The 57,671-nt window shown below is 44.3% G+C and carries 57 protein-coding genes, 1 other RNA gene and 2 pseudogenes (1 of these 60 running past the window's edge); 45 read left to right on the top strand and 15 right to left on the bottom strand.

Going from position 1 to position 57,671, the window contains the following annotated elements:
• Both CH76_RS04920 and CH76_RS04915 read left to right on the top strand, forming a co-directional pair.
• Positions 1-28, top strand: partial view of an ImmA/IrrE family metallo-endopeptidase gene (locus tag CH76_RS04920; RefSeq protein ID WP_036143749.1) — the 3' portion only. The gene continues 746 nt to the left of window position 1, outside the view; the window shows 28 of its 774 coding nt (coding positions 747-774); its start codon lies off the left edge, out of view; its stop codon occupies positions 26-28.
• A 125-nt stretch (positions 29-153) separates the two neighbouring features.
• Positions 154-462: a hypothetical protein gene (locus tag CH76_RS04915; RefSeq protein WP_235190350.1), complete on the top strand. Its 309-nt coding sequence runs from the start codon at positions 154-156 to the stop codon at positions 460-462.
• 49 nt (positions 463-511) lie between these two features.
• Here the strand turns inward: CH76_RS04915 and CH76_RS04910 are convergent, their stop codons facing one another.
• A complete protein-coding gene (locus tag CH76_RS04910) occupies positions 512-3,169 on the bottom strand; it encodes a transglycosylase domain-containing protein (RefSeq protein WP_036143745.1) in 2,658 nt (885 codons plus the stop codon).
• Positions 3,166-3,771 carry a Holliday junction resolvase RecU gene (recU, locus tag CH76_RS04905; protein WP_036143743.1) on the bottom strand — a complete coding sequence of 202 codons (606 nt, stop codon included), beginning with the start codon at positions 3,769-3,771 and terminating at the stop codon, positions 3,166-3,168. Before recU ends, CH76_RS04910 begins: the two co-directional genes overlap by 4 nt.
• Positions 3,772-3,889: 118 nt before the next feature.
• On the opposite strand from recU, the gene CH76_RS04900 reads away from it, so the two are divergent.
• The 10 genes and pseudogenes from CH76_RS04900 to CH76_RS04860 all read left to right on the top strand — a co-directional run bounded on the left by CH76_RS04900 (position 3,890) and on the right by CH76_RS04860 (position 16,367).
• Positions 3,890-4,243, top strand: coding sequence for a YppE family protein (locus tag CH76_RS04900; RefSeq protein WP_036143740.1), 354 nt, complete (start codon positions 3,890-3,892; stop codon positions 4,241-4,243).
• Between the two features lie 2 nt (positions 4,244-4,245).
• Positions 4,246-6,500, top strand: a pseudogene (locus tag CH76_RS04895) (DEAD/DEAH box helicase).
• Positions 6,501-6,615: 115 nt separating this feature from the next.
• Positions 6,616-7,155, top strand: a complete 540-nt coding sequence (locus CH76_RS04890; RefSeq protein WP_036143738.1) for a hypothetical protein — start codon at positions 6,616-6,618, stop codon at positions 7,153-7,155.
• 24 nt (positions 7,156-7,179) lie between these two features.
• Positions 7,180-8,433, top strand: coding sequence for a ribonuclease H-like domain-containing protein (locus CH76_RS04885; protein WP_036143736.1), 1,254 nt, complete (start codon positions 7,180-7,182; stop codon positions 8,431-8,433).
• Between the two features lie 51 nt (positions 8,434-8,484).
• Positions 8,485-8,790, top strand: a complete 306-nt coding sequence (gene gpsB, locus CH76_RS04880; protein ID WP_036143733.1) for a cell division regulator GpsB — start codon at positions 8,485-8,487, stop codon at positions 8,788-8,790.
• A 76-nt stretch (positions 8,791-8,866) separates the two neighbouring features.
• An RNA gene (rnpB, locus tag CH76_RS13675) (RNase P RNA component class B) lies at positions 8,867-9,245 on the top strand.
• 174 nt (positions 9,246-9,419) lie between these two features.
• Positions 9,420-11,144 (top strand): bifunctional diguanylate cyclase/phosphodiesterase, encoded by a 1,725-nt coding sequence (locus CH76_RS04875; RefSeq protein ID WP_036143732.1) that lies wholly within the window; start codon positions 9,420-9,422, stop codon positions 11,142-11,144.
• Between the two features lie 3 nt (positions 11,145-11,147).
• Positions 11,148-12,281, top strand: coding sequence for a class I SAM-dependent RNA methyltransferase (locus CH76_RS04870; protein ID WP_036143730.1), 1,134 nt, complete (start codon positions 11,148-11,150; stop codon positions 12,279-12,281).
• Positions 12,282-12,323: 42 nt separating this feature from the next.
• Complete coding sequence (locus CH76_RS04865; RefSeq protein ID WP_036143728.1) at positions 12,324-14,228, top strand: ATP-dependent DNA helicase; 1,905 nt, start codon at positions 12,324-12,326, stop codon at positions 14,226-14,228.
• Positions 14,229-14,864: 636 nt separating this feature from the next.
• On the top strand, positions 14,865-16,367 hold the full coding sequence (locus tag CH76_RS04860) for an aldehyde dehydrogenase family protein (protein ID WP_036143726.1): 1,503 nt from the start codon (positions 14,865-14,867) through the stop codon (positions 16,365-16,367).
• Between the two features lie 42 nt (positions 16,368-16,409).
• On the opposite strand, the gene CH76_RS04855 is transcribed toward CH76_RS04860, so the two are convergent.
• Positions 16,410-17,375: a DUF418 domain-containing protein gene (locus CH76_RS04855; protein ID WP_036143724.1), complete on the bottom strand. Its 966-nt coding sequence runs from the start codon at positions 17,373-17,375 to the stop codon at positions 16,410-16,412.
• A 103-nt stretch (positions 17,376-17,478) separates the two neighbouring features.
• On the opposite strand from CH76_RS04855, the gene CH76_RS04850 reads away from it, so the two are divergent.
• Positions 17,479-17,697, top strand: coding sequence for a DUF1659 domain-containing protein (locus tag CH76_RS04850; protein ID WP_036143722.1), 219 nt, complete (start codon positions 17,479-17,481; stop codon positions 17,695-17,697).
• Between the two features lie 12 nt (positions 17,698-17,709).
• Positions 17,710-17,925 (top strand): DUF2922 domain-containing protein, encoded by a 216-nt coding sequence (locus CH76_RS04845; protein ID WP_036143720.1) that lies wholly within the window; start codon positions 17,710-17,712, stop codon positions 17,923-17,925.
• A gap of 36 nt (positions 17,926-17,961) precedes the next feature.
• Here the strand turns inward: CH76_RS04845 and CH76_RS04840 are convergent, their stop codons facing one another.
• Together CH76_RS04840 and CH76_RS04835 are read right to left on the bottom strand one after the other, a co-directional pair.
• The gene (locus tag CH76_RS04840) at positions 17,962-18,786 is read right to left on the bottom strand and encodes an RsiV family protein (RefSeq protein ID WP_036143718.1); all 825 of its coding nucleotides are present in this window, start codon (positions 18,784-18,786) and stop codon (positions 17,962-17,964) included.
• Positions 18,770-19,267, bottom strand: a complete 498-nt coding sequence (locus CH76_RS04835) for an RNA polymerase sigma factor (RefSeq protein WP_036143716.1) — start codon at positions 19,265-19,267, stop codon at positions 18,770-18,772. The genes CH76_RS04840 and CH76_RS04835 overlap by 17 nt, the downstream gene beginning before the upstream one ends.
• Before the next feature lie 158 nt (positions 19,268-19,425).
• On the opposite strand from CH76_RS04835, the gene CH76_RS04830 reads away from it, so the two are divergent.
• Entirely contained in the window at positions 19,426-20,595 is a 1,170-nt protein-coding gene (locus CH76_RS04830) for an aminotransferase class I/II-fold pyridoxal phosphate-dependent enzyme (RefSeq protein WP_036143714.1), read from the top strand.
• A 588-nt stretch (positions 20,596-21,183) separates the two neighbouring features.
• On the opposite strand, the gene CH76_RS04825 is transcribed toward CH76_RS04830, so the two are convergent.
• Positions 21,184-21,381, bottom strand: coding sequence for a hypothetical protein (locus tag CH76_RS04825; RefSeq protein ID WP_036143712.1), 198 nt, complete (start codon positions 21,379-21,381; stop codon positions 21,184-21,186).
• A 3-nt stretch (positions 21,382-21,384) separates the two neighbouring features.
• Positions 21,385-22,488: a DUF418 domain-containing protein gene (locus CH76_RS04820; protein WP_036143710.1), complete on the bottom strand. Its 1,104-nt coding sequence runs from the start codon at positions 22,486-22,488 to the stop codon at positions 21,385-21,387.
• 202 nt (positions 22,489-22,690) lie between these two features.
• Between CH76_RS04820 and CH76_RS04815 the strand changes: the two genes are divergently transcribed.
• Genes CH76_RS04815 through CH76_RS04800 form a run of 4 tightly spaced genes read left to right on the top strand, consistent with a single transcriptional unit; the run spans position 22,691 to position 25,466 of the window.
• Positions 22,691-24,127 carry an MFS transporter gene (locus CH76_RS04815; RefSeq protein ID WP_036143707.1) on the top strand — a complete coding sequence of 479 codons (1,437 nt, stop codon included), beginning with the start codon at positions 22,691-22,693 and terminating at the stop codon, positions 24,125-24,127.
• On the top strand, positions 24,124-24,564 hold the full coding sequence (locus CH76_RS04810) for a hypothetical protein (RefSeq protein ID WP_036143705.1): 441 nt from the start codon (positions 24,124-24,126) through the stop codon (positions 24,562-24,564). Before CH76_RS04815 ends, CH76_RS04810 begins: the two co-directional genes overlap by 4 nt.
• A gap of 39 nt (positions 24,565-24,603) precedes the next feature.
• On the top strand, positions 24,604-24,963 hold the full coding sequence (locus CH76_RS04805; protein WP_036143703.1) for a hypothetical protein: 360 nt from the start codon (positions 24,604-24,606) through the stop codon (positions 24,961-24,963).
• A 29-nt stretch (positions 24,964-24,992) separates the two neighbouring features.
• The gene (locus CH76_RS04800; RefSeq protein ID WP_036143701.1) at positions 24,993-25,466 is read left to right on the top strand and encodes a glutathione peroxidase; all 474 of its coding nucleotides are present in this window, start codon (positions 24,993-24,995) and stop codon (positions 25,464-25,466) included.
• Between the two features lie 36 nt (positions 25,467-25,502).
• Here the strand turns inward: CH76_RS04800 and CH76_RS04795 are convergent, their stop codons facing one another.
• Positions 25,503-26,141, bottom strand: a complete 639-nt coding sequence (locus CH76_RS04795; protein WP_036143699.1) for an HAD family hydrolase — start codon at positions 26,139-26,141, stop codon at positions 25,503-25,505.
• 59 nt (positions 26,142-26,200) lie between these two features.
• Between CH76_RS04795 and CH76_RS04790 the strand changes: the two genes are divergently transcribed.
• From CH76_RS04790 to CH76_RS04765, 6 genes are all read left to right on the top strand, one after another.
• Entirely contained in the window at positions 26,201-26,509 is a 309-nt protein-coding gene (locus CH76_RS04790) for a DUF3784 domain-containing protein (protein ID WP_152553287.1), read from the top strand.
• Between the two features lie 71 nt (positions 26,510-26,580).
• The gene (locus tag CH76_RS04785; RefSeq protein ID WP_051910241.1) at positions 26,581-27,117 is read left to right on the top strand and encodes a sigma-70 family RNA polymerase sigma factor; all 537 of its coding nucleotides are present in this window, start codon (positions 26,581-26,583) and stop codon (positions 27,115-27,117) included.
• On the top strand, positions 27,089-27,892 hold the full coding sequence (locus tag CH76_RS04780; RefSeq protein WP_235190349.1) for an ABC transporter ATP-binding protein: 804 nt from the start codon (positions 27,089-27,091) through the stop codon (positions 27,890-27,892). Before CH76_RS04785 ends, CH76_RS04780 begins: the two co-directional genes overlap by 29 nt.
• Positions 27,892-30,288 carry an FtsX-like permease family protein gene (locus tag CH76_RS04775; RefSeq protein ID WP_036143695.1) on the top strand — a complete coding sequence of 799 codons (2,397 nt, stop codon included), beginning with the start codon at positions 27,892-27,894 and terminating at the stop codon, positions 30,286-30,288. Before CH76_RS04780 ends, CH76_RS04775 begins: the two co-directional genes overlap by 1 nt.
• A gap of 68 nt (positions 30,289-30,356) precedes the next feature.
• A complete protein-coding gene (gene lepB / locus CH76_RS04770; protein ID WP_235190348.1) occupies positions 30,357-30,890 on the top strand; it encodes a signal peptidase I in 534 nt (177 codons plus the stop codon).
• Positions 30,891-30,963: 73 nt separating this feature from the next.
• A complete protein-coding gene (locus tag CH76_RS04765) occupies positions 30,964-31,941 on the top strand; it encodes a phosphotransferase enzyme family protein (RefSeq protein ID WP_036143693.1) in 978 nt (325 codons plus the stop codon).
• Here CH76_RS04765 and CH76_RS04760 read toward each other — a convergent pair.
• The gene (locus tag CH76_RS04760) at positions 31,921-32,217 is read right to left on the bottom strand and encodes a hypothetical protein (RefSeq protein WP_036143691.1); all 297 of its coding nucleotides are present in this window, start codon (positions 32,215-32,217) and stop codon (positions 31,921-31,923) included. The genes CH76_RS04765 and CH76_RS04760 overlap by 21 nt on opposite strands.
• Positions 32,218-32,301: 84 nt before the next feature.
• On the opposite strand from CH76_RS04760, the gene CH76_RS04755 reads away from it, so the two are divergent.
• Both CH76_RS04755 and aspA read left to right on the top strand, forming a co-directional pair.
• Positions 32,302-32,523 (top strand): hypothetical protein, encoded by a 222-nt coding sequence (locus CH76_RS04755; RefSeq protein WP_036143689.1) that lies wholly within the window; start codon positions 32,302-32,304, stop codon positions 32,521-32,523.
• A 215-nt stretch (positions 32,524-32,738) separates the two neighbouring features.
• Positions 32,739-34,166, top strand: a complete 1,428-nt coding sequence (gene aspA, locus CH76_RS04750; RefSeq protein ID WP_036143687.1) for an aspartate ammonia-lyase — start codon at positions 32,739-32,741, stop codon at positions 34,164-34,166.
• Between the two features lie 832 nt (positions 34,167-34,998).
• Here aspA and CH76_RS04745 read toward each other — a convergent pair.
• On the bottom strand, positions 34,999-35,457 hold the full coding sequence (locus CH76_RS04745; protein ID WP_036143685.1) for a chemotaxis protein CheX: 459 nt from the start codon (positions 35,455-35,457) through the stop codon (positions 34,999-35,001).
• A 295-nt stretch (positions 35,458-35,752) separates the two neighbouring features.
• On the opposite strand from CH76_RS04745, the gene CH76_RS04740 reads away from it, so the two are divergent.
• The 3 genes from CH76_RS04740 to CH76_RS04730 all read left to right on the top strand — a co-directional run bounded on the left by CH76_RS04740 (position 35,753) and on the right by CH76_RS04730 (position 41,648).
• Complete coding sequence (locus CH76_RS04740) at positions 35,753-36,265, top strand: VanZ family protein (protein ID WP_051910239.1); 513 nt, start codon at positions 35,753-35,755, stop codon at positions 36,263-36,265.
• 135 nt (positions 36,266-36,400) lie between these two features.
• Entirely contained in the window at positions 36,401-40,024 is a 3,624-nt protein-coding gene (locus tag CH76_RS04735; protein ID WP_036143681.1) for a dynamin family protein, read from the top strand.
• Between the two features lie 130 nt (positions 40,025-40,154).
• Positions 40,155-41,648 carry a hypothetical protein gene (locus CH76_RS04730; RefSeq protein WP_036143679.1) on the top strand — a complete coding sequence of 498 codons (1,494 nt, stop codon included), beginning with the start codon at positions 40,155-40,157 and terminating at the stop codon, positions 41,646-41,648.
• 49 nt (positions 41,649-41,697) lie between these two features.
• Here CH76_RS04730 and CH76_RS04725 read toward each other — a convergent pair whose 3' ends face one another.
• On the bottom strand, positions 41,698-42,741 hold the full coding sequence (locus tag CH76_RS04725; protein WP_235190347.1) for a Cj0069 family protein: 1,044 nt from the start codon (positions 42,739-42,741) through the stop codon (positions 41,698-41,700).
• Between the two features lie 127 nt (positions 42,742-42,868).
• Between CH76_RS04725 and CH76_RS04720 the strand changes: the two genes are divergently transcribed.
• Genes CH76_RS04720 through CH76_RS13465 form a run of 4 tightly spaced genes read left to right on the top strand, consistent with a single transcriptional unit; the run spans position 42,869 to position 46,938 of the window.
• Positions 42,869-44,092 (top strand): DNA polymerase IV, encoded by a 1,224-nt coding sequence (locus CH76_RS04720; RefSeq protein WP_036143677.1) that lies wholly within the window; start codon positions 42,869-42,871, stop codon positions 44,090-44,092.
• Between the two features lie 5 nt (positions 44,093-44,097).
• Positions 44,098-45,033 carry a ribonuclease Z gene (gene rnz, locus CH76_RS04715; protein WP_036143675.1) on the top strand — a complete coding sequence of 312 codons (936 nt, stop codon included), beginning with the start codon at positions 44,098-44,100 and terminating at the stop codon, positions 45,031-45,033.
• Positions 45,034-45,057: 24 nt separating this feature from the next.
• Positions 45,058-45,285 carry a hypothetical protein gene (locus CH76_RS04710; RefSeq protein WP_036143673.1) on the top strand — a complete coding sequence of 76 codons (228 nt, stop codon included), beginning with the start codon at positions 45,058-45,060 and terminating at the stop codon, positions 45,283-45,285.
• Entirely contained in the window at positions 45,286-46,938 is a 1,653-nt protein-coding gene (locus CH76_RS13465; RefSeq protein WP_051910238.1) for a transglutaminase domain-containing protein, read from the top strand.
• A 13-nt stretch (positions 46,939-46,951) separates the two neighbouring features.
• Here the strand turns inward: CH76_RS13465 and CH76_RS04700 are convergent, their stop codons facing one another.
• Both CH76_RS04700 and proC read right to left on the bottom strand, forming a co-directional pair.
• A complete protein-coding gene (locus tag CH76_RS04700) occupies positions 46,952-47,164 on the bottom strand; it encodes a hypothetical protein (RefSeq protein WP_036143671.1) in 213 nt (70 codons plus the stop codon).
• Positions 47,157-47,963: a pyrroline-5-carboxylate reductase gene (proC, locus tag CH76_RS04695; RefSeq protein WP_036143669.1), complete on the bottom strand. Its 807-nt coding sequence runs from the start codon at positions 47,961-47,963 to the stop codon at positions 47,157-47,159. Before proC ends, CH76_RS04700 begins: the two co-directional genes overlap by 8 nt.
• Positions 47,964-48,066: 103 nt before the next feature.
• Between proC and CH76_RS04690 the strand changes: the two genes are divergently transcribed.
• Together CH76_RS04690 and CH76_RS04685 are read left to right on the top strand one after the other, a co-directional pair.
• Positions 48,067-49,014, top strand: a complete 948-nt coding sequence (locus tag CH76_RS04690) for an MBL fold metallo-hydrolase (RefSeq protein ID WP_036143667.1) — start codon at positions 48,067-48,069, stop codon at positions 49,012-49,014.
• Positions 49,015-49,755 carry an SDR family oxidoreductase gene (locus CH76_RS04685; protein ID WP_036143665.1) on the top strand — a complete coding sequence of 247 codons (741 nt, stop codon included), beginning with the start codon at positions 49,015-49,017 and terminating at the stop codon, positions 49,753-49,755.
• Positions 49,756-49,762: 7 nt separating this feature from the next.
• Here the strand turns inward: CH76_RS04685 and CH76_RS04680 are convergent, their stop codons facing one another.
• Positions 49,763-50,230: a hypothetical protein gene (locus CH76_RS04680; RefSeq protein ID WP_036143662.1), complete on the bottom strand. Its 468-nt coding sequence runs from the start codon at positions 50,228-50,230 to the stop codon at positions 49,763-49,765.
• 105 nt (positions 50,231-50,335) lie between these two features.
• Here CH76_RS04680 and CH76_RS13460 point away from each other — a divergent pair, with 105 nt between their 5' ends.
• The 7 genes from CH76_RS13460 (at position 50,336) to CH76_RS04645 (ending at position 55,622) form a co-directional block, all read left to right on the top strand.
• Positions 50,336-51,010, top strand: coding sequence for an N-acetylmuramoyl-L-alanine amidase (locus CH76_RS13460; protein WP_051910237.1), 675 nt, complete (start codon positions 50,336-50,338; stop codon positions 51,008-51,010).
• A 141-nt stretch (positions 51,011-51,151) separates the two neighbouring features.
• A complete protein-coding gene (locus CH76_RS04670) occupies positions 51,152-52,585 on the top strand; it encodes a toxic anion resistance protein (protein WP_304412721.1) in 1,434 nt (477 codons plus the stop codon).
• Positions 52,586-52,644: 59 nt separating this feature from the next.
• Positions 52,645-53,544, top strand: coding sequence for an EamA family transporter RarD (gene rarD / locus CH76_RS04665; RefSeq protein WP_036143660.1), 900 nt, complete (start codon positions 52,645-52,647; stop codon positions 53,542-53,544).
• Positions 53,545-53,632: 88 nt separating this feature from the next.
• Positions 53,633-53,842 carry a helix-turn-helix transcriptional regulator gene (locus CH76_RS04660; protein WP_036143658.1) on the top strand — a complete coding sequence of 70 codons (210 nt, stop codon included), beginning with the start codon at positions 53,633-53,635 and terminating at the stop codon, positions 53,840-53,842.
• Between the two features lie 134 nt (positions 53,843-53,976).
• Positions 53,977-54,687 (top strand): cytochrome c biogenesis CcdA family protein, encoded by a 711-nt coding sequence (locus CH76_RS04655; RefSeq protein WP_036143656.1) that lies wholly within the window; start codon positions 53,977-53,979, stop codon positions 54,685-54,687.
• 45 nt (positions 54,688-54,732) lie between these two features.
• On the top strand, positions 54,733-55,104 hold the full coding sequence (locus tag CH76_RS04650) for a response regulator (RefSeq protein WP_036143654.1): 372 nt from the start codon (positions 54,733-54,735) through the stop codon (positions 55,102-55,104).
• Positions 55,105-55,112: 8 nt separating this feature from the next.
• Positions 55,113-55,622, top strand: coding sequence for a CcdC family protein (locus tag CH76_RS04645; RefSeq protein ID WP_036143652.1), 510 nt, complete (start codon positions 55,113-55,115; stop codon positions 55,620-55,622).
• A gap of 52 nt (positions 55,623-55,674) precedes the next feature.
• Here CH76_RS04645 and CH76_RS04640 read toward each other — a convergent pair whose 3' ends face one another.
• The gene (locus CH76_RS04640) at positions 55,675-56,082 is read right to left on the bottom strand and encodes a DUF2621 domain-containing protein (RefSeq protein WP_036143751.1); all 408 of its coding nucleotides are present in this window, start codon (positions 56,080-56,082) and stop codon (positions 55,675-55,677) included.
• A 295-nt stretch (positions 56,083-56,377) separates the two neighbouring features.
• On the opposite strand from CH76_RS04640, the gene CH76_RS04635 reads away from it, so the two are divergent.
• Together CH76_RS04635 and CH76_RS04630 are read left to right on the top strand one after the other, a co-directional pair.
• Positions 56,378-57,367, top strand: coding sequence for a YafY family protein (locus CH76_RS04635; RefSeq protein WP_036143650.1), 990 nt, complete (start codon positions 56,378-56,380; stop codon positions 57,365-57,367).
• A gap of 75 nt (positions 57,368-57,442) precedes the next feature.
• A pseudogene (locus CH76_RS04630) lies at positions 57,443-57,671 on the top strand (hypothetical protein); the annotation flags it as partial.

The following is a 57,671-nucleotide window of genomic DNA, read 5'->3' as shown; positions in this document are numbered from 1 at the left end:
TTTGACTAATTTTGAAAAGCTCCTATAAAAACAAGCCTCAGATAGTTGGCATCTGGGGTTTGTTTTTGGTTAAAGCGGTAAGCTAAAGCGTATGCCTTCGTTTGGTGCGGGTTGGATGGTGAGATCACTACCGTATTGCTTTTTGAGGCGCATGTGAGTGTTGCGGATGCCTGTTTTGCTAGAGAAGCTGCGGGTGAGGAGTTCGTCCGCAAATTCGCCTGCACTGTCGTCACCAATTTGTATAAGTCCCTCAGGCGTTACGCGGATGGTAATCGTGCCACTTTTTTGTTTGGCAATCCCATGACGCACGGTGTTTTTGGCGAGTGGTTGACTGGTTATATACCTAATATTGACGAAACTACCTATACCTTAATCATAATCGCTAAAATTGATGTAAATGTTAATCAAGCTATGAGAAAATTAACGAGAAGAAGTGGTGACAAAGCCCATCTAATGCAATGAAAAAAGAGAAATTGAGCGCACTCAATTTCTCTTTTTCTTTGATTTTTATTTATTGGCTAGGCGGTTGTTGCTGTCCTTGGCCTTGTGATTCAGGTGGTTTTGGTTGTGTTGGTGGTGTCGTTACGGGTGGGGTAGTTGTACCGCCACCGTTATTGCCACCTTCATTACCATTACCATTGTTTGTATTGCCACCATTATTGCCGCCAGTGTTTGGTTGCTCAGGTGTACCAGTGTCGTTGCCTTCATTGCCACCATCAGGTTGCTCTGGCTCTTCTGGTTGTTCTGGCGTTACTTCTTCTTCTGGTTGCTCCGGTTCTTCTGGTTGCTCTGGCTCCTCAGGTTCAGGGGCGCTAACAGTTACCGTTGCTGCACCTGCTGGGCTTCGTTTACCATCCACAATGGCTACAACCGTTACGGTATAGCTGTTGGCTGTGCCAGGGTTTGGTGTAGTAAAGCCACGGTCTTTCGTTGTTGTTAAGTTCATACCATCAAGCGCAACTTCAAAGCTTGCGTTGTCGCTAGGGTGTGACCAGCTAATGGCGATTTGACCCGCTTCATTAATCGAAGCCGAAACGCCTGGTGCTGCTAGACCTTCTTTTTCTTTTTCATCTTCTTTTGGTGGTGCATAGTTATTTGATACTTGTGTTGGTGCTGTACCACTTACAAATAGCTCAGTGCGGCGTTTTTCGGCTGGTGTGCCTGCGCTCGCAAGCTGAACAGGGTTAGTACCTACTTCAATTGTTGCCTCGATAACAGAGCTTGGACGTGTGAAGCGGCTCGGATTATCCGAAATACGGCCCATCACTTCGCTAAATAACTCTTGTGATAGCCAGCGCTCCTCCCAAGACGTCATTGCATCTGAACGCTTCTCGTAGCCGCTCCATACAGCAATTGTGTACTCTGTTGTGTAGCCCGCAAACCATGTTTCTGGCACGGCATCACTGCGTAGCCCGTATGTGCGTAGCTCCTCGTCAGAGTAGTTAGTCGTACCTGTTTTACCTGCCACATCAATACCTGGTACGTTAGCGCGTGCGCCTGATGCACCTGGTTTGTCGCTTACTACATCACGCAGCATATCTGTAATCATATACGCTGTGTAATCGCTCATTGCGACATTTGATTTTGGTTTAAATAATTTTTCGGTTACACCGTCACGGTAGACGATTTTTTCGATGGCATGAGGTTTGTTAAAGACGCCCTCATTACCAAATGCGGCATAAGCACCCGCAAGTTGTGTGGTTGATACGTTAGCTGTACCACCACCAAGTGCATCTGACTCCACAAGGTAGCCTTCTTTTGGCTCAATGCCAAGCCCACGAACAAAATCAAGTGAGCGATCCGCACCAACTTCTTGGAAGGTTTGTACGGCTGTTGTGTTACGTGACATATACAGTGCTTGACGCATTGTTAATGTGCCAAGGTAGTTCATATCTACGTTATTAACGCTAATACCACCTGAGTAGGTCGTTGGTTTATCAACAAGCGCATGACCTGTTGACCAGTTTTTGTATTCGATAGCTGGACCGTAATCCGTTAACGGCTTCATTGTAGAGCCAGGTTGTTGGATAGAGTCCGTTGCGTAGTTAAAGCCACGCTCTGAGCCGTAGTGACGTCCGCCACCAATGGCTTGGATAGCACCTGTTGTAGTGTCAACTACCGAAAGCCCTGATTGGATTTTTTCTGTAGGGAATAATTCGTCATTATTCATTACTTCTTCTACTTGTTGTTGTGCTTTTGGATCAAGTGTTGTGTAAACGGTAATGCCTTCAGCAAGTGCTGAGCTTTCGCCGTTTTCTTCTAGCTCATCAATAACAACATCAAGGAAGGCATCGTATTTAGAGCCAACTACCGCTAGGCGTTGCTCCTCTGTTGTTAAGCCTTCTGTAATGCTTGCTTGTTTAGCTTCTTTCATTTGAGCTTCGGTAATTTTGCCGTGTTGTGCCATTAATGTTAGCACGATGTCACGACGGAATTTAGCATCCTCTGGGTATTTTAACGGGTTATAACCGTTTGGCGCTTGTGGCATACCTGCAAGTAATGCACGCTCTGGTAGGGTAAGATCCTCTAGCTTTTTGTTGTAGAAGTATTTAGCCCCTGTACCAAAACCGTAAATGCGACCTGACATTAGTACTTTGTTAAAGTACATTTCAAAAATTTCTTCTTTAGAGTAGGCGCGCTCAAGTTTAAACGCAAGCCAAGCTTCTTGTGCTTTACGCTTTAATTTTTTTTCGTTTTGTAAAAACGAGTTTTTGACAACTTGTTGGGTAATCGTACTACCACCCTCGGCCCCAAAGCCGCGTGTTAGGTTGGCAAGTACTGCACCGCCTAAACGATAAAAGTCCATGCCGCTATGTTCAAAGAAACGTACGTCTTCAGTTGCGATAATGGCATCAATCATTTCTTGCGGGATGTCTTCGTATTTGACGTACTCACGGTTTTCCGCGCCAATGGTCGCAAAGACATCGCCATTTTTATCGTGGAATACAGAGGACAGTGGGTCTTTTAATAATTTTTCGTCAAGCTCAGGTGCTGAGCTAACATAGTAGGCAAATAACCCTGCGCCTGCTACTAACATGAGTACGCCTAGTGCAACAATGCTTAAAATAATTTTTTTCACAAGCCCTTTGCGCTGTTTTGGTGGCTTCTCACTTTTTGGTTTTGCCTTACGTTTGTGTGCATCTGCACGTGACCGTTTTTGTTCAGTCATTTTGTTGTCTCCTCACTTTCTAGACTAGGTAAGCAACTTACATAGTCGATGCGTGGCATATAGTCCGTCGCGAGTAAATGGGCGTGTTGCTCAAACTCCTTAAGGGGGATTGACTTGCGCCCGTCGTTCTTCAACGCTTGCCAGTACGGCACTACTAATTGAAGCGGCACAACATACGTGCGCTCAAGTGTCGAAAAGCGAATGATGAAAAATACGATACCTCCGTGACGTTGTACAGCAGCCATATGTTGCATTTGATGTTCGTGGATATTGTTTAGTGGAAAGGACGTTTTGTTTTTCGTTTCCTTTGCTTCAAAGTCAATGTACTTGCCCTGCCAAATGCCGTTGTAGTCCGTTGTTGACGGGGTACGAAAATAGGCCTCGCGAATAACAGCGGCGCTACGCATCGGGTAATCCACCTTAACGATTTGCACGGGCACTGGCTTTTTATGAATGACGGCAATGTCGTGGGCTGCATAGTAAAGGTTAGTTTCGTTGAGGTCATCCTCAAGTGACTGCCCGCGGTTACCATACGACACCTTTTTAGGCGCCTGCACGCTAGGCTTTGCGCTATAGCGCTTACCATTCGGGTAACGAATCATAAGTATCAGCTCCTTATACTGTAAGCATAGCGTATTTCATCGCAAAATCGTATCAAAAAGTACAGCAGTTGTAAAGAATATACGTTCGATATATGATAAGGAAAAGGAGTGTATTACTATGACACTATATCAACAAACCACAGCGCTGCTTGAGGTATGCGAAGGTTGCCTCACACGTTTTTTTACGATGCGTGAGCAAGCGGCAGTACCTGATTTCTTTACAGACGTTAAACCTTTTGCGGACGAATGGCAACCACAAGTTAATGACTGGGCACAGGCTGCAACTGCATGGCTCGCTGACCACCCACAAAAATATATGCATGCCGTACAGATTGAATCGGCAAAAGAAGGCTTAAATCAAGTTATTGTCCAATCTTTTTATAAGGAAACGAGCAAAAAGCGCTTTACTGATACGGTTTTTGCTGCGCGCTATACATTAAATAGCCTACAAAAGCTACTTGAGGTGCAATAAGTATGCGTAAAAATAAAACGATTGCTGAGCTGATTGCCCACTGGCAAAGCGGTGAACGCGGCGCTAATATTGCCCACATTGCCACCTTACCCAAAAAGCCTGCACACTATGCCAACTTACCGCAAAGTATGCATAAAAAATTGCGACAGGCACTCGCATCCCGCGGGATTACAGCGCTTTATACGCATCAGCGACAGGCGTATGATTTTGCGATGGCTGGTACATCGTTTACCGCGATTACCCCAACGGCATCGGGTAAGTCGTATTGCTATCACTTGCCTGTGTTACAAACGATTTTACAAAATCCACAGGCGCGTGCGTTATACTTATTTCCGACCAAGGCGCTCGCACAGGATCAGTTAGCGGATGTCACAAATTTAATCGAAGCGGCAGATGCCGATATTTTAACGTATACGTATGACGGTGATACCGCTAGCAATTTGCGCCAAAAAGTACGTAAGGCAGGGCATATTGTAATGACCAACCCTGATATGCTACACTCGGGCATTTTGCCGCACCATACAAAATGGGTATCACTTTTCGAAAACCTAAAATTTATCGTCATTGACGAGTTGCACACCTATAAAGGTGTGTTTGGTAGCCACGTGGCGCATGTGTTACGTCGCTTACAGCGCATCTGTGCCTTTTACGGCGCAAACCCTACTATCATTTGTACATCAGCTACCATTAAAAATCCAAAAGAGTTAGCGGAGGGGCTAACCAACACCACACATGCCGTCATTACACAATCAGGCGCGCCTGTTGGTCAAAAAACCTTTGTCTTTTACAATCCACCTGTGACCAACGCAGTGTTTGGGGTGCGTAAAAGTGCGGTGCTTGAAGTAAGTGCGCTCGCTAAGGAATTATATACGGCAGGCATCCAAACTATTGTTTTTGCGCGCAGTCGCGTGCGTGTGGAAATGATTGTGACGTATTTACAAGAGTTAACCAAACGCAAAATTAACGACGACGCCATTATGGCTACCGCGGCGGCTATTTGCCGAGCGAGCGCCGTGTCATTGAGCGCGGCTTGCGTGAGGGGCGCATTCGAACGGTAGTAAGTACGAATGCACTTGAGCTTGGTGTGGACATTGGGCAATTGCAAGCGTGTATTATGACGGGCTACCCAGGCACGATTGCGAGTGCTTGGCAACAGGCAGGGCGTGCAGGTCGTAGGCAAGACGAAGCGCTAATTGTGTATGTTGCGCAGTCTACCGCACTTGACCAATACATTATTGAGCACCCTGATTTTTTACTTGGGCAGTCGCCAGAAGAAGCGCTCATTTACCCCGAAAATATGATGATTTTAATGGACCATTTAAAATGTGCCGCCTTTGAGTTGCCATTTAGCACACAAGATAGCTACGGTGGTTATGACATACAGGAACTACTGTCGTATTTGGCGGAGGAGGGCGTTGTCTTTAAAACGAGCGAGCAGTGGCACTGGATGAGTGACCGCTTCCCCGCACAAACCATTAGCCTACGCGCTGCCGCGCAGGAAAATGTCGTTATTATTGATCAATCTGTAACAGGCAGTGCGCGCGTTATTGGCGAGATGGACCGCCATAGTGCCATGACACTACTGCATGAAGAAGCCATTTACCTACATCAAGGCATTCAATACCAAGTGGAGCTGCTCGACTGGGAAGAGAAAAAAGCCTTTGTGCGTGAGGTAGAGGTGGACTATTATACCGACGCTAATCTCGCTGTCGAAATGAAGGTATTAGATGAAGATAAATTACGCCATGCACCACATGTGACGATTGGTTACGGTGATGTGGGGCTTGTTGCACAGGCAACGATATTTAAAAAGATTAGGTTTGGTACGCATGATAACATCGGCTCAGGGCCGATTACGTTGCCACCAGACGAAATGCATACCAATGCGACGTGGTTATCCTTTACACGCGGTGCGCAGTGGACGGATGAGCAACTAACTGATGCCATGACTGCGGCAAGCTATGCGATGAATGCGTTTATTCCGTTGTTCATTCGTTGTGATGCACAGGATATGGCGGTTGTGCCGCAAGTTAAGGCCACCCATAACGAGCTACCGACATTTTTTGTCTATGACCGTTACCCAGGAGGTATTGGTTTAAGTGAGCGTGTGTATGATTTGTGGGAGTCGCTACTTAGCCGCACCCTCGCGCATGTTACGGCTTGCCCCTGTGAGCAAGGCTGCCCTGCTTGCATTGGTGCACAGGACGGCGCGTATGCCAAAGAGCGCGTGATTACTTTACTGCAAAAATTGATATAACTGCCACCCAACTTTCGCTTTGTGAGAGTTGGGTGTTTATCATCTAGGGGGAATAGTTGCGCAAATGCACGAAATCTATTATATTTTGGTTACGAAGCAGCTAGGAGGAGTGGCTATGCCAAAATGGATAGGTGCAGTGCTAGTGGCACTACTGCTAGGTGCTTGTAGTGAACCGTCTGATGCGGTTGTCACAAGTGAAGATTTCACCATTTCGAGACAAGCCTTTGAGGCGTATAAAGAAAATGTGCAACAGGTGTATGTAAGTAATGAACAAGATTTTGATGTGCCCGATAGTGAGTTGCTTAATCAGATGATTGAGCGCGAAACACTACTAAGCATAGCGCGTGCGCGTGGTATTGCGCCTACTGAGCAGGAAGTAGCACGCTATGCCCAGGCAACAAAAGAGGCGTTTGAAACGAAGGCTTCTGCCCAAATGCGTAAGCTTCATGCACAGCTGGCGGATAAGTTAGGTGTGAGTAAGGATGCGTACTTTACCCATCCAAGTGTAATGAAGCAGTATGAGGAGCTATTAACGCTTGAGGCACTTATTGCAACGCTTACAGCAGAGGGCACGGTGACAGATGAGCAGACGCTTGCTAAATATGTGCAACAGCAACGGCCACCTGTCACTATTGACGATAGCATCCGCGAGTAGTGGGTGCTTTTTAGGAGGTAGTGTATGTCGTATGAGCAAAAAATGATGGCCATGAAAAAGATGCTAAAAAAAGCGCCAACTTCAACCCCAAAACAAACACCAAGTAAACCCGCTGTACCGCCATACTGTGAGGCGTGGGAGGCAGCTGGGCTAAAGGCAATTTATAATGAATTTGGCATGTGTTTTGTGCGCGAGCAATTTTACCCGCATGACACAGTGCATGGTAATTTTATGCTAGGGGACTTGCATAAAGCTATGGCAGATTTACGTGCATCAGGTATTGCTCACCCATTAGTACCGTCTGCGGATGTTATGTTTTTTGATACAGAAACAACAGGGCTAAAGGGCGTAGGCACACAAATTTTTATTTTAGGTGAGTTGCACTGCGAGGCGGATGGGTTTCGGTTAAAGCAGTATATCCAAGCAGACCCTGCAAATGAAGCGGCAATGTTGTTTGCATCGAGTATGTGGCGGGGTAAAGAGGTAGTAGTTACGTATAATGGCAAGAGCTTTGACTGGCCGCAGCTAACGACACGCTTTACATTGCACCGCGCACAATTGCCAAAGCTTGAGATGCGCGAGCAACTGGATTTACTGCATACCGCACGTCGGCTTTGGCGCGAGGATGTGGCGTCGATGAAGTTAAGTGCTATTGAGCAACATAAACTAGGCTTTACGCGTGTGGATGATATCCCAGGCTTTTTAGCGCCCATTATTTATGCGGATGCCGTACGAAGCGGCAACCCTACGTCATTACTAAAGGTGCTTGTGCATAATGAGTGGGATTTGTTGTCACTCGTGACGCTCTATACACACGCAATTCATTTGATTTTACAACAACAACAAGAGAGCGCGAAAACCTATACCAATATTGGCAAATGGTACAGGGATTTAAAAGCGCATGATACAAGCGCACAGGTGCTCACGCAGGTGACAGAGCGCTATGCAGTAGCTGACACTTACGAGGCGTATTATTATTTAGCACTTCAGCAAAAGCGCGCAGGTGAGTTTGCGCATGCACGCGATAGCTTTTTAAAGGCACTCCCTAAGCTAAATGAAGTGCAACGCTTAGATGCCCATGAGCATTTGGCGAAGCTGTATGAGCATCAGTTTTTGGCAGTCGAGGCAGCGCTTGCCCATTGTAACGCGGGTCTTCAACTTATTGCTTCTAGCACGCGCCTAAAGGACGAGGCACGTGCCCGTCGCCTGTTTACGTGGCAAAAAAGAAAGTTGCGTTTAACCCGTAAACAAAGTGATAAAGATGACGATATTGAGTAGGCTTATGCTATAATAAAATTAGGTATGGATATGCAAGGGAAGGTGAATGTAATGGAACGTAGACTTACGTCAGACCAAATTTTTGAAAAAGAATTTAGTTCAAGTTTCAGAGGCTATAATACAGATGAGGTAAATGATTTTTTAGATATTGTTATTGAAGACTACAACACATTCGAAAAAATGGTGACTGAACTACAGGAGGAAAATCGCCGTTTAAAGGCAAATGCGGGTGAAGTTGTATCGCGACGCGCAGCAACCAATGGTACACCTCCACGTACCAACACCCAAAATTTTGACATTTTAAAGCGACTTTCGAACCTAGAAAAGCACGTTTTTGGCGATAAGTTATCTGAATAATTGAGGCGGGCGGCTTAAAACGACGGTTATCGTTGTTTTTTAGCCGCCTTTCTAGTATAATCGCCATAGCATTAGTTGACCTGAGTAATCGCTGCGTCGCTTTGACGGCGTAGAGGAAAGTCCATGCTCACACAGTGCTGCGATGCCTGTAGTGTTCGTGCATACTGAAAAAATAAGGTATGGCAGTTAGTAGCTGACGGCGGAAGTAATACCTAAGCCTTTCGAGGTATGGTAGACGCTTCCTTAAGGTGCCACAGAGACGAAGCTTTGCGAGAAATCGTAAAGGTGGAACGAGGTAAACCCCGCGAGTGAGAAACCCAAATTTGGTAGGGGCACTCTCTAGAAGGAACTGAACGGAATAGAGGGACGGAGCAATCCGTAGACAGATGATTACTACTCAGTCGTACGAGGCTAACGCCGCTTGAGTACTTGAGGACAAAACATGGCTTACAGGGTCGATTAATGAATAATTTTAAACCAGAAAGCTCTCTAGCAATTAGAGAGCTTTTGTACATTATAGCTACAAGTAGCACAGGCGTACTTTGGCAGAGTGCGTAAAATGCCTTCAATCCATATAAGAAGTCATTTACTTTTTGTTGTGAAATTGATTATAGATAGGATGGACATAAGTGAGCAGTGTAAACGATAAACAAAATAAAGCAGTTCACATCCCTGATGAAGTCATGCATAAAATATTTGAGAGTGTGTCGGAGGGCATTATGATTACCGACCGCAACAAGCGTATTTGTAACGTCAATCCAGCGTTTGAGTTTGTAACAGGCTACCCACGCGAGGAAGTCGTTGGTCACTCACCTGCTATCCTTCAATCTGGTGTGCACGGGCCGCATTTTTACCGTGAGATGTGGGATCAAATTTTAGTGGATGGTGTATGGCAAGGCGAAATTTGGAACCGTCGTAAAACAGGTGATGTATACCCGGAGTGGCTTATTATTTCGGAGGTACGCGATCGAACAGGCGAGGTTATTAATTATTGTGGTATTTTTACCGACCTATCCGAGCGTCACCATGTGGAAACGCAACTAGAGCAAACGATTGCGACCGATAGTTTAACTGACGTAAGTAATCGTCATAACTATATTGAGCGTATGGACACGCTACTTGCGACTTCTTCTGCGCTGTCACAGCAAGTGCAGCACGCGGTATATGTGATTGACATTGACCGTTTTAAGCAATTTAATGATACCTTTGGGCATATGAATGGTGACTTAATTTTAGAGACCATTGCAAATCGCTTAAAAGGGCTAATTAAAAATAAAGATATTATTGCGCGCTACGGCGGTGATGAGTTTGTTATTACGTTAACGAGCGTAGCTGACACAGAAGAAGCACGTATTTTTGGTGATAAGGTGCTGGATGCCATTCGACAGCCTATGTTGATTGCAGGCGCTGATGTATTTTTAAACGCAAGTGTAGGGGTTAGCCTTTACCCATACGATGGTACGACAACCGAGAAGCTATTACATAACGCAGATAAGGCGATGACGTATATTAAAACAACGGGGCGCGGCGGCTATGAGTTTTACTTTGATGATTTAAAAACGGACGCTAAGCGACGCATTGTATTAGATGCTGAATTGCGTAAAGCCATTGAGGCTAAAGATTTTACACTTAACTTTCAACCTAAAGTATGCACACAAACGGGTGCGATTTTAGGCGTGGAGGCATTGGTGCGCTGGACAAACGAAAAACTAGGCTTTGTCCCACCTAATGAATTTATTGAGCATGCGGAGGATACGGGTTTAATCATTCCGTTAAGTGATGTAATATTTGAGATGGCATGTGAGGCGCATAACGAGCTTAAAGCATTAGGGCGCACGATCCCTATTGCGGTCAATGTGTCGAGCATACACTTTGAGCAACCTGACTTCATTGAGTCCCTAACGCGTATTTTGCAGGAGCATAATGTTTCTGCACAAAACTTAGAGATTGAGGTAACGGAGCGCACCGTAATGAATGACGCTACCGAGACGGTTGATAAACTGGTCAAACTAAAAAAATTAGGCTTTAAGCTGTCCATTGATGACTTTGGCACAGGGTACTCATCCCTGAGCTATTTAATCAAATTCCCGCTTGATTATTTAAAGATTGACCGTAGCTTTATCCAGCAGATTACCACGCTTGACGAAAAACAAGCCGTAGTAGATGCCATTATCCAAATGTCACACCGCCTTAACATGAAGGTAATTGCGGAGGGCGTTGAGCAGGGTAAACAGGTAGAGCTACTGCGTGAGATGGGCTGCGACATTATTCAAGGCTATTATTATAGTAAACCATTACCCCTAGACGAGCTTGTAGCTTTTTTGAGCTTTTGGGATGAACATACAGAGGTGTAATCAATGACAAAATTTAATTTAGTAGCAACCGCTGCAATGGGCCTTGAGGCAATTGTTGGCGATGAGGTGCGCGAGCTAGGCTATGACGCGCATGTTGAAAACGGTAAAGTATACTTTGAAGGCGACGAGCTTGCGATTGCGCGTACGAACTTATGGTTACGTGTAGCAGACCGCGTAAAAATTATTGTAGGCACATTTCCTGCCAAAACATTTGACCAGTTATTTGAGGGCGTTAAAGCGCTTGACTGGGAAAAATACCTACCAGTGGACGCAAACTTCCCTGTATCAGGTAAAGCAGTAAAATCAAAACTATACAGTGTACCTGACTGTCAGGCCATTACTAAAAAAGCGATTGTTGAGCGCTTAAAACAAGCGTACCAACGCAATAGCTTCCTAGACGAATCAGGCGCTAAATTTAAAATCGAAATTTCGATTTTAAAAGACGTAGCGACATTAACAATTGATACATCAGGCGCAGGTTTGCATAAACGTGGCTACCGTCAATTACAAGGTGAAGCACCGTTAAAAGAAACATTAGCTGCAGCACTTGTAAAAGTCTCAAAATGGAACCCAAGCCGCCCATTCGTAGACCCATTCTGTGGTTCTGGTACGATTGTGCTTGAGGCGGCAATGATTGGCCAAAATATTGCGCCAGGCTATAACCGCGACTTTATTAGTGAAGAGTGGCCATGGTTTAAAAAAGAAATTTGGGACCAAGCCCGCGACGAGGCAGACGAAAAGGCAGATTACGATCAGCCGCTTAACATCATTGGCTCTGATATTGACCACCGCATGGTTGCCTTAGCACAGGAAAACGCGACAGAGGCAGGCTTTGGTGATATTATTACCTTTAAGCAAATGCAAGCACGCGACTTTACAACAATGGACACAGATGGCGTTATGATTGGTAACCCGCCGTATGGTGAACGTATTGGTGAAGTTGAAGTGATTGAGCAAGTCATTAGTGACCTTGGTCATGTAATGAAGAACTACCCAACATGGTCAGTGTATATGCTTTCATCAATGGAGAACTTTGAAACATTATACGGACGCCGTGCCACTAAAAAACGTAAGCTATTTAACGGCTTTATTCGTACGGATTACTACCAGTACTGGGGACAAAAATCAAAACGCTAAAGGAAGGCACTTGCCTTCCTTTTTATTACGGGGGAGACTTTTATGCGACAAAAAATACCGTTTGAACTAACAAAAGACCGCTCATTTTTTGAGTCATTAGGCGACTGGATGGGCGACGTGTTATATGACGAGCTACCAGAGAAAGGCTTTGAGTGCCGCGATGAGCAAATCTTTATGGCCTACCAAATCGAAAAAGCGCTGCAAGAAAAAGCCGTGCTTTTTGCGGAGGCGGGTGTAGGTACAGGTAAAACGATTGCCTACCTACTGCCAGCCATTGCCTATGCGCGCTATACAGGCAAGCCTGCACTAATTGCTTGTGCAGACGAAACGTTAATCGACCAATTAGTAAAAAAAGGCGGCGACATCGAAAAAATTCAACAAGCGTTGGATTTAAAAATTGACGTGCGCCTTGCCAAGTCACGTGACCAATATTTATGCCTGAAGCGTTTTCAAGTGGCAGAAAATGTTGTCACTGAAGACTGGATTGATGACATTGCCTTTTCGATGCCAGAAGCGGTATTTACGCATGGCCCGATGAGTGAGATGTATTTATACGGTGACCGTAGCGACTACCCAACGGTAAGTGATGAAGACTGGCAACAAGTGAATTATAATGAGCTGATGCAGTGTGCGGTTTGTGATGAGCGTAATCGCTGTGGGCAAACGTTGCACCGTCAGCACTACCGTGAAGCGGGCGATATTATTATTTGCTCACAAGACTTTTTAATGGAGCACTTAGCGACAAAAGAGTCACGCGAGCGTGAAGGTCAAACGGCCTTACTACCAGAAGTGTCAATGATGGTGCTTGATGAAGGGCATTTACTGGAGTATGCTGCACAAAAAGCGATGACATATAAAGTACAAGCGAAAACCATTGTTGGCATGCTTGAGCGTTTAATGGTAGACGGCGTTCGTGAGCGCACACTACTTGCAATGGAAAAACTACAAGATGACCACGAGCTGTTTTTTGATGAACTACGCGACTGCCTAACCCTTGGTGAAGACCGCATGCACATTACGAAATCAGCCGCACTACTGAGCTATGCCAAAACATTAATCGCTGATGTGGATGACTTAATGGAGCAATTTGTCTTTGAGTCAGAGATGTATATGATTCCTGAGTATGAGCTAAATATGGCAGAAGAATTTTTAGAGCACTACCTTGGCGCTATGCAAATCTTTGTTAATAAAGAAGATGCCGTTGACTGGGCAGAGGAGGCAAACGGGGCATTAACGCTCGTAATTATGCCACGCCTTATTACCGAAGTGCTACAAGAGAAGTTATTCTCTAAAAAGTTACCGATTATCTTCTCATCAGCGACATTGTCGATTGATAAGGATTTTTCGTATATTGCCTATAGCCTTGGCATTCGCAATTATTTATCCTTTAGTGTGGCATCGCCATTTGATTATGACAGCGTAATGCAAATTAACGTGCACCCTGTTGCTCAAGATGCTAAAACAGCATTAGTGGACCACATTTTAGCGAAGCGCGAACAAACGCTTATTTTATTTAAATCTAAGCAAGCGATGGATAGCTTCCGCAGTGAGCTACCAATGATGGCTAAGCTTACAATGGCCTTTGAAGGCGACCGCGAGCTATCATCATTAGTGCGCGACTTCCAAGCGGGCGATAGTAAAACACTATGCTCGTATCATTTATGGGAAGGGCTTGACCTGCCAGCGGATATGCTAACACGCGTCATTATTTTTGACCTACCATTCCCAGCGCATGACCCATTATTTGATGCAAAGCGCGCCTTTGCAGAAGATGCCTTTGAAGAAGTTGAGCTGCCTTTCATGCAGCTACGCTTACAGCAAGGTATGGGCCGCTTAATCCGCACAAGCGCTGATCACGGCACAATTGAGCTATTGCTTAATGCCGACGAAATGCAACAACTCCCAATCCTTCAACCTTTATTTGCGGTTGAACCAACTATCAAATAACCAACCACAAACCGTCCTTTGGGGCGGTTTTTTGTTTTAAATAAAGGTTTATAGCTATTAATCTCATCTGCAATTGAAAATTAGGCATAGGGTTAAATAGGCTGTGGGTTCAAGGTGCAGATAATATTAAAAACGTATTTTCAGAGGGAGACGCTGTTTTTCAAACCTATTTAAATGTTAAGCATTTATTTAAACCTGAAAATATTAGAATTTACACAGGTCGAATACCGGATGTATTTACAGAAAATGGGAAGTTTAGCGCCAAGAAAGCTAGAGCTATCTTCAACTGGTCAACTACTTATTAATTGTTTTTAGTCGTAATGTAACCAAAAGTCGTCCGTTAAGGGCGGCTTTTTTTGATGGTTTTGGCCGAAATTTGAGTGAAGTGGGGCGTGTTTTTTTGGTAGACACAATTTGTTCGAAATTGTACACCCCAAATACACAAAGTAGGAAAAAAAGACGTGGAGGGGAAAATTGCAACATTTTAGTTGGCTGAAATTTCTGAGAGCTAAAAAATAATTTGCAGAATTGGAAAGTACTTTTTTCACATAATCAGCAATGTTGAATGTGCGATATAAAGCTAGTAACATAGGCGTTGTAAATTCGAATTTAACAAAACTAAAGGGGACGATCACATTGTCAACAGTACAACTAAAAGCAACAACTGAACAAAAATTAGACGCACATTACGGCTTATACCTAGGCGGCGAGTGGACACAGGGAACGGACACACGCACGATTACTAGCTATAACCCAAGTACAGGGGAAGCGCTTGCAACATTTGTAGATGCGACACATGAAGACGTAGACGCAGCAGTAGTTGCGGCAACAGCAGCACAAGTAAAATGGCGCGATACAAGTCTTGAGGAGCGTAGCAAAAAAATGCTAGAAATCGCAGACTTAATCGACGCGAATGCCGACCATTTAGCGATGGTAGAAACACTCGACAATGGTAAGCCTTTCCGCGAATCACGCTATGGTGATGTGGCGTTAAGCGCTGATCACTTCCGTTATTTTGCGGGCGTTATTCGTTCAGAAGAAGGTACGGCGCAAGCATTAGACGAGCACACATTAACATTAACAATTAAAGAGCCAATTGGTGTAGTAGGGCAAATTATCCCTTGGAACTTCCCAATTTTAATGGCGGCATGGAAAATTGCGCCAGCGATTGCGGCAGGTAATACAGTCATTATTCACCCTTCTTCAACAACATCACTTAGCTTATTAGAGCTTGCGAAATTATTTGATCAGGTGTTACCAGCGGGTGTGGTGAATGTCATTACAGGTCGCGGTGCAGACTCAGGTGATTATATGTTACACCATGAGGGCATCCATAAATTAGCCTTTACAGGTTCGACGGATGTCGGCTATACCGTAGCACGTGCAGCGGCAGAGCGTTTAGTACCTGCAACATTAGAGCTTGGCGGTAAATCAGCTAATATCTTCTTTGATGATGCGGCTTGGGAGCGCGCAATTGAAGGGGCACAGCTTGGTATTTTATTTAACCAAGGTCAAGTATGTAGCGCAGGCTCACGTATTTTTGTACAAGAGGGCATTTATGATAAATTTGTTGCGGCATTACAAGAAGCGTTTGAGCAAGTAAAAGTAGGCTTACCTTGGGAAGAAGGCGTACAAATGGGTGCGCAAATTAACGAGCGTCAATTAGCAAAAATCGTTGATTATGTAGCCATTGGTAAAGAAGAAGGCGTGACGGTATTAACAGGCGGCGAGCGTTTAACAACAGGTGAATTAGCGAAGGGTGCGTTTATGCAGCCAACATTACTGGTAAATGCGACAAACGATTTACGCGTATCACAAGAAGAAATCTTTGGCCCAGTAGCAACTGTTATTAAATTTAAAACAGAGGACGAAGTGATTGCGTTAGCCAACGACTCCGAATACGGTTTAGGTGGCGGCGTTTGGTCACGCGATATTAACACAGCACTACGTGTTGCGCGTAAAGTACAAACTGGTCGTATGTGGGTTAACCAATACGCTAACTTTGCGGCGGGTGCACCATTTGGCGGCTATAAAAAATCAGGTATTGGTCGAGAAACATACAAATCAGTAGTTGAGGCATACAGCCAAACAAAAAATATCTTCATTAGCACAAAAGAAGAAAAAGAAGGCATGTACTAATTAAAAAAAGTAGGTAATCCATTGGATTGCCTACTTTTTTGTTTAAAATTTTTTACCATACGTACATTTACGCCATAGCCACTCAAACGGCCCCATACGGAAACGTTTAAAGTAGAGCCAGCTCCACACAACTTCAATAGCGTAAATTAGTGGTGCTAACCATAATACTTGTGCTGTAGTAACAGCGGTAATGCCAAACAAGGCGAGTAGCCCTACACCTAAAATATTTTGCATAAGGTAGTTAGTGAAGGCCATCTGTCCTACGCGTGCGATAGGCATAGCGAGTTGCGCTGCACGTTGTTGATTGAATACTAAAAATAGCAATGCGAGGTAGCTAAAAGTAGTAGGCACAGCAAAGACAGCTACTATATACATCGTAAATTCGACATCATTGCCGTACGTTACAGCTGTTATCACACCACCTGCCAGTGCAATAGGTACGCTTACTTGTGCTACACGCTGTAAAAAGTTTTTGGTAGATTCATTTGGCACAAGCAAACCTTTTTTACCAAACCACAGCCCTGTTAAAAACATCAGTAAAATAATAAGGTCATCCATACCTAATAGGCAATTGGCAATAAATAATAATGCCATGACAAGTGCAATCGTGGATGTTTTACGACGGTAAAAGGGCAGTAGTGCTAAACCATAAATGGCGTAAAAAGATAAAATAGAACCCCAGAAAAAGTACAAGTGTGCTAGGCCAAATAAAAATAAAAAGAACAGACGGCGTGTAAACAGTCGAAGCGGATTAAGCCCTTTAGCTTCTGCGCGTGAGGCAAAAATAAAGAAGCCTACACCAAATAAGAATGAAAACATCGCGTAAAATTTCTTTTCAATTAGTACAGCAATTAGCATGTCTAGCGTATTGCCTTTAAATGTAGAGGGAAGCCCTAGTGACGATTCAAGGTCATTAAGGGAAGCCCCGTACGAAGAAATATTAATAAGTAAAATGCCAAACAAGGCAATGCCCCGAATAATATCAAGGGAAAGATAGCGCTGTTTCATAAAAAACCTCCTCGTGGTAATACGTAGCCGTTACGTAAAAGTTTCGGTATGTCTCCTTTTTTTACGCATTTGCGTATTGCTAGGTAAGAAGGAGGTGATACAAATGGCAAAAACATATGTCTTAGGCATGGCGCTACGTATTGCGTACGATCATGGGATGGACGCGGCGGACAAGCAAATCGTGAAGACTGCAAGTTACACGAAAATTAATGCGGCGGCAACAGCTACAGATTTATTAACAGCCGCTCAAACGGTAGCAGGTTTAAGTGCTCACCCCGTTCACAACATTACTAAAGTAACAACCGAAGCAATTACTAACTAAGGAGGCGATTAAATGAAAACACTACAGCTACAATTTGTCACAGTAGCAAATAAAACAGCTAGCCTAAGTGTCAATGACCCAAAGCCTACGCTAACGGACGAGGATGTAAAGCAGGCGATGAATGCGGTATTAGCGACGCAAGTTTTTATTGATGCAGATGGGCCATTTGCAAGCATTAAAGGCGCACAAATCATTGAGCGCAATGTTACACCTTTTGCAGTAAACTAAAAAGAGTTGAGGCGGAAATTTCCGTCTCAACTTTTTTTAATGGATATAATAATCACTGGCTAAAATAGGTTGTAATACCTCGGTTGGGATAATGAATTTTACAATGCCTGCAGCACCTGCGGCAATTTCGTACTCGTCAAAATAAACAACGAGCTTGCCATCATCTGTAATCGCAAATGTTTGGTGCGGATCGATTTTTTCGAAGGCGTTTGTGTCATTAAAGAACATGGCACTTTCATTGGCCTGTGCAATTTGTGTTGCAATATAATCAGAGATAACTTGTACATAACTCTCATCTTTAAAAAGACTTGGTAAGGTAATAATCCATTCGTTAGCAGGGTCTACATTATCAATCTCTACGGACTGTGCGGCAGAGGCTTGCGTAATCGTTGTCATGCGCTGAATGGCAATTACGTTAGGTGAGTCGGTAATGACGCTAACGTCACGCTGTAAGCTAAAATGTCCACCTTCTTCAATAGTTGGCGATACTTCTTCAAACAGAGCCGTGTTTTCGGCTTTATATTTTTTATTAAGCACGTTTTCGAAGTCTTTATGTTCAAAGTCTTCGATGACGGCACGGTTCATCGCAACTTCGATGGTGTCGTCCTCGCGCTGGATATCTGTGACCGAAAATACTTGTACCACATTAGAGACAAGTGGTACTTTAGCGAGCGACTCCGCAAGAGACGGGCTCATGGTAAAGGAGCCGACAAAAATGCTTGCAGCAGCTACTGCTGAAAGACCAAGGTAGCGTCCCCATTTTTTACGTCGCGGTCGTAGGGTTTCAAGGACGGTTGCCTGCAATTCGTCAGGGACGGGGATGGCTTTGTATTGTTTCTTGAGTTCATCTAAGTTCGTCATCGTATTCCTCCAATTGAATGCGTAGTTTTTTTAATGTGGTGTAAAGTCGTGCCTTGACCGTATTAATATTTTCATCCAACACCCGCGCGATGTCTTGGATTTTCATATCCTCAAAAAAGCGTAAAACAATTAATGTTTTTTGTTCAATCGTTAAAGTTTCGAGCGCTTGAAATAAATCAAGGTGTAGGTCGGCATTAATGGGCTCGTCTGGTTCGAGTGGAAAATCCTCAACCAGCGTTATTTTTTTGTGCTTGCGTATAAAATCAATGGCTGTGTTCATTAAGATGCGATAAAACCATGTGTGCAAATAGTCAATTTCTTGTAGGCGATCAATCGATTTTAACGCCTTAACGATAGCATCCTGTACGATATCGAGTGCATTTTGCTCATTTTTTACATAGCTAAAAGCAAGGCGATAATGTGCGCCCTGATGTGTTAAAATATAGTGTTCTAATTTTTTTATTTTTTCACTAGTTGTCATGACAAACAAGCCCTTTCGTTAACTGCAAATTAGACGGAGATATGCAATAAAAAGTTGTAACGCAACATTTATTGCTTAATTTTTATAAAAGTCTGAAAATTAATGGATAGGTGTGATACACTAGGTAGAAATTTATTTTACGTAAGGAGTCCTTTATTATGGCAAGAACAATTAACCCACTTATTGAGCAACAAGAACCTTCAGGCATTCGCAAGATTTTTAACCGCACACTCCAAACACCAGGTGCGATTAATTTAACGATTGGTCAGCCTGACTTTGACACACCTGAACATATTAAAGCGGCAGGTATCGCAGCGATTAACAACAATCATACGGCGTATACGTCAAACCCTGGTTTACCAGAGCTACGCGAAGAAGTAGCGGCGTTTTTCCGCGAAAAATACAACGTGCACTATAACCCAAGCAACGAAATTTTAATTACAACGGGCGCAAGTGAAGCGATTGATGTAACATTTCGTACGATTTTAGCGCCAGGGGATGAGGTTATTTTACCTGCACCGATTTATGTGGCGTACGAGCCGTTAATCCAATTAGCGGGTGGTGTACCTGTATTTGTGGATACGAGTAAAACGGGCTTTAAAGCAACTGTCGAGGCTTTAGCGGCGGCAGTAACGGATAAAACGAAGGCGGTATTATTTAACTACCCATCTAACCCTACTGGTGTAACCTATTCGCCTGAAGAAATTGCAGAACTTGCGGCATGGGCCGAAACACAAGACTTCTTTGTGATTACAGACGAAATTTACTCGGAAAATGTTTTTGGCGGCACACACGCGTCAATGGCGGCTTACGGTACAATGCGTGACCGCACGATTGTTGTGCATGGTTTGTCTAAATCGCACTCAATGACGGGCTGGCGCGTTGGCTTTTTATTAGCCCCTGCTTGGTTAACGCTAGAGTTTCAAAAGGTACACATGTTTAATGTGGTTTGTGCCACAACGATTAGCCAGTATGCGGCAATTGAGGCGCTGCGCCACGGGCGTAATGATAGTCATATGATGAATGCCGCTTATATTGAGCGCCGTGATTATGTGTATGACCGCCTTGTGGATATGGGGCTTGAGGTCATTAAACCAAATGGTGCGTTTTACATTTTCCCTAAAATCCCAGGAGGTTTTACGAGCTCGGAGCAATTTGCTTTTGAGATGCTAGACGAAGCGGGTGTAGCCGTAGTGCCAGGCAGCGCCTTTACCAAGTACGGCGAAGGCTATATGCGCATCTCGTATGCCTACAGCATGGACGTCCTAAAAGAAGGCCTAGACCGCATGGAGAAATTTGTAAACTTAAAGTCGAAAGCGCTCGTTTAACGCTGAAGGGGATTGCCGGCACAAAACGAAAACGCATTTTGTTTTCTGTTGCGTGACGACAATCACACAAAGCGTTGGCGCTTGAGACTGGATAAAAGTAAAGTCGAAACAACTGGTCTAACCCGAAATGCGCTGGAGATCACACAAAGAAGCGTTGGTTTTCCGCTTGTGCGTGATTGAAGCGACACGAGGGTTAAGTTGATTGAGACTAGATAAAAGTAAAGTCGAAAGCGCCCGTTTAACGCTGAAGGGGATTGACGGCACAAAACGAAAACGCTTTTTGTTTTCTGTTGCGTGACGACAATCACACAAAGCGTTGGCGCTTGAGACTGGATAAAAGTAAAGTCGAAACAACTGGTCTAACCCGAAATGCGCTGGAGATCACGCAAAGAAGCGTTGGTTTTCCGCTTGTGCGTGATTGAAGCGAAATGCGCTAAAAGAAGACAGGGGCATTACTCATTATTGATGTAACCGATGTCACAGTTTATGCGAAGGATATGTGCTTACTTATAGTACGTCAACAACGTTATAACGCAGATTGGGTGTATGAGGATGCACGTTGTCCACTAAAAATAAAAAAAGTAGCCGCTAAGGGCTACTTTTTTTATGAACAATCAGTGCGGCAAGTGCACCTATTATAATAGGAAGAAAGCTAATTTCGGCAAAGAAACTGCCCGCACTATCAAAATCAAGGCGCAGCCCAAAAAATTTAGAGTCAATGGCTGTGCCAATCGCATAAAGTGCGATGGTTGTTACAAAAAAGGCAAGCATAGGTTTGATTTGCAAGTGTTATAACCTCCCTTTAAACGGAGCGAGTGATAATTTACGCCAAGTAGACTCAAACGGACCTTGTCCGAAAAATTTAAGCCATAGGGTAGAAAATACTGCCATGAATACTGTAATTATACCCCACATCGCAAGCGTAATGACGCTATTTGTGTGCGCGGCTAAATTAAAGCCCCATTCGTAAAAAATAATCGAAGCTACAACATTTTGCATTACATAACAGCTAAGTGCCATTTTACCGATATTGCCCATATATTTTTGCAAGCGCGGGAAAATTTCGTAGCGGTCTAGCATAAAAATAATACCAATATAACCAAGTGACAGCACAGGTGCAAAAACGTAGCGATCATAACCGCTTAGGCTGTCAATGAAGTTAGGGGCAAGGTTAAGCGGGATGCCGACACCTAAACCAAAAATCAATAAACGATTTTGGAGTTTTTTAGATTGAAAAACACCCTTACGTACTAAAAATACGCCAAGTAAAAATAAAAAGACGTTCATTGGCAAAATCATAATGGCTTCGCCGCGTAAGTCCCAAAAGTTGAGGAAGCGGTACTGCACTTGCTCAAGCCATGTTGCGCCCATTGCCATAAATTCTTCATCAAAATAGCGCTCGTCAAGCGGCATATCTTCTTCGCTAAAACGCTCCATCCCCATAAAGGGCAGGCTGTATTTGACTTGTGATACTAAGTGGATAATACCAGCAACAGCCATCACGATTGCCATAAAACGCTCACTGCGCGTAATGACCAGTGCTACAATCATGCCTGATACGGCATAACTCATTAACACATCAAACTCAAACACCAACACAAAATGAATGTAACCATCGAGCAATAACAGCAACATGGACCATAAATACATACGCTTCCATGGCAATTCACGCCTCATATAACTTTGGTATTTGAGCTGCATACCCACCCCAAATAAAATCGTCAGTAACCCTAAAAATTTACCATTTGTTAAAAAGTTGGTGACCGCACTAATCCAATCATCTAACTTTGAGGGCTCGTCACTAAAGCCCATCCCACCAAAAACCCATATATTTGTGCCGAGCGTACCAATAATCGCTAATCCTCGCACAACATCAAGCATTTTAATTCGCATACATCAACCTCTTTTCTTTCTCGCAGTTTAGCAAGCGCCCACCCCCTTTTGCCCATCTTTATAAAAACTTTATAAACAAAAAGTTACAACCTTTTTGTGGGGTAAAACGTCGCTTCTTCTACATAATTTGCCCGATGCATGCAAAAAAAGCTTTCTAATTGGGTAAAGTGTTGGTAGTGTGAATGATTGAAGAGGTGAAGGTATGAATAAAGTTTTTATTGCGGTGTTACTTGCAACCGCGCTTGCAGCAATCGAAGGTACGATTATTGCGACGGCAATACCGAGTATTACAGCGGATTTATCGGGCGTTGCGCTCATTAGCTGGATTTACTCAGCGTATTTACTGACGTCGGCGATTGCGGCGATTATTTTTGGTAAGCTTGCGGATATTTTTGGTCGTAAGCGCATGATTATTATAGGTATTAGTATTTTTATTGTGGGCTCGGCACTTTGTGGGCTCGCGCAATCCATGGAGCAGTTAATTGTGTTCCGTGCCATCCAAGGGATTGGGGCAGGCTCGATTTTGCCGATTACGCTAACGATTGTGGGCGAGTTATTTCCTGACGAGAAGCAACGTGCAAAAGGGCAAGGTTACCTTAGCATGGTGTGGGGCGTTGCAGGTGTGCTTGGGCCGCTAATTGGTGGCTTTATTGTTGACGTGATTTCGTGGCATTATATTTTCTTTATTAATGTGCCGTTTGGTTTAGGCTCAATTTATTTGATTGCCAAACATTATGAAGAACAAATTACAGTAGTGAAGCGCAAAATTGATTATGCGGGCGCGCTACTTTTTTCGGTCGGCATGATTGCGCTACTTTATGTCATTATTGACAATAGTAAAACGCAAGCGTGGACGTCGCCGCAAACCTTAGCTACCGCAGCTCTGGCGCTTGTGATTTTAGCGATTTTTGTAGTGGTGGAATTGCGTGCAGAAGAACCAATTATCCCGCTTGGCTTATTTAAAAATGGGCGCTTAATGATTATTAATGGCATTACGCTGAGCAGTATGGCCATTGTGATTGGTATTACAGCCTATGTGCCGATTTTTGCGCAAAGTGTGCTTGGCAAAAATGCGACGCAGGCTGGGTTAATGCTTGCGCCGTTGTCGGTACTGTGGACGGTTAACTCCATTATGGCAGGTAATTTGCTGGGGCGTTTAACGAGTCAGCGCATTATTCAAGTAGGTACGGTATTTTTAGTGATTGGCACATTTTTACTCGCGCGTTTAACAGCGGATTCAGGCGATATGGCGGTTTATGTAGGCTCGTCAATTGTCGGGATGGGTATGGGCTTAATTATGCCAATGTTGATGATTTCCATTCAAAAGGTGGCAGATCCTAAGCAGCTTGGTATTTCGATTGGCTTAAACTCTTTTACTAATACATTTAGTCAGGCAATGGCAGCGGCAGTTTATGGTATGTTGTTTAACTTGATTACGGTTGTATTACTAACGCTTGGTAAGGGCGATGTGCAGTTAAATGGTGGCTTTAAGGAAGCAGGCTTTACAACGAGTGAGGTTGGCTTTATCCAAACGACGATTGCGAATGGTGTAGGCACGGTATTTAGTGGCGCCTTTTTATTTGCGTTACTGGCACTTGTCTTATCATTCTTTGTAGGTGGAAGGAGGAAGGCGGCTTGAAGCGGTGGCTTGTTCTAGTTATTTTTGTGCTTACGGGTTGCCATGTCGGCGATTATAGCGAGGGTACAGCGATGTATACCTGTACGAGCGATCATTGGCAACTCCTCAACCATGAAGTTACGCTACATGAGCAAAAACTAACAACTGGTAATGGCACACTGCATTTTACAGGTGAAGGTGAGCCGAGGGATGTGTCGTACCTTGTGCATATGCGCGTTGGCGAGCTTGACCATACAACAAATGCAGGCAATAGTTACCCCGTGCTTGGTGCAGTGACAGGCGCGCCTTATTTAGTGGAAGGTAAGCCAATGCGTTTAGCGGACATTGGGGCGTTGCGTGGTGCAGTAGTGTGGGAGGACGCGGATGGTGTGTCCACGAAGAAATTTTACAGTGTGATGAACAAGCGTAGGCAGCCGCCTACGCTTTTTGTGTGGTAGTATAAAAGAAAACAACAGGCGAAAAAGGAGGTGCACAAAGTGAAGGAAGGCGTACGTGACGGGCTACTCGCGGTAGTAAGTTTTTGTGCGGTGATGCTTGCGGTGCAATCATCGACGTTGATTGATGTGGTCGATATTCCGCGTGATAATGTGTTGTATACGATTTTAAGTACGGTGGCGATTAATGGTGTATTATTATACGGTTATCAGCGCGACTGGTTAGTAGCTAAGCTTGTGCTGTCGCTATTATTTGGCATTCATATGTTGTCGTCATTTGCGCTTGTTGCGATAAGTATGTCAATGAATGCGACAGGTAACGCCTTTGTATTAATGACGGGCTTACTATGCATGGCCATGACGCTTGGTTGGTACCGCTCGGCGTTTTCGGTAGAAGGGTAACGGGTACATAGTATACAGGAGGCGATAGCATGAGTATTTATACAATTGATGTAACGCAAGAGGACGGCACAGCGTACAGTATGGCGGAGTATGAGGGCAAGGTGCTACTCATTGTTAATACCGCAACCAAATGTGGCTTTACGCCGCAGTTTGAGGAGCTTGAGGCATTATATAAAAAATACGAGGCGCAAGGTTTTGTAGTGCTCAGCTTCCCATCAGATCAGTTTAAACAAGAGCTTGCGACGGGTAGTGAAGCGGCAGCCGCATGTCGATTAGATTACGGTGTGACGTTCCCTATGCATGAGCTTGTGAAGGTTAATGGCAGTGAGGCACACCCGTTGTTTCAGTATTTAACGGAGCATACGAAAGGCTTTTTAGGTAGCAGTATTAAATGGAACTTTACGAAGTTTTTAGTCGGACGTGACGGCGAAATTATCGCACGCTACGGCTCGAAGGACAAACCGCTGAGTTTTGAAGACGACATTAAAAAAGCACTGGCATAAAATAACAAGGCACGAGCATAGCGCTCGCGCCTTTGTTTAAATCGCTAGTAATTCCCTCATATCATGAATTAAATAGGTCGGTTTTTCGGCAGCTAATTTGTCTGTGCCATGGCTACCCCAACTTACGCCACATGAGGCAACGCCTGCTGCATGTGCCATTTGGATGTCAAACGTAGCATCACCAATCATCATCGTATCGTTTTTATCGAGGTTGAAGCGGTCAACAAGTTGTAAAATGCCTTCAGGATGCGGCTTGTAGTGACTCACATCATCTGCGCCTGTTACAGCTGTAAAGAAGTGCGAAATATGGAGCGCTTCAAGGTTGCGTAGTAACACAAGTGTGCTTTTACTCGACACTACAAATAGCGGTTTACCTGCGACATACAACTCGTTTAACACCTCTAACACATGTGGAAATAACGCAAGCGTGCCTTGTTCTAGCTTTTTATAATGTGTACGGAACGTAGCTAATAGCTCAGTAAACGTTGCCTCATCAAGCGGTTCACTCGCCATTTCCCTAAACGAAACCTCAATCGGGATGCCCATATAATGCGCGATTTGGTCGTCGCTTGGCACCACTAAATCGAGCGCTTGGTAGGCTGACTGTGTAGCAAGTACGCTACAGTTTTTTGAGTCGCCTAACGTCCCGTCAAAGTCAAAAATATAATTTTTCATAAAAAAATCACCTCGCGCTATATTCTAACGTAAAACGTGTCGTCTTACTATTGAAAGGGGTGAATAAACTGGTAGAGGTTAGTATCGCATTATTATTTTTTGCGCTCGCTTTTTTTATGTTGCAAGGCAAAGGCGCATTTTTGATTGCGGGCTTTAACACGCTGAGTAAAGAGCAGCAAGCGAAGTATGATAAGGCTAGACTCACTAAATTTATGGGCAAACTGATGCTTATTATTGGCATTTGCCTAGTGCTCATGGCATTTGATAAGGCGTGGTTAACCTATAGCAGTATAGCAATCATGTTGCTCGCTATTATGTTTGCCTTGATTTACAGCAATACAGGCGAGCGTTTTCAAAAACACGAATAATTTTTCGTGTTTTTTAATTTGTGTGAATCGTTTTACCTGTGTCGTGAGTCTAATGAGTAGAGGTGAATGAGATGGAGCGTGTAAAGCAAGCACAGGCGGGGGATGCGGAGGCATTTTCGTCGCTAATTGCAGACGAGCAAGACAAAGTGTATCGTATGATTTTTGCTTATGTTCGTAAAGAAGATGATGCGGTTGATGTTTACCAGCAAACGGTAATGAGCGCCTACGAAAACCTTCATAAGCTAACCGAGCCTGCGTACTTTAGCACGTGGCTTGTGCGAATTGCGATTAACAAAAGCTTAACCTATATTAAAAAGCGCGACCGCGAGCAAGCTGTTTCGCCTGAAACGCTCTATTTATTAGAGGCAGATACCGTGCCCATCGCCGAAAATTTAGACTTATGGCAGGCACTCCAAACCTTAAATGATACGTATAAAACGGCGCTCTTACTGCGCTACTACAGCGATTACACCATTGCCCAAATTGCCGACATTACCGAGCAACCACTAGGCACTGTGAAAACGCAGATTAGACGAGGCCTGCGTACATTACGCAAGCAGCTAAAAGGGGAGGCATATTATGAATTCGCTCAAGCAGATGATGAATGAAATACCCGTACCGCGCGAGCGTTTAGTAGAAGTGTTACGTGTTGAAGGGCTTAGTAAAACTTTTCAGCATAACACGCATGAGATAAAGGCATTAAAAAATATTGATTTTACGCTTTATGAGGGCGAAATGGTTGCAGTGATGGGCACGAGTGGCTCAGGCAAAAGTACGTTGTTAAATATGTTAAGTGCGATTGATGCACCTACTAAGGGGCAACTATTTGTGGACGGTATACAGACGGCAGTTTACCAAGAGCCACAAGCGACGGAGTTTCGTCGAGATACGATTGGCTTTGTTTTTCAATCCTTTCAGTTATTAGAGGATCTCACGGTAGCAGATAATGTGGCAATGCCGTTAATTTTACGGGAAAAAAAAAGCGCATATATTGCACCGCGAGTAGATGAGGTGCTTCGCGAGGTTGGCATGACGGAGTGGCGCGCGCATTACCCAAGTGAGCTGTCAGGCGGGCAGCAACAGCGTGTGGCTATTGCAAGGGCATTGATTGGTCGTCCTAAAATCGTATTAGCAGACGAACCAACAGGTGCTTTAGATTTTAATACGACAAACACAATTCTTGACTTGCTTGTACACCTACAGCAAGCGCATAGGCAAACGATGGTAGTCGTTACGCATGATGCGTATGTAGCTACGTTTGCAGACCGCGTGCTGTTTTTTCACGATGGGCAAATTGTAGCGGAGTATACAAATGCAAAAACAGAAGCTGATTTAACGCATATTTTAGCAACGTTTCAGCAAATTGCGCGAGGTGAGCTGTAATGTACACATTGCGTACGATTTCGCTTAAACTCTTTCGCGCAGGGCTGTCGCATGTGCTAATGACGATTGTAACTGTAGCGATTGCCGTATCTTTAATAGTGGCCATGCTAAGTTATACGAGTAGCGCACAGCTAAAACTAGAGGCGGATACTTATGAGCAGTATGGTGACAGCCATATTGAGTTCGGTTATGAGATGGAGGATGCAAGTCTTCTTACTACGGCACAGTTGCAACAAGTGCGTAACCTTGATGGGGTGACAGCTGTCGCACCTGTTGCGCTTAATTTTACCGCACAAGTGGAGCAGTTTTCGCCGCCTGTTATTGGGGTTGGCAATGATGCGCTCACTAAGAGCCGCTACCATTTTGCGGCTGATATGGCGGCTGATGAGGTGATTGTCAGTGAAATGCTACTGCAAACAACGGGCAAGTCACTCGGTGATACCCTTACTGTAGCAGGTAAATCTATGCGTATTATTGAAATAATACATGTGCCCACGTCTATGGTGCTTGCACCGCGTGACATGGTACTTTCTACATTACAAGCACCAAATGATGCTGAAGGGAAGTTTGCGCTTGTCGCAACAGCCGATCAAGCTACGTATGCTACGACAGTAGGCACGGCAATTGGTCAGCTAGACAAAGCACTGCGTGTGGATTTACAAAATGATAGTGAGTTTGTGCAACGCAATGTCACATCACTACGTTTGTTTAGCGGCGTACTGACAGCCTTTATTTTACTTATTGTTGGCACACTGCTACTGGCTAACTTCCAATTGTTATTTACGAAGCTTAATCAGCAATTAACCGTGTTACGTGCGATTGGTGGTACACAGCGTCAGGTAGGTAAAATTGTTTTTGTGCAAGTGACAACCATTATTGCGATGGGCGTATTTATTGGTACAGTAGCAGGGGTTGTAATGATGCAGCAAGGTGTACCATTACTTAGCCAATCGCTTGACCTACCACCTGTAGCACCCACAATACCATGGCGTGCTGTGCTTGTTGCGGCACTCGTTTGTTTTAGTGTGTTACAGCTATTTGCTATGTGGCAAGTCCGAAAAAGTAGCCGTGTATTACCATTTCAATTGCAACAGGCTAACACAGTTAAGCCTCTTAAATGGTCAGCACGAAAGAGTATTGTGCTTAGCGCATTAGTAGTGCTCGCAGCATTATTACTCGTAGTCGGATTACGCGAAAATAAACCATTAGTTAGCGTAGTGGGTACTGGGCTATGTACAGGTGTACTACTTTACTTACTGCCTTATGGCTTTTCGTGGATGATGCGAAAGCTGTTACCTACTGTGCGTCATAAGGAGAGCTACTTGGCATTGCAACAGCTCATTCCGCAAGTGCGTCGCAATACACCAATTATTTTGACCCTCGTTGGGCTAATGGTAATTTTGTCTTTCAGTACAACAACTATGAAAACAGCAACTGAAAATGGCAAAGCCTTTTTGCAAAGTCAGTACCCTACGGAGCTGATTGCTACGTATGATTTAGCTGATAAGCAAGGTGATGATGTGGCGGCTATGCTTGCGGCCATTAATGAGGTGGATGGCGTACGTGAGAGCTATGCAGAAAGTGTAATTACTGACCACCTTGTAGGCGAGGTGTATACAGGTATGCAAGCCACTACACAGGTGCAAGAGGGGATTGTTATTACGGATGCCTACGCTAAAAAAATGAGCTTAGCTGTCGGTGATACGTTAACCATAACGGATCGCCTTGAGATTGAGCCAACCATTTGGCAAGGGGAGCGTGTTTTTCAGGAAGGTGTGTATGAAGACCATTCGTTAACCTTACCTATTACAGCCATTACAGCAGAGCAAACGCCACATGTGGCTATTTATTATAGCTGGGCAACGAGCGATGCTTTTACAAAGTTGCCTTTAGCTAAACTGTATGTGGATGCGCCTGCTACGCAACTTGCGACGATTGAGCAAAAGCTCGATTTGCCTGCCCTTCATTTTAGCTCGAAAACGGAGCGCATGGCACAAGAGGATATGCTTGGCAAACAGCGCTATGTGCTTGTGATTGGTACGCTTGTCGTGTTAATTGTTGCGACGCTACTTGGCGTATTGCAAACGCTTTGGCATGCGATGTATGCCAAGCGTGGGGACTATAAAATTCAGCGTTTGTTAGGGCTGACACCAAAGGGTTTGCAGCAGTTTATTGTGTTGCAGGCACTCGCCTTTATGATATATGGGGTTGGGGCAGGGCTATTGCTAGGTGCGTTATTTACGAAGTTGCTATGGTTTGCGATTGAGCCGACAGGTGGGCTGTTAATCAACTTTGTTGCATTATTGGGTGTAGCGGTATTATTTATTGGTGTAACGGCTGTTTTCTTTAGTTGGCAAGGGCATATATTGCGCCGTTTGCCAATTGCGCAATTGTAATCAGTTGAAACAGCTAGGTCTTGGGTGCTACAATACATACACAGTACAATGTATGGAGGCTGTTGCACTTGGATCAACCCATTCCCGAAAAAAATCCATTTTTTAGTGTGCTTAAAACGGTTGTGATAACAGCGCTTATTGTTATTTTAGTAAAGCAGTTTGTGCTGACACCCATCAACGTTAAGGGCATGTCAATGGAGCCTACGTACGAGGATAAAGACGTAGTTTTAGTTGACCGTATTTCTGCATTAGGTCATTCACAACATGTGGTATTTGAGTCACCCTATCATGACGGTGAGCTTTATATTAAGCGTTTGATTGGCTTACCAGGCGATGTTATCGAAATGAAGGACGATGTATTATACCTTAACGGTCAGGCACAAGAAGAACCGTATGTGAAGCGAGCAGACAAAAATATATATTTACGTACGACGGAAGATTTTGCGCCAATTACTGTACCTGAGGGTAAGTTTTTTGTGATGGGCGACAACCGCATAAAAAGTCAGGACAGTCGTCACTTTGGCTTTATTGACGCAGATATTGTGTTTGGTAAATCCTTTGCTACGATTTATCCCTTCTCTCATATCAAATTGGCGAAATAAACGTTTGCTTAGGTGCTCCTAAGTGAACGTTTTTTTGTGTATACTAAAACAAATGTACAAAGGGGTAACGACTATGACACAAAAAGATTTGAGGGCGTTTGACGAAGCGGCACGCCTAGCGGTAGCAGATTTTGCTGAACTGGATGCTTCGACGTTAACACGTATGGAATACTCAGAAAATGCTACCTATCAGGTAAAAGACTATGCAGGACAAGCCTTTGTACTGCGCATTAATCGCCCGTTTTATCATAGTAAGGCGCAAATTGCGGCAGAAATCCACTGGCTGCATGATTTACATGAGGCATTGCCGTTTGCGGTATCAAAACCTATTGCTATGGCAAATGGAAACTATATTGGTACACAATATGTAGAAGGGACGCGCTACCATAGCACACTCTTTACGTTTGTAGCTGGGCAAGCTCCTGCAGAGGGAGATGTTAAGGTATTTGAGCAACTCGGCGAAATTACGGCACAGTTTCACACGCATAGTGTGCAACAACACGCGCGCTATCAGCATTATGACCGTATGACGTGGGATGAGTTGACCATTTTAGGTGAAGATGCAAAGTGGGGGCGCTGGCAAGATGGGCGTGGGATGACAGCTGCAAGGATTGCACAGTATGAGCAGGCCGTGGCGCTGATGCGTGAGCGTTTGGCGGCGTATGGTAAGCACCCATCACGTTTTGGCTTAATTCATGCGGATTTACGCAGTGCCAATTTATTAGTAGCGCAAGGTGAGCTCAAAATTATTGATTTTGATGATTGTGGCTTTAGCTGGCTATTGTATGATTTTGCGGCGGCGATTAGTTTTGTGGAGCATGAGCCGTATGTAGCGGATTTGCAGGCGGCATGGCTTACGGGGTATCGACGCTACCGCGCGTTAACGGAGGAAGATGAGGCGATGTTAGCGACATTTGTGTTACTGCGTCGTTTGCAATTAATTGCGTGGATTGGCAGTCGCATGAACGCTACGACCGAACGACTGGGCGCAGCGTATACGTATGCGAGTGATGCTTTAGTGGCGCGCTACTTAGCCCCACCAAATGGCTAATACAAAAATCGACCAAAATGATGTGCCAATGCACAGCACGATGTCGAGTAAAATATACGTAATAACGAGCGGTGTACCTAACTTGGCACTTGAGCGCACAGCGTAGTACGGCACAAAAATAAAGAGGGCAATACTACAAAGTGTGAGTGCCGTTAGCACGTATAATGGGTGTAAAAATGGTATACTGGTCGCAATAAATGTTGTGGCGTGTTGTCCAAAAATACCGAGTAGGACAGCAACGCCCATGCTACCGAGTAAAATGCTATGAGTTTTCAAGGTAATCACTTCCTTAGCTTTAACTATAAGGGAGCTACTGCGTTTGACAAACTAATATGCACGCAAAAAAGGAGAGATTTTTATATGAATGTGGCATTTGTTCACAATCAATCAGGAGAGGAGTTGCTGACGATGCAAACGAGTGATGTGGCGGGCTTGTTGGCGGCGGCACAGGGGGAGAGTATTACTTTTCCTGCGGGGCGCTTTAAATATGACTACCACACGCTTGACCATTATATGGAAGACGGGGCGATTTATCAGGAGCTTGTGATTTATATGGAGGTTATTGAGTTTGTGCGTCCTTAATGTATCAGATTTTTACAATAATTCAAATTAGGGTGAATATATGTTTTTATGTGGGGTATGCTGGAAAAAGCGACGTATCTCGCTGAAATGTACAGTTTTCCATTGGTAAAATACAGGGACTGGGAATTGTGTCTAAATACCTACGAAAAGTAGGTTTACAGTCTCTACTCATTTGTTATAATGAAGTGCAATCACATATCAGAGGAGATAGTATAATGTTACCTAACTTTCGTATCGAACGAGATTTCCTAGGCGAGCGCGAGCTTCCAATTGACGCTTACTATGGTATTCAAACGTTACGTGCAACAGAGAACTTCCCGATTACGGGCTACCACATTCACACATCATTAATTCGCGCAATGGGCGTTGTTAAAAAGTCAGCAGCTATCGCAAACCGCGAAGTAGGCTTACTACCTGCTCATTTAGCAGAAGCAATTATTACAGCAGCTACTGAGATTGAGCAAGGGGTATGGGACGACGCATTTATCGTTGATCCAATCCAAGGCGGCGCTGGTACTTCAATTAATATGAATGCCAACGAAGTTATTGCTAACCGCGCACTCGAATTAGTAGGTGAGGCAAAGGGTACGTATACAGTCATCAGCCCGAACTCACATGTCAACATGTCACAATCAACAAATGACGCATTCCCAACGGCAATCCATATTGCGGTATTACGTCAGATTGATGAGTTATTAGCGGCAATGGAGATTATGGAAAACGCAATGCACGCTAAGGCGGAACAATTTGCAAGCGTTATCAAAATGGGACGCACGCACTTACAAGACGCTGTGCCAATCCGTTTAGGGCAAGAATTTGAAGCATTTGCGCGCGTGATTCGTCGTGATATTTTACGCGTTAGTCGCACAAAAGCTAATTTATATGAAGTTAACATGGGCGCAACTGCTGTAGGTACAGGGTTAAATGCATTCCCATCTTATATTAAAAGTGTCAGCGAAAATTTAAAAGAGTTTACAGGTTTACCACTTGTGAGCGCAAGTCACTTAGTGGACGCAACGCAAAATACAGATGCGTACACAGAGGTTTCGGCTTCATTAAAAATCGCTATGACCAATATGTCTAAAATCGCTAATGACCTACGCTTAATGGCATCAGGCCCACGCGCAGGTTTAGCTGAAATTAATTTACCAGCACGTCAACCAGGTTCTTCGATTATGCCAGGTAAAGTGAACCCTGTTATGCCAGAGGTTGTCAATCAAGTGGCGTTCCAAGTAATGGGTAACGACCAAACGATTACACTTGCTTCAGAAGCAGGGCAGTTTGAGCTTAATGTAATGGAGCCAGTAATGGTGTTTAACTTACTGCAATCGCTTACAATTATGCGTAATGTGTTTACCACATTTACAGAAAACTGCTTAAAAGGCATTACGGCTAACGAAGGGCGTATGAAGGATTATGTGGAGAAGAGCGTTGGTATTATTACAGCGGTTAACCCACACGTAGGCTACGAAGCGGCTGCAACGCTTGCGAAAGAAGCGATTGCAACAGGTACTTCTGTACGTGAGCTATGCATCGAGCGCGGCATTTTAACGAAAGAGGAGCTAGATGTAATTCTAGACCCATACGAAATGACGCACCCAGGCATCGCTGGCGCGGAGTTAATGAAAAAAACAACGAAATAAATAAAGAGGCTGAGTAAACGTTTTTCAGCCAATAAAAAAACCGAACTATTAGTTGAAACCTTAAGTCAAGGGTTCAATATAGTTCGGTTTTTCTTGTTTTGTGTAAGCATCGTCTACTTTTATGCGATGTTGTGACCGCTAAATATAGTGTCACTCTCATTTTTTGTAGCGTTGACGAGTGTTCCAAATGCCACGGGGCTAAACGGTTGTTTTTACTTTTGATTTGTCTAGTAAAAGCAAGCTACCTCCAACCCCTTTTCGGTCACGTCAACAAAAAGCAAAGAGCGCTTTTCGTGCCATGCCCTGCAAAGTGAATGGAGGTGACCAGCTTGTTTTACTTTTCTTTAATCCAGTTACGGCTCACAACGCCAAGCCCTTTTCGCTTATGCCAACAGAAAGCAAAGGACGCTTTCATTGTCATAACCTCCAAAGGGTAGGGCGTTGAGCGTTCGCCTTCACTTTTTGATTTGTCTAGTAAAAGCAAGCTACCTCCAACCCCTTTTCGGTCACGTCAACAAAAAGCAAAGAGCGCTTTTCGTGCCATGCCCTGCAAAGTGAATGGAGGTGACCAGCTTGTTTTACTTTTCTTTAATCCAGTTACGGCTCACAACGCCAAGCCCTTTTCGCTTATGCCAACAGAAAGCAAAGGGCGCTTTCATTGTCATAACCTCCAAAGGGTAGGGCGTTAAGCGTTCGCCTTCACTTTTTGTGTTGTCTAGTAAAAACGCCCAGCCCCTATGACCTTTTCACCCTCGCCAACAGAAAGCAAAGAGCGCTTTCGTTGACGAGTGTTCCAAATGCCACGGGGCTAAACGGTTGTTTTTACTTTTCTTTAATCATCATCGTCGATTGTCAGTAGGATGGTGATATCGCCAGCGCCCTCAATGTTAGCAGGTAGCTGGAAGGCTTTTTGGAAGCCGTAGAGCTTGGTTTTGCCGACCATAACGGTTGGTGGGGTGATGTCGAGTGATAGGTCATGCTGCCCAACGAAGGTGCAGAGGTTACCTGTAATCATATTGCCAAACTCGCCAACGAATGACTCTAGCATTTCGCCGCCGATTTCCATGCCGAACATTTTTGCCGCAATGGCACTAAATGTATCAGGCAGGCCGTCAATAATAACGCGGCCTTTTAAGTCACCAACCAGTCCAATTAGCACGCCCATTTCCTCTTGTTGGAAGGGCTCTGATGTTACGGCTGGTGGGGCTACCTTGATTTCTACGGGTAAAATGGTTTTTAAAGATTGGATTGTCCCGTTTAAAATTGCTTGAATATGCATCGAAGTGCTCACTATAACACATCCTTTTTAGACTTTATTACATATTACCATGACTTGGGCATAAATTGAAACGCATTGTTGACGAAATGCCTAAACGTTTGTTATATTGTAGTTGATAATGATTTTCAAAATCACGCAAAGGAGTGATTCACATGCTATCTCTATTTATAGGGGCAACTGTAATTGCTTGCGCAAGCGTAGGTAAATACGTGCTGGATCATACAACGGCTCATATTCGATAATAGTTAATGTCGCCCATTTTATTGGGCGGCTTTTTTTTGTTATGATGGGTGCAGGAGGTGGCGTAATGTTTAGAGTGGCAACCCTGCTTTTTTATATCACTTTTGGCATCTATGGTTGGTTGCTATTCTCTGTTGTGTTTATACGCTACCCAATTACCCCTGAGCACCTTTATGAGTTAACGCTAGCTGCACGTAATGTTAATTATGTGCCGTTTCAAACGATTACTAATTATTTGCATGGTACGTACCGCGTGCCAACGTTTGATGCGTGGCTTAATGTCTTCGGTAATATTGTGATGTTTATCCCGCTAGGCATCTATTTGCAGATTGTTGTAAAGCGTAAACGTATTACGGCATTGCTCATTTTAAGCACTACAATTTTAATCGAATCCGTACAATATGTATTAAATATTGGTGCAACGGACATTGACGATATCATTTTAAACTTTACGGGCGGCATGTTGGGCATGTACGCCGTAGCGATTAGTTTTAAGTTGCTAGGCATGCGTCCGACGTTTTATTTGGTAACGCTATGTAGTGTAATTGTACACGTGCTTACATTTTTATATCGACAGTAAAACCAAATTTTACCTTGAGCAACCAAAAATAAGGTGGGGAATGTTCCTCACCTTATTTTTTGTGTCGAAAATGTGCCAAAACATGATAGAATACAAGCTATAAGTATAGTTCAACTGAAAAGGGGTTTTTTCGAAGTGGTAAAGGATTTTGATGAGCAGATTGCTAAGCTATTAAAGCAAGCAGCACTGCAATACCGAATTTACGAACAAAATGATGATACAGAGCGCATGAACAAAACATCACTCTTTGCGCGCAAGCTACAGCAAAAGGAATTTGTTATTGCCTTTGCAGGGCATTTTAGTGCGGGTAAATCAAGCATGATTAATGCACTGTCAGGTGAGGACTTATTAGCATCAAGCCCTATCCCAACGAGTGCCAATATTGTTAAGGTACATAAATCAGCGGAGGACTTTGCCATTGTTTATATGCACAATGACAAGCCCGTTAAATTTGGCGCAGGCTATGATTATAAAACAGTGAAGGAGCTAGGCAAGGACGGCGATTTAGTAGCACAAATCGAAATTGGTCACGCTGCATCGACTTTACCAGAAGGTGTAACGGTAATGGATACGCCAGGTGTTGACTCAACGGACGATGCCCACCGTATGTCTACGGACTCGGCTTTGCATATTGCCGATATGGTGTTTTACACGATGGACTATAACCATGTGCAGTCCGAGCTTAACTTTCAATTTACAAAACAACTCATGAAATATAACCCCAATGTATATTTAATTGTCAATATGATTGATAAGCATCGCGAGTCAGAGTTAAGTTTTGAAGCGTTTAAAGAAACCGTATACAACTCATTTGGTGCTTGGGGCGTTGAGCCGAAGGGCGTGTTCTTTACGTCACTGCGTGAGCTTGATCATCCGCATAATGATTATGAAGAAGTAAAAACGATTGTTATGGATAGTATGAATGACTGGCAGGACCAGTTATTACAAACGGCAGCAGGTACATTAACGCTGTTGCAACATGAGCACGATGCGTATTTACAAGAAGAAAAGAAAGAAACGTTTGTGATGCGTGAGGATGTATTAAGTAAGGAAGACTGGGCAGAGCATGAGGATACACTTGCGCAGTATGCCAAGCTTGAGCAACAGTTAACGCTGTTTTCGACAAAAGCATTTAGTGAAACACTCGATGAGCGACGCAAGGATTTACTCGACAATGCCTCGTTTATGCCATCGGATTTACGTGATAAACTACGCCTTTATTTAGAGAGTACGCAAGAGGACTTTAAAGTAGGCGGGTTATTTACAGCCAAAAAGAAAACAGCCGAGGCGCGTGAAACACGTAAACAAGAGTTATACGAAATATACCAACACAATGTAAGTTCACAAGTAACAGGCTTAATGAAGCAAGTGCTAAAACAAGTATTGCGTGATACAGGTGCATTAACTGAAGACCAAACGCGTGCGATTGATGCGATGGCGTTTGACATTCCGTTTAGCACGATTGAGGATCAAGTGCAAAAAGGTGCAATGGTGACGGGTGAGGCGGTGCTTAACTTCTCTAACCGTGTGGCAGAGGCCACAAAGCGCTACTTTATCCGCGAAACCGACAAATGGCGCGAGGAGCAATTACCACGCTTAGAGCAAGTGGCACAAGAGAGTGCAACACCTGTTAAGTTACGCATGCAAAATATGCAGGCGCGTGTGGATGCTATTCGTGAGATTTTGGCGATTGATGAGCAACTTGCCTACAGCGAAAAAGAGTACAACTACACGTCAAACGATATGCGTAAAAAAATGGCGGAGCAACAACAGCGCTGGGAAGAAAGCTATGCGCGTGACTTAAGTGAAATTCGTCCGTTTGAGCCGTCTATGTTACAAACGAAGGAAGCTGAAGTAGTAGAGGAGGAAGCCATTAATCAGCATGTGGTTGATATGTTGCCAGCAGATAAGGTAATTTTCCAAGCCACACAAACTGCCAATGCGATTGAGAGTATTGATGGCTTTGAAGAAACCGCAAACTACTTACGCAATAAAGTGGAGCGCTTAAAGAAGAAGGACTTTACTATCGCATTATTTGGTGCATTTAGTGCAGGGAAGTCATCATTCTCTAACGCCTTAATGGGCGCAAATGTATTACCTGTATCACCTAACCCAACGACAGCGGCGATTAATAAAATTCGACCTGTAACGCCTGAGCACCCGCACGAAACGGCAGATGTTGCGTTAAAAAATCGTGAGCAAATGCTTGAGGATATTGCTGCATCTTATGCCGCAATTGGCTTAACCGTAACATCGTTAGACGAAGCGTTTGAGCGTGCGGATGAGGGCATTAAAGTACCGCTTCAGGATGAGCGTTTAAATCTGCATAAGTCATTTATTCGTGCATACCAAGTCGGTTACCCACTGTATAAAAATGAGCTTGGCAATGTATTACGCGTAGAGCGCGCTGATTTTGAAGCCTTTGTAGCAGACGAAAGCCGCTCATGCTTTGTTGACCATATTGACTTTTACTATGACAGCCCAATTACGCGCATGGGTGTGACGCTTGTTGACACACCAGGAGCGGACTCTATTAACGCACGTCATACAGGCGTAGCGTTTGAGTATATTCGTAATGCGGATGCGATTTTATTTATTACGTACTTTAACCATGCGTTTGCAAAGGCAGACCGTGAGTTTTTAATTCAATTAGGGCGCGTAAAAGATGCGTTTGAGTTAGATAAGATGTTCTTTATTGTAAATGCGATTGACCTTGCATCAACGACAGAGGAGCAAGAGGATGTAAAGGATTATGTGCGTACAGAGCTGCAACGCTTTGGTATTCGCCACCCTCGTTTACACGGCGTATCAAGTTTAATGGCATTAAAAGAAAAGGTAGAAAGCGCAGACCTTGCATCAGGCATGCCAGCGTTTGAGGAGGCTTTCCAAACCTTCTTACACGAGGAGCTAAGTGCGCTTGCTGTAAAGGCACTTGCCGAAGAAGTCGAAAAAACGACACAGCGCCTTGGTGATATGATTAAACAAACGGAAGACAACTTATCACGTAAAGATGCACGTCTTGAAGAACTTGCGACGCTTGCGTCACATATTGATACGACGTATGCGACAGCGCCAACGGCTATTTTAGAAAGTGATACCAAGCAAGAGCTTGAGGAGCTATTGTATTACGTATTACAACGCGTGTACTACCGCTACCCTGACTTCTTTAAAGAGGGCTATAACCCGTCAACTTTTGCTAATCTAGGTACACAACAAGCATTAGAGAAAGCATTAAAAGAAGTATTGCAAAGCTTGCGTTTTGACCTTGCACAGGAGCTGCGTGTTACGAACTTCCGCCTAGCGCAATATGTAGAGAAGCAGTTACAAGGCACAGCTAAAGAGTATGCCCAAAGCTTAAAGCAACTTAACCCAACGTTTTCATTCCTTGGTTTTGAAGCCGATGATGCAGAGATGCTAGAGTTTGAAGGGCCGTTTGCTTCACATGAGCCATTTGTGGGCGTTAAATCGCACTTCCGTAATGCCAAAGCCTTCTTTGAGAAAAATGAGAAGGTTAAGCTAGAAGCGGCACTTGAGGAACAAACAAAGCCTGTAGCTGAGCAATATATGAAGGCACAGCAAGAGCGCCTACTAACATGGGGCTATGCGTACATTGCGGAGCAAGCGGAAAAGCTGCGCACACAAATTGTTACGCAAGCACACCAGCAAATTAATGCAGAGCGCAGCCTATTAAACGAAGGCACACGTCTTGATGCGTGGAAGGCCACGTATGCTGAGCTAGAAAAAACAATCAACGCCTAATAAAGAGTAAATGACAGCGCCACTGATGCGAAGGTGGCGCTTTTTTGCGCGTTAAAATATTAATTTAGCAAGCTTTATGCGATACTATAAGTAGTTAGAAAATTGTTTTATTTTCAGGAGGAGGGCTCGTATGACAGCACAATTAACACAGCTACACGAAACCGTTTTATATGATTATGCCGCACTTACGATTATTTTTAATGAAGATGCTATGAAGGTCATTCATAAACGCTATGAGGAGGCGCAACCACTAAGTAAAAAGCAGTTACATAAGGACTTCTTTACCAACTTTACGGCACTGCCTTTTGTGCAGCGCCATTATTTTAAAGAGCTTGTTTATGTGGTGTCTTCGTTATATGACGAGGACGAGGTGGTTTGGCATGCTCGCATCCAAAAGTTAGTTGACCAAGCGCTTAAAAAAGGATACCGTGCCATTTATAAATTTTTACTCGCGCAAAATCGTTTTGAGACAAAGTTTGAGACGTATATGAGTAAGCTTGCGCCAACGACGGATGCGTTTGCTTTTGATTTATACACTTGCTTGTATTTGTATGTGGCAAGCACAAAAGGGTACTTTTATGAAGCGGTAGATTTAGAGACGATTAGTAAGCGCTATAAAGGTGATGTGGAGGCATATTTTGCGGGGCGCAAGCAAATTGCGGAAGAAAAAATCACGACGGATTTATTTGTGCAAGATATGATTGTACCAAATTACCCAACAGCTACCGACGAAACATTATACTTCTTTGGCAAAAAGATGGGGGAGGAAGGGCTGTTATTGTTTGACCATTTCGAAACGCATGACAGCATCCCTGCAAGTACGGTGTGTGAGTGGCTAAAAACGAAGCATAGCCCAAATGAGATGACCATTTTTGGCAATGTGGCACGCGCGGCACTGTATAGTGTGCGTTTAACGCTCGCTGACTTAACCTTTATTATGCATGCTACTAAGGCACAGCACCGCAAAGCAAAGGCTAAACATATGCAGCGTGCTGTGATGGATTTTGCGTGCTATAGTGCACAGCGTCAAAGCTTTTTGGCATGTGAAGCAATTGAGTTTGTACGCGAAGTACCTCAAGTAGATGAGGGTGCGTGGGAGCAAAAGTTGCAAGAGGTAGAGATGCAGTTGGCAAAATCGCGCAGTACCGAAGCTATGGCACAACATAAATTGCAAGAGGCACAGGACGAGGTAGCGCGCTTAACAAAGCAAGTGAAAACGCTAGAGGTAGAGGCACTTGCTGAGCCAGAGCCTGTTATTGAGGAGGTTGCCATCCCTGTCATTGTAGCGCAAGACAAAGTGGATGCGGCGCGTTTACATGAGCTTAATATTTGTATTGTAGGCGGTCACCCTAACTTCCATCGTCGTATTTTAGACGAATTTCCGCATGTGACGATTTGGCAGTCACGCGATTATAAAAATACCAATACCGCACAGCTAGATAAGCAAGATGTGATTGCGTTTATTACGAGCTACAACAATCACGGGCAGTTTAAGCGTGTGCGTAGTCATTTGGCTAAAACGCAGCAAAAAGATAAATTATTGCTCATTAATCGCCAACCAGCACCTGCCGCATTTGCGGAGCTTGTGCTTGAGCATTATGATGCGATGCATAATGAAGCATAAAACAGCATACAAAAAGTTGAAACGAATGCGTTCGTTTCAACTTTTTTTGTTAGGCTTTAATTTGTTGTTTTTCGGTGATGCAGGCGATAATTTCGTCCGCGACGCGAGGGGCTAAACTTAGTTCAGAGGTAAAGCCAACGCAAGAGCAGTTCATTTCGCCAAGTACATAATCGTCACTGCCATCAGGGGCATCGCGTAAAATAAAGTCCGCTGTCCACAGTAGTGGGAGGTCAAAGCCACCGAGTTTGTCTTTGACGTGTGGGAGTTGGGCTAAAAAGTCGGTAATTAAGCCTTCCCATAAAATTGGTGGGTCATAGCGGTACTGCGCGCCTGAAAATAATGTAGCGCTAAACGCATCGGCAGCTGCGGCAGGTTTTTTATGCACCACATTAATGGGTGTATCACGCAGTAATAATAAGCGGATTTCGCCTTCTTTAATGCGGGGTAAAAATGGCATATCCACCAGCATACCGCCGTCACCAATAATGTATTGTTCGCAAAAGAGCATAAACTCGCCAAGCTTCCAGTACTCTACGTGATTGTCTTTTGCCTCGGTGCATTTTACTTTTGTGGTGAGCGAGGCTTCGGTTGCGCCAACAGGTAGTGGCTCCATTAACTGTACGCGCCAAATGCCTTCGCCTGTAGAGCCGCGATTTTGTTTGAGCACGCGCTCATTAAGGGCAAGCGCCTTAGGAAACTGGTAAAAGAACTCACTCATCGTGTAGTAGGCGTATGTATCAGAGGGAACGAGTGAGGTATCCGTTAGTTTAACAAGTGCATCTTTAGCGCCGTAGCCTGTCATCGCGTCAGGGTGGGGCAAACCAATAATACCGTCTTCACAAAGTGCGCGCAGCATGCCAAAATACTGTGCTTCACCGACCATATTGCCAGGGTTAATGCGCGATACATAAGCTACCGCATTGTGTTTGACATAATCATAAATCGCGTCCATTTGTGTCACATCAAAAAACACCACTTCGGCAGGGTAGCCCTTTTGTTGTAGTGCCTCAACCATTGGCATGGTGTCTTTGCGGTGACCATCTTGCCCTTTGTCACTGCCGCCTTGTACCTCAAAGAAAATAACCTTTTTCACGTTTATCCACTCCTTTGATTTATCCTTCACCCTTACTATAAGGGCTTACTATTAAGGAAAAACCTACCTTTTGTTAAGTGTGTGTAAAGGTTGTATAATAAGAACAAATGTTTTGAGAGGTGAGGGTATGGCGGTTATTTTACATGTGGATATGAATAGTTTTTATGCCTCTGTGGAGCAAGCCAAAAACCCAGCACTCCTCGGTAAGCCGCTCGCAATTGCGGGCAATCCTAAGGAGCGACGGGGCATTATTATTACGTGTTCGTATGAGGCGAGGGCGCATGGCATTTATACGACGATGCCGTTATTTGAGGCGCGCAAACTATGTCGTGAGTTGGTCGTACTGCCGCCTAATTTTGCGATGTACCGCGCCGCGTCTAAGGCAATGTTTACGATTTTACGTGAAGTAAGCCCGCTAGTTGAGCCTGTGTCCATTGACGAAGGCTATATGGACATTACAGCACTGCCACAGCACCCGCTCGCAGTAGCTGAGCATATTCAACAACGCTTACTGCACGAGTTAAAGCTACCTTGCTCGATTGGCATTGCGCCTAATAAATTTTTAGCAAAAACAGCTTCTGATATGAAAAAACCACGCGGCATTACCGTGTTACGCAAGCGTGAAGTAGCGGACAAGCTGTGGCATTTGCCTGTGCTTGCGATGCACGGAGTAGGTAAAAGCACAGCGGCTAAGTTACAAAAGCTTGGCATTACAACGATTGGCGATTTAGCGAAGCATGACAGTTATGCGCTAAAACTGGCGCTTGGTAAAAACGGGGTGCGGCTTGGAGAGCGTGCGAACGGCATTGACGAGCGTGCAGTAGACCCTCTTGCCATTTATGATACAAAAAGTGTAGGCAACTCAAAAACACTTGCGCGTGATGAGGATGACAGTGAGGTACTGCATGCCTTGTTACGCAAGCTGAGTAAGCAAGTGGCGGAGCGGCTTTATGCTAAGCGGCTCGCGGGTACAACGGTTGTTGTGCATATTCGGGATAAGGACTGGCACACCGTCACTCGCAGTAAAACGTTGCAAAATGCTACAGCGGATGCGCGCGCCATTAGTGAGGCAGCTATTGATTTATTTGAGGCGGGCTGGCAAGGCAAGCCACTGCGCTTGCTAGGTGTTACAATGAATAATGTAGTAGACGAAGCCGATGTCGTAGAGCAACTTAGCCTTTTTACGTACGAAAAATACGCGGAGGAAGAACCCCTAACAGAAGTGCTCGCTGCCATTGAGCAACGCTTTGGCAAGGGGAGCATTCAGCGTGGGATTGAGATGCCGCGTGAGGTGAGTAATGCGGCGGCAACGAGCTTTAGCAAAGATTTTTTACATGATCATAAGGAGTGAGGCAAGTGGAGTTACAATTTTTAGGCACAGGTGCGGGTATGCCCTCCAAGGAGCGCAATACCACAGCGATTATGCTGAAATTACTAGAGGAAACAGGCGAGATGTGGCTATTTGACTGTGGTGAGGCAACCCAGCACCAAATTTTACAAACGCCATTAAAGCCACGTCGCGTCACTAAAATTTTTATTACGCATTTACATGGCGATCATATTTTTGGATTGCCAGGCTTTTTAAGCTCGCGCTCGTTTCAGGGTGGCGAGGAAGGGGTTACGCTTTACGGGCCGAAAGGGTTGCAGGCGTGGATTGAGTTAACGCTCGCAACGACAGGCACGCATTTAACTTACCCCATTCACTACGTGGAAGTTAGCCCTGGCGTTATTTTTGAAGACGAACATTTTATCGTGGAGGCGGATTTATTAGCCCACGTTATTGATAGCTATGGCTACCGCATTACACAAAAAGATTTGCCTGGTGAGTTAGATGTAGTAAAGGCGCACGCACTTGGTGTACCAAACGGGCCGCTGCTTGGGCAACTTAAGCGCGGCGAGGACGTTTGTGTAGAGGGTGTCGTAATTACAAGCGCACAAGTTGTAGGTGCACCGCGTAAAGGATTTGTGGTAACGCTACTTGGTGATACGAGTTTTACAGAGGCGGCCATTCGGTTAAGTAAGCACGCGGATATTGTGGTGCATGAGGCAACGTTTGACCATACGATGCAGGACTTAGCCAAGCGTTTTGGTCACGCAACCGTAGCGGATGCTGCACGTGTGGCGGAGCAAGCACAGGCGCGGCATTTAATTTTAACGCATATTAGCGGGCGCTTTTTGGCGCAAGATTACCCCCGCTTACTTGAGGAGGCACAGGCGATTTTCCCACAAACGGTTATGGCCCATGATTTTTGTCAATTTTCGCTATACAATAACGAGCTAAACTGCGTATAATTGAGAAAAAAGGGGGCTAGACGTATGGAAAAGAAAATCCACCCAGCACTTCTTCGCTTGTTTGTTATTTTTCCTAATATTTTAAGTTATATTTTATTGATTGGCTTAGTGATTTTTGTGAGCAGTAATTATGCGGTGCTGCAACAAAACGGCGCGCTACCGATGTGGCTTGGCATTATGGCTGTGCTTGCACCAGCTGCGCTATTTACGACGTACCGCATCCGACAAAAAATTAAAGCAGGAGCGATGTAAATGAAACGATGGCTACTAACGGGGGCAATGGTGCTTGCTTTACCTATGCAGGCGCAGGCTTTTGTAGGGACAAGCTCATCAACCGCAACCTACCAAGCGAAAGCGGTTAAAAGTGTACAGGCTACGCAAATGCAACCCGTTTTACAAAATGCCATGAGCAAACGACAAAGTAAGGTGAGCCTAACCTACCGCGGCAATTTTAAAGATGTGAGCGGGCATTTACGTGAGGCCATCGAAGCGGCACTGCGTACGGATGAGTATTTGACTTACGACTACCGCGGCTACTCAGCAGAGTGGCGTGGCATAAACGGCAGTGTACAAATTATTGTGACGCTGCGTTATTCGCAGACGCTTGAACAAGTGAAGTATGTGGATGCGCAAGTAAAAAAGCTCGCCCCTCAAGTCGTGAATGCTACTATGGACGCGCATGAAAAGGTCAAGGCCATCCATGATTATGTCGTCACGCATACGACGTATGATACAGCGATGAATCAGGCGATTAACTCACCGTACTATGCGCTTACAACAGGCAAAACGCTATGTAACGGCTATGCGATGCTTACGTATAAATTACTAAAAGAAGCGGGCATTCCCGTGCGTTTAATTAGCGGTGAGGCGGATGGCATTGGTCATGTTTGGAATTTGGTACAGCTAGATGGCCAGTGGTATCACCTTGATACAACGTGGGATGACCCACTGCCAGATAAGGGCGAGATTTCGTATGATTATTATTTGTTAAGCGATGCGATGATAGCGCCTGACCACCATTTTAAAAACGGTGGCTTAAATCAGCACGACTTGCCGTACCCAAAAGCTACCACTAGCTACGAAAATGTACTACGTGACAGTGGGCGTACGGGGCTTGCACAGTCGCTTGAGATTGCTGCAAACCATGCCAAAACACCTGAGCAACTGACGGCGGCGCTTACTAAGCAGTTAGCGCGCTTTGAGCCTGTGGTGACAGTAGCCTATCATGGTGACCCTGCTACGATTAAGGCGAGCGTGCAACGTGCCCTTGCAACACCTGACGTGCAAAGCGCACAGCTTGCGGTAGTAGAGCAGCCACGTTTACGCGGCATAAAAACAGCTTTACTTAACGTGAAGTATAATGCCACACTACGTGATGTGTTAGTAGAGCCAGCAACACTTACGGCAGGGGATAGCCCTCAGCTAAAAGTGACAGCACTGATGTCAAATGGTGCAACGTTTGATGTGACGCGCGAGGCTAAGCTAACGTCTAGCCCTAATGTGAGTGTGGAGCAAGGTCGCTTATTAGCAAAAAGCGTTGGTACAAGTAATGTTACGGCAAGCTTTAGAGGGCAAACGACCGCAAATGCGGTGACAGTCAACCCATTGCCTAAGCGCCTTTACTACCCACTTGCGAATATTGCTTCACAAGGCACGCAGTTTAACGTAGCCCCTACAGCCGAATTTAGCTTTACTTTCGACGAAGCGGTCGCAAGTGCTAATGTTCACGCCATGACAGCTTACGGAGAAGCCGTTGCCGTTGCGACGAGTACAGAAGACAATGTGCTACGTGTTACCCCTGCCGAGCGTTACCCACAAGGTACGGTATATGTGATAGCACAAGATGTCGTCAGTGTAACGGGCAAGGCCATGCAAGCGCAGAGCTACCGTATTACAATAAAATAAAAGGCGCTCACTCTTAACGAGTGGCGCCGTTTTTTTTGTTAAAAAATAAAGGGAGTAGGAGGAGTGTAACGACACAAATTAAAATGCCGATAAAACTTACGCCAAAGTCACCTTCACTTACCGTAAAAATTTTGAGGACTTCAATATTAAAGACGTAGCCAAGCAGGGTGTAGCAGGCAATAACGCCTACCCCCAGCAAATAGCCACCGATTTTACTATTAATCATACAGTTTACCAAACTCGCGTGAGCGGTCGGCATTGGCTTTTGTGCTTGCTTTAATAATGTCGTCTACATGGTGCTCGCGCAGTACTTCGAGTGCAGCGAAGGTTGTGCCTTTATAGCTCGTAACCTTTTCACGTAGTACGGCTGGGTCCTCGCCCGTGCGTTTGAGCATTTCTGCCGCGCCCATCATCGTATTAATCATTAAGTCGCGTGCGGTTTCGACGTCTAAGCCGAGCGCCACGCCTGCTTTTTCGTAGCATTCAATTAAATAATACATATAAGCAGGGCCACTACCAGCGAGTGCAGTTACCGCGTGCATTTGCTCCTCTGTTACAATTTCCACTGTGCCGATGGCTTCAAAGAGCTGAGTAAAGTCGTGCTGTAGTTTTGGTGTCACGGCATCATTAAATGTCGCGCCACTCGTTGAGCAACCAATCGTAGCTGAAGTATTAGGCATTAAGCGCGCAATGGGGCGCTTGCCTGCGTATTTTTCGATGGTGGCAATACTTACGCCAGCCAGTACGGAGATGACGGCAATCCCGTCTTTTAGTGGGTGGGCTTGTAGTACTTCTGCGATGTCTTTTGGTTTCATGGCGAGCACTACAATATCTGCGTTGTCTAGGTCTTGTTGGCAGGCAATTGACGTTCCGTAGCGTGCGTTAAGCTCCTGTAAGCGTTCGGTGTTACTGTTATTTTTCATGGCGATATTGGCAGGTGTCACAACTTCCTTGTCCACTAAGCCACGGACAATCGCCTCAGCCATTGCCCCAGCGCCTAAAAATACAATTTTTTTATTCTTCATTATGCAAAACCTCCTCGTTAAAGTATAGAAGAAGTACGCCAGCTCGACAAGTGTCGATACAAATCGTAAAATGAATACATATTCAAAGGGGAGAGTGAGCGAGATGGATGTGCACAAAATAGCAATACCCACACCGTATAAAATTGGGGATGTTAACGCCTTTTTAGTGAAAGGTGACGCGCTCACCATTTTTGATGTGGGGCCTAAAACAACAGAGGCTTACGAGGCGTTGCAATGGGGGATTCGCGCCGCGGGGTATACGATGAAGGATGTAGAGCAAGTGGTGCTAACGCATCATCACCCTGACCACGCAGGCTGGACGGATGCTTTCCCGCACGCGGAAATTATGGGGCATGTTTACAATGATTTATGGTTGCACCACGACGAGGATTTTTTAAATTACCACGAGGCATTTTATCGCCATAATTTATTTGAGAGCGGTGTGCCAGGGGCTGTCATCGAAAAAAACGTGCAAGTGCGCCGCGAAATGGAGTGGGTAGGGACGCTACCTCTTACTAAAATTTTAGCGGATGGTGACGAGATCCCAGGGCATAAAGGGCTTAAAGCAATCGAAACATTAGGCCACGCGCGCAGCCATCTTATTTTTTGGGACGAACGCTCGCATGATGTGATTGGTGGCGACTTATTGCTTGAGCGCATTACACCAAATCCGCTGATTGAGCCGCCATTAATTGAAGGTGAGCCACGCGCAAAATCACAATTGGAGTATAATGCTTCACTTGCGCTATTACGCGAGCTACCTGTTGCGACGATGTATACAGGGCACGGGGCAGATTTAACGCAAATTGTACCGCTTATTGATGCGCGTATGACGCGTCAGCACGACCAAGCGCTTACTTTATATGAGTTGATTGGGCAAGACGAGGTCACACCGCTTGAGGCAACGAGCCGCTTTTACCCACGCGTCTACCAAAAACAGTTTGGGCTAACGTTGTCAAAAACGATTGGTGCACTGGATTATTTAGAGAGCCTTGGCATGCTGGGTAAAGTACAGCGCGCGGGCATTTATTATTATAAAAGGGTGAAGTAAATGAAGATTTTTTTAACAGGGGCAACGAGTGGTGTAGGTATGGCGCTAGCACGTCAGTTACTAGCACAAGGGCATGCGCTGTATGCGACAGGTCGAAGCGGCGTAGCGTTACGCACACTCGCGGCTGAGGGGGCAACGGTCATTCAGGCTGATGTTACACAAGCAGCAGACCGCGAAACATTGTATGCCGCCTTGCCTGTAGTAGACGTGGCCATTTTTTGCGCGGGTGTTGGGCGCTTTGAGGACTTTACCACTCAATCCGACGCTACGATTGAGGAGATGGTAACAGTTAATGTTACGGCTACGGCACAACTGGCGCGCCATTTTGCTACACAAATGACAATGCGTGGGCGTGGGCAATTAATTTTTATTGGCTCACAAGCAGGCAAGGTCGCAACGCCAAAAGCTGTCGTGTATGCCGCCACTAAACATGCGATCGTAGGGCTAGCGAATGGGCTACGCTTAGAGCTTGCGCCGCAGGGGGTGCAGGTTACCGCCATTCACCCAGGGCCGATTGATACACCGTTTTTAACAAAGGCGGACGACACCAATAGCTACCGCGCTTCAGTTAAGCGTGTGTTATTGTCACCTGAGCGTGTCGCTACTGAAGTAATCAAAACGCTAGGTAAGCCTGTACGTGAAGTGAATTTGCCGCGCATTATGGGCGTGACCAGTAAGTTATACGCCCTTTGCCCACGTATAATTGAGCGCGTAGGTAAATCATTTTTTTATAAAAAATAAGCAGATTTCATTTACGAAATCTGCCTTTTTTATCGGGATTATTACGCGCGTATTCTTCGCGTGCTTCGTCTTGTAAGGCACTTGCTACACCTAAACGGTCAAGCATTGGCATAATGCCTTGCTGTACTAAATAAAATACGAGTGCCGCAATGACACCTGTTGTGGCATAGTAAACAAGCCCTTCCCAGTTGCCGCGCACAATTAATGTGTAGAGCACCATTGCAATCACAGCGCCTACAATGCCGTAACTCCACATCATACTTTTAAACGTTACCGCAAAATGCTCAATCACAAAGGACAATGCAATGCCCGCCACTAAAAAAATCGGCACAACAAGCAGTACATTGAGTGTAAATAAAGCAGAGAAGCCCATACTGCCATCTCCGTTTAATAATGTAACGAGTGAAATTAATGCGCTCAGCAAAATGCCTGCAATCATACCGCTAATAATTTTACCTAAAATTTGCTTTCCCAAAACGTCTGTCACCTTCCCGCTGTTTTCCTACTAGTATCTTATCAGTTTAGCTAGACTGTCGCAATTATCGTTTGCCTAGCGTATTAGTAGGCGAGGAGGGATGGTATGAAGCAAATTACTATTAGTGCAGGGCATACGAGGGTTAGTCGCGGTGCGGTTGGGCTTATTGATGAGTGGGAGGAGGCTTGCCGCGTGCGTGATGAAGTAGCGCGGCTAACGGGTGCTAAGGTGGTCGTTGATAATGTCACGACGACAGCCAATGCCAATTTGACGTATCTTGTGCGCGGGCATAATGCCACACTGCGTGATGTGGATGTGAGTATTCATTTTAATGCGAGTAACGGTACAACACCGCAACCTATTGGGGTAGAGGTGCTGTATTATAGTGAAGCTGCGCTTGCTGGGCGCATTAGTGCCGCGATTGCCGAGGCATCGGGCTTACGTAACCGCGGTGCAAAGGAGCGAAAGCCGCTGTATTTTTTACGGCATACCCAACGGCCTGCAGTATTAATTGAAGTGTGTTTTGTGAACTCCCATGAGGACGTGCGCTTGTACCGCAAGCATTTTGCGGCGATTTGTCAGGCGATTGCGCACACCTTGCAACCTAAGCCAGCACTGACCACAAAGGCAACGAGCCTTTACCACACGCACTGTCAACAATTAATCGAAGCGGGCATCGCTTCAGGCGCATTTTTACCTGTTTGGCGCAACCGAACGATTAGCTATAGTCAGTTTTGCGAGTTAGCTGTACTCGCCTACTTTCAACCACGTGAGCGTTAAGCTTGCGTGGTTTTTTGTTGTACAGATGAAACCTAAGCGTGCTATTGTGCGTATAGAACAGTGAGACCTACGAAAATTATGGCATAAATCGCCATATCGTATATAATTAAGGTAACAATGATACTTTAGGAGGCAACATCTATGACACAAGAGTACGATATCATGGGCAACCCAATCCCGCCCAAGGATGTAAATAATCAGCCACTTGTTAACCAACCGGCGCCAAGTTATGAGCAACCTGAAATGCCACAACAAGGCTACCAACAAGCACCACAACAAGGCTACCCGCAGCAGGGTTACCAACAAGCACCACAACAGGGCTACCCGCAGCAAGGCTACCAACAGCCACCTGCACAGCCGCAGTACCAACAACCGCCGTATCCACAACAAGGGCAACAGCAGTACCAACAAGCACCATACCAGCAGCCAAACCCGCAGTATGGTCAACAACCAATGCCGCAACAGCAGCAACCGCCGATGCCGCAGTATGAGCAACAACCTGCACCGCAGTACAACGAACAACCCGAAGCGCCGCAACAATCCGTTATTGCGCGCCATAAACTAGAGCTACGTCAAGACCCTAGCGTGCATGCCATTGCGAGCAAAATTGACGAAACAAACCAAGTGGCATTACTTGAAGTAGGACGTGAAACAGCTGACAGCATTTCACAATTTTCGGACCGTATGTTAAGCAAAATGCGTGCAACTAAGCTCGAAGAATCGTCTGTTATGTTAAATCAGCTTAATAAAATTATGGATAAATTCGATCCAAAAGACTTTGAAGAAAATAAGGGCGGGCTTATTTCACGCCTATTTAATAAAGGTAAAGAGCAGATTGAGCGCTTCTTATCAAAATACGACACAATGAACCGTGAAGTAGACGTAATTTATAAGGAAATCCAAAAGTACGAAGTCGAAATGAAGCGCAACACAATTGAGCTTGAGACAATGTACGACGAAAACTTAAGCTACTTCCAATCACTTGGTCGCCATGTGGTGGCAATTGAGTTAAAAACAGAGGAGCTTATGCAAAAACGTGCGCCACTAGAGGCACGCATGCAGCAAGGCGATCAGCAAGCAGATTTTGAGTTGCAATCGCTAAACAACGCCATTCAATTATTGGAGCAGCGTCGTTTTGATTTAGAGATGGCACAGCAAGTGTCCTTCCAATCAGCGCCGCAAATCCGTATGATGCAGCAAGGTAATAACCAGCTAATTGCTAAAATGAACTCGGCGTTTGTGACAACTATCCCAATCTTTAAGCAAGGGTTAATCCATGCGATTATGTTACGTCGTCAAAAAATCGTAGCAGACTCTATGCAAGAGCTTGATAAGCGCACAAACGAAATGCTACTTAAAAATGCCGAAAACATTAGCGCCAACAGTGTGCGTATTGCGGAGATGGCTGGTTCATCAAGCATTAAAATCGAAACAATCGAACAAACATGGCAAACGATTATGAACGGCATCGAAGAAACAAAGCGCATTCAAGCCGATACAGCGCGTGCGCGTGAGGACGGACGTAAACGAATTGAAGAATTACAGCTACAATATGAAAAATTAAATCATAAATAAGGTATAATAGCTTCTGTGGATTTTTATCCGCAGGAGCTTTTTGTTTGGGAGGAACGCTAATGAGCGAAATGAAGAAGGGTATCCTGTTTGCGCTATTGGCGTATTTATTTTGGGGGTCATTCCCGCTGTTTTGGAAAATGCTTACGCATGTACCAAGCAGTGAAATTTTAGCCGCGCGTATTATTTGGGCATTTGTGTTTACCGCACTTTTTATTGTACTGCGCGGGCAGGGCAAGGTATTGTGGCAGGATACCAAAAAATTATGGCAAAACCAACGTGCCTTTTGGCAACTTGGGGCGGCCTCTGTGTTTATTTCAGCCAACTGGTTTACGTACATCTGGGCTGTTAACAACGGGGAGATTGTACAAACAAGTTTGGGCTATTACATTAACCCGATTTTATCGATTATTTTTGGGGTGATTTTCTTTAAAGAAAAGCTATCGCCAGTCCAAAAAATAGCGACGGGTATCGCCTTTATGGCAGTAGCACTGCTGGCGATTTATTACCGCGAGCTACCGTGGATTGCGCTTATTTTAGCGTTAAGCTTTGGGATTTACGGGGTGCTAAAAAAGAAAATCCATCTCGATGCCACGCGCGGGCTTGTCATTGAAACATTTTTCATTGTACCTGTAGCGCTTGGTTTTTATGCGTATTTATTTGTGCAAGACAAGGCGGTCTTTTTACACCATGACGTAAAAACCGATGTGTTGTTAATGCTCGGTGGGATTTTAACCGCCATTCCGTTAATTTTATTTGCGGCAGGCGCACAGCGTATCCCACTGTATACGATTGGTTTTATCCAATACGTATCACCAACCATTACGTTATTACTCGGCATCTTTTTATACAAAGAACCGTTTTCTAGCGTACAGTTTGCGGCCTTTGCGCTCGTATGGTTTGCGATCATTTTATTTTTATCGAGCCTCTATCTCGACAGCCGAAAACGTCGTGCCCATTAGGGTGCGATGTTTTTTTTGCAAAAATGTTATCTTTTTCATAGTTAAGGGTACATAAAGTAACAAATGGAATTGAAAGAGGTAGAGGACTATGGGAATTGTAATTCGATTAGATAGAGTATTAGCGGAGCGCAAAATGCAGTTGACGGAACTCGCCAAACGCGTGGATGTCTCAATTGTTAACTTATCAAAATTAAAAACAGGTAAAGTGCGAGCTGTGCGCTTTTCGACATTAGAGGCGATTTGCCGCGAGCTAGACTGCCAGCCAGGTGATATTTTAGAGTACGAAGCGGACGAATAATTTACTTCACACTTACTTCGCACAAATGCCTAAAAATGTTCACAAGCAGAATAACAGCTTTCATAGTGTATTTTTGCTAAACTTAGAGACGATAAGCTTTTAGGCATTTTGTAGATTGGAGAAGATGTGATTACATGGGTACTGATTTAAATATTTTCTTAGCGTTTGGCGCAGGCTTTTTAAGCTTTATTTCGCCGTGTACACTGCCGCTCTATCCCGCATTTTTATCGTATATTACGGGGATGTCGTTTGACGACCTTAAATCAGAGCGAGGTATGCTGCAGAAGAATGCTATTTTACATACGCTATTCTTCTTACTGGGCTTCTCGTTAATTTTTATTGCGATTGGCTTTGGTACATCATTTGCACGTGATTTTTTAGTCAATTATCAAGATATCCTACGCCAAGTAGGTGCGATTTTAATCGTAGTATTTGGTTTAATGATTGTGGGATTACTACAAATTAACTTCCTTATGAAGGACCATAAAGTGCAGTTTAAAAATCGCCCGTCAGGTTTTATTGGCTCGATTTTAATTGGGGTTGCCTTTGCGGCAGGCTGGACACCATGTACAGGCCCGATTTTAATGTCAATTATTTTACTAGCAAGTAGTAACCCTGACTCTGGTATGTTTTATATGCTGGCGTACTTTTTAGGCTTTGCTGTACCATTCTTCTTATTGTCATTCTTTATTACACGTATGACATGGATTCGTACGCATAGTCAAAAAATTGTTAAAGTTGGCGGCTATATTATGATTGTAGTCGGTATTTTATTATTCTTCGATGGTTTAACGTATATTACGCGTATATTACAGCCAATTTTCGGTGACTTTACGGGCTTCTAATCTGTTAGAATAGAGAGTGAGAAGTTAGCGAAAGGATTGAAGGGTATGCCAACAGTTTTGGTAGTCGACGACGCATTATTTATGCGCGTGGCAATTTCAAACATGTTTAAGGACTGGGGCTATGAGGTCGTTGGTCATGCGGCAAATGGCAAGGAGGCCGTTGAGCAATACGGGGCGTTACAGCCCGACCTTGTTACAATGGATGTCACGATGCCTGTCATGAGCGGTATTGATGCCGTTAAGGAAATTATTGCGCTTGACGAAGATGCACGCATTATTATGGTAACGGCCCTTGGGCAACAGCGCTTAATCCGCGAGGCCATTGAGCACGGCGCTAAGGATTTTATTACCAAGCCGTTTGAGCCGGAGTTTTTACGTATGGTTGCTGATAAACTTGCAGAAGATATAGAAGGGTAGGAAGCAACATGCCAGCATTTTTACAACAAATTCCCTCGCAGTACCTAATTATTGGGTCAACCATTATGGCGGTGGTGATGGGGATTTTTGTGACGGTTATGCGTATGCGTGCCGCCAATCATCCAGTAAGCGCAAAAAAAATTATTATACCACCCATTGCGATGTCAACGGGTGCGCTCATGTTTATTTCGCCTTACTTCCGCGTGCCCTTACCACAAGTGTTTGAGGCCGCAGTCGTAGGTGCTTTATTTTCGATTGTGTTAATTATGACCTCAAAATTTGAAGTGCGTGGTAACGATATTTTTATGAAGCGCTCAAAAGCCTTTATTTTTATTTTAGTGGCATTATTACTTATTCGTCTTGTGGCTAAGAGTGTGCTAAGCACAAGCATTGACGTCGGCGAGCTCGGCGGTATGTTTTGGATTTTAGCATTCTTCATGATTTTACCATGGCGCGTGGCGATGCTCGTGCAGTATAAGCGTTTAGAAAAAGTCGTAAAAACAAGCAGTGCTACCTAAGTGTAGCGCTGTTTTTTTGTACAAAAAAATACGCAGCCGCGTGGGCTACGTACTAAAATAAATGCTCATAAGGCGCAACATCAATCTGCATCTCATCTAATTTTTTACGCAAAAATTTATGGTCGCGCTTTGGCGTTGCCTGAATATACCCACGAATAATTAAATCCTCATTAATGCGCGGTGCACCTTCTTCAAGTGCCAGCTCGCCAATTTTACCTGCGATTTTTTCCTTCGCCACCTGACGAAACAGCTCAGGCACAGGGCTCACTAGCTCATATAATAAAGCCTTTGATTGGTCATCCCATAAGTGGATGGATTTATCAATATAGTGATCCTGCCAATCCAGTGCCGATTTACCATCAGATTTTGGCAATGATTTTAAAAACTTGCGGAACATAAAGAAGCCCCCAATGCCCATTAACGTAATGAGCACGAACACCCAAAACAAAATGAACCACATAAACCAGCCATCTAAACCCACTTGCTCACCTCATTTAACATTGTAGTTCCATTATACGTGGATTGCGTCAAAAAAGCATCCACGTTTGCTTACGACTTAATGAACGCAAAAGTTTACACTAAAACTGGAAAAAAACAAGAGATGTATTATACTTAAAGAGCATAAGTTGCGGGGCTAAATAAGCTACTGCCGTCGCTCTTTTTGTAGATGTGTAGGTAAAAATAAACTTGACCTTTCACAAATTAGTGAAGGGGTTTTTTCTATATTTTGTATACTAAAAGTAAGGAGTGATGATATGAAAAAATTACCTCCACGTGAGCGTTTATTAGTGGTAATGACATGTTTACAAGACCATACATCATCGCAAACGCCTATGAGTATTTATGATATCCATAGTTACGTTAACGAGCATGGAGAAGCGAGTCAATCTGCGATACGTGGTGATTTATTAGTACTTGAGGAATCTTTGTTTTTTCCTGTTGAGGTGTTTGATGAGCGAGAGGGTATAACCAAATTATATTATTATGCAGGTCGAGCATTTGAAATTCATGAGCTGCGTTTATTATTAGATGCCATTAGCGCAGCCAATTTTGTAACTAAGCCTGAAAAGCGTACTCTCTTTATGAAAATAAGGTCTTTGGCATTGCCTGCTTATAAAAGTTCCCTAATGAATGATTTAGTATTAGCAGATAGTGTCGTCGGGGAAGCTGTCAATATGAGAGAGACAATTCAGTTTTTACATAATGCAGTAATAAAACAACAAGGCATTACCTTTACGTATGGTGATTTTAATGTTCACAAAGAGTTTGTGTTACGCTATGATGGCAAACGTTATGCTGTCCAACCTTATGGGCTAGTGTGGCGCAATGATCGTTATTATATGGTAGCCTACTCTTTAAAGGATAGCGAAATTAGGCAATATCGTTTAGACCGTATGCGAGATATCCAACTAGAAGAAACATTTTTTGAGCGTCCGCCAAATTTTTCCGTTGAAGCCCATATTGCTGCAACTAGTTATATGTTTAGTGGGCGTAAAGTTGAGCTAAAGTTACGTTGTGAACAAGGGTTAATTAATATTGTATTAGAACATTTTGGTATGGATGTGACCATTACACCTCTAGAAAATAATCAGTTTGAATTAAAGACCATAACAAAAGAAAGCGATGGTCTCGTCTCATGGCTCTTACGGTATGGTGCAGCCATTGAAGTATGTGAACCTGAGTGTTTGCGTACAAGGATGAAAGAAGAAATCAGTAAACTAAGTAAAACGTACAAAATAACCTAACCTTTACCAAATTTGGTGAAGGTTATTTTCTTTTATTAGGTATATTTATAGGTGAAATGACAGGAGGTAATTTGTATGAAAAAAATAGTAATGGGTTTAGGTTTAAGTAGTGCTTTATTATTGGGGGCTTGTGGTGGTGATATTGACGAAAAAAACAATCGTCCTGTAACATCGCAAGAAGAAAAGAAAGAAGAAGTAGCTGATAATAAGGTAGAAAAGAAAGAACAAAAAGAAAAGGCAGTTGGCGTACGCTCTAATCCACTCCCTTTAGGCGACACGATTACAACTAAGGTTGCCATTTATC

Source organism: Lysinibacillus sp. BF-4 (assembly GCF_000743635.1).
GTDB classification, from domain to species: Bacteria; Bacillota; Bacilli; order Bacillales_A; family Planococcaceae; genus Metalysinibacillus; species Metalysinibacillus saudimassiliensis.
The sequence above is the reverse complement of the archived record's forward strand: the minus strand, read 5'-3'. Positions and strand labels throughout refer to the sequence as shown.

Bases quoted from the DNA above. Each gene is read 5' to 3' on its own strand.
- CH76_RS04670 (WP_304412721.1), top strand. From the start codon at position 51,152: ATGACACAAGAGTACGATATCATGGGCAACCCAATCCCGCCCAAGGAT.
- CH76_RS04780 (WP_235190349.1), top strand. From the start codon at position 27,089: ATGAATTCGCTCAAGCAGATGATGAATGAAATACCCGTACCGCGCGAG.
- CH76_RS04910 (WP_036143745.1), bottom strand. From the start codon at position 3,169: ATGACTGAACAAAAACGGTCACGTGCAGATGCACACAAACGTAAGGCA.
- CH76_RS04830 (WP_036143714.1), top strand. From the start codon at position 19,426: ATGGCAAGAACAATTAACCCACTTATTGAGCAACAAGAACCTTCAGGC.
- recU (WP_036143743.1), bottom strand. From the start codon at position 3,771: ATGATTCGTTACCCGAATGGTAAGCGCTATAGCGCAAAGCCTAGCGTG.
- CH76_RS04855 (WP_036143724.1), bottom strand. From the start codon at position 17,375: ATGAAACAGCGCTATCTTTCCCTTGATATTATTCGGGGCATTGCCTTG.
- CH76_RS04835 (WP_036143716.1), bottom strand. From the start codon at position 19,267: ATGACAACTAGTGAAAAAATAAAAAAATTAGAACACTATATTTTAACA.
- CH76_RS04755 (WP_036143689.1), top strand. From the start codon at position 32,302: ATGAATGTGGCATTTGTTCACAATCAATCAGGAGAGGAGTTGCTGACG.
- CH76_RS04710 (WP_036143673.1), top strand. From the start codon at position 45,058: ATGGAAAAGAAAATCCACCCAGCACTTCTTCGCTTGTTTGTTATTTTT.
- CH76_RS04890 (WP_036143738.1), top strand. From the start codon at position 6,616: ATGCCAAAATGGATAGGTGCAGTGCTAGTGGCACTACTGCTAGGTGCT.
- CH76_RS04840 (WP_036143718.1), bottom strand. From the start codon at position 18,786: ATGACGAACTTAGATGAACTCAAGAAACAATACAAAGCCATCCCCGTC.
- CH76_RS04795 (WP_036143699.1), bottom strand. From the start codon at position 26,141: ATGAAAAATTATATTTTTGACTTTGACGGGACGTTAGGCGACTCAAAA.
- CH76_RS04900 (WP_036143740.1), top strand. From the start codon at position 3,890: ATGACACTATATCAACAAACCACAGCGCTGCTTGAGGTATGCGAAGGT.
- CH76_RS04800 (WP_036143701.1), top strand. From the start codon at position 24,993: ATGAGTATTTATACAATTGATGTAACGCAAGAGGACGGCACAGCGTAC.
- CH76_RS04820 (WP_036143710.1), bottom strand. From the start codon at position 22,488: ATGCGAATTAAAATGCTTGATGTTGTGCGAGGATTAGCGATTATTGGT.
- CH76_RS04865 (WP_036143728.1), top strand. From the start codon at position 12,324: ATGCGACAAAAAATACCGTTTGAACTAACAAAAGACCGCTCATTTTTT.
- CH76_RS13460 (WP_051910237.1), top strand. From the start codon at position 50,336: ATGAAGCAAATTACTATTAGTGCAGGGCATACGAGGGTTAGTCGCGGT.
- CH76_RS04690 (WP_036143667.1), top strand. From the start codon at position 48,067: ATGGATGTGCACAAAATAGCAATACCCACACCGTATAAAATTGGGGAT.
- CH76_RS04640 (WP_036143751.1), bottom strand. From the start codon at position 56,082: ATGTGGTTCATTTTGTTTTGGGTGTTCGTGCTCATTACGTTAATGGGC.
- CH76_RS04775 (WP_036143695.1), top strand. From the start codon at position 27,892: ATGTACACATTGCGTACGATTTCGCTTAAACTCTTTCGCGCAGGGCTG.
- CH76_RS04845 (WP_036143720.1), top strand. From the start codon at position 17,710: ATGAAAACACTACAGCTACAATTTGTCACAGTAGCAAATAAAACAGCT.
- CH76_RS04885 (WP_036143736.1), top strand. From the start codon at position 7,180: ATGTCGTATGAGCAAAAAATGATGGCCATGAAAAAGATGCTAAAAAAA.
- CH76_RS04645 (WP_036143652.1), top strand. From the start codon at position 55,113: ATGCCAGCATTTTTACAACAAATTCCCTCGCAGTACCTAATTATTGGG.
- CH76_RS04740 (WP_051910239.1), top strand. From the start codon at position 35,753: ATGTTTAGAGTGGCAACCCTGCTTTTTTATATCACTTTTGGCATCTAT.
- proC (WP_036143669.1), bottom strand. From the start codon at position 47,963: ATGAAGAATAAAAAAATTGTATTTTTAGGCGCTGGGGCAATGGCTGAG.
- CH76_RS04765 (WP_036143693.1), top strand. From the start codon at position 30,964: ATGACACAAAAAGATTTGAGGGCGTTTGACGAAGCGGCACGCCTAGCG.
- CH76_RS04850 (WP_036143722.1), top strand. From the start codon at position 17,479: ATGGCAAAAACATATGTCTTAGGCATGGCGCTACGTATTGCGTACGAT.
- CH76_RS04635 (WP_036143650.1), top strand. From the start codon at position 56,378: ATGAAAAAATTACCTCCACGTGAGCGTTTATTAGTGGTAATGACATGT.
- CH76_RS04720 (WP_036143677.1), top strand. From the start codon at position 42,869: ATGGCGGTTATTTTACATGTGGATATGAATAGTTTTTATGCCTCTGTG.
- CH76_RS13465 (WP_051910238.1), top strand. From the start codon at position 45,286: ATGAAACGATGGCTACTAACGGGGGCAATGGTGCTTGCTTTACCTATG.
- CH76_RS04660 (WP_036143658.1), top strand. From the start codon at position 53,633: ATGGGAATTGTAATTCGATTAGATAGAGTATTAGCGGAGCGCAAAATG.
- rarD (WP_036143660.1), top strand. From the start codon at position 52,645: ATGAGCGAAATGAAGAAGGGTATCCTGTTTGCGCTATTGGCGTATTTA.
- aspA (WP_036143687.1), top strand. From the start codon at position 32,739: ATGTTACCTAACTTTCGTATCGAACGAGATTTCCTAGGCGAGCGCGAG.
- CH76_RS04650 (WP_036143654.1), top strand. From the start codon at position 54,733: ATGCCAACAGTTTTGGTAGTCGACGACGCATTATTTATGCGCGTGGCA.
- CH76_RS04815 (WP_036143707.1), top strand. From the start codon at position 22,691: ATGAATAAAGTTTTTATTGCGGTGTTACTTGCAACCGCGCTTGCAGCA.
- gpsB (WP_036143733.1), top strand. From the start codon at position 8,485: ATGGAACGTAGACTTACGTCAGACCAAATTTTTGAAAAAGAATTTAGT.
- CH76_RS04730 (WP_036143679.1), top strand. From the start codon at position 40,155: ATGACAGCACAATTAACACAGCTACACGAAACCGTTTTATATGATTAT.
- CH76_RS04785 (WP_051910241.1), top strand. From the start codon at position 26,581: ATGGAGCGTGTAAAGCAAGCACAGGCGGGGGATGCGGAGGCATTTTCG.
- CH76_RS04870 (WP_036143730.1), top strand. From the start codon at position 11,148: ATGACAAAATTTAATTTAGTAGCAACCGCTGCAATGGGCCTTGAGGCA.
- CH76_RS04655 (WP_036143656.1), top strand. From the start codon at position 53,977: ATGGGTACTGATTTAAATATTTTCTTAGCGTTTGGCGCAGGCTTTTTA.
- CH76_RS04700 (WP_036143671.1), bottom strand. From the start codon at position 47,164: ATGATTAATAGTAAAATCGGTGGCTATTTGCTGGGGGTAGGCGTTATT.
- CH76_RS04685 (WP_036143665.1), top strand. From the start codon at position 49,015: ATGAAGATTTTTTTAACAGGGGCAACGAGTGGTGTAGGTATGGCGCTA.